The sequence below is a fragment of the Actinomycetospora chiangmaiensis DSM 45062 genome (assembly GCF_000379625.1).
Classification (GTDB): Bacteria; Actinomycetota; Actinomycetes; order Mycobacteriales; family Pseudonocardiaceae; genus Actinomycetospora; species Actinomycetospora chiangmaiensis.
Genome location: NZ_KB903247.1, coordinates 1 through 56,236 on the forward strand (window position 1 = coordinate 1; position 56,236 = coordinate 56,236).

General features: G+C 74.1%; 52 protein-coding genes, 2 tRNA genes and 1 rRNA gene (1 of these 55 cut by a window edge). 28 read left to right on the forward strand and 27 right to left on the reverse strand.

The window, feature by feature from the left end:
• Positions 1–33 precede the first annotated feature (33 nt).
• From rrf to A3CO_RS0126835, 4 genes are all read left to right on the forward strand, one after another.
• Positions 34–150 (forward strand): 5S ribosomal RNA (gene rrf, locus A3CO_RS0126820).
• A 351-nt stretch (positions 151–501) separates the two neighbouring features.
• Entirely contained in the window at positions 502–5,361 is a 4,860-nt protein-coding gene (locus A3CO_RS0126825; RefSeq protein WP_018335349.1) for an NAD-glutamate dehydrogenase, read from the forward strand.
• Positions 5,358–5,792, forward strand: a complete 435-nt coding sequence (locus A3CO_RS0126830) for an acyl-CoA thioesterase (protein WP_018335350.1) — start codon at positions 5,358–5,360, stop codon at positions 5,790–5,792. The genes A3CO_RS0126825 and A3CO_RS0126830 overlap by 4 nt, the downstream gene beginning before the upstream one ends.
• Positions 5,789–6,490 (forward strand): DUF8185 domain-containing protein, encoded by a 702-nt coding sequence (locus A3CO_RS0126835; RefSeq protein WP_051086112.1) that lies wholly within the window; start codon positions 5,789–5,791, stop codon positions 6,488–6,490. Before A3CO_RS0126830 ends, A3CO_RS0126835 begins: the two co-directional genes overlap by 4 nt.
• A gap of 4 nt (positions 6,491–6,494) precedes the next feature.
• Here the strand turns inward: A3CO_RS0126835 and A3CO_RS0126840 are convergent, their stop codons facing one another.
• Genes A3CO_RS0126840 through A3CO_RS0126850 form a run of 3 tightly spaced genes read right to left on the reverse strand, consistent with a single transcriptional unit; the run spans position 6,495 to position 8,684 of the window.
• Positions 6,495–7,190, reverse strand: coding sequence for a dienelactone hydrolase family protein (locus tag A3CO_RS0126840; RefSeq protein ID WP_018335352.1), 696 nt, complete (start codon positions 7,188–7,190; stop codon positions 6,495–6,497).
• Between the two features lie 17 nt (positions 7,191–7,207).
• Positions 7,208–7,591, reverse strand: a complete 384-nt coding sequence (locus A3CO_RS0126845) for a globin (RefSeq protein ID WP_026205049.1) — start codon at positions 7,589–7,591, stop codon at positions 7,208–7,210.
• Positions 7,592–7,604: 13 nt separating this feature from the next.
• Positions 7,605–8,684, reverse strand: coding sequence for a mechanosensitive ion channel family protein (locus A3CO_RS0126850; RefSeq protein WP_018335354.1), 1,080 nt, complete (start codon positions 8,682–8,684; stop codon positions 7,605–7,607).
• A 155-nt stretch (positions 8,685–8,839) separates the two neighbouring features.
• Between A3CO_RS0126850 and A3CO_RS0126855 the strand changes: the two genes are divergently transcribed.
• The 4 genes from A3CO_RS0126855 (at position 8,840) to A3CO_RS0126870 (ending at position 11,845) form a co-directional block, all read left to right on the forward strand.
• Positions 8,840–9,493 (forward strand): HNH endonuclease, encoded by a 654-nt coding sequence (locus A3CO_RS0126855; protein WP_018335355.1) that lies wholly within the window; start codon positions 8,840–8,842, stop codon positions 9,491–9,493.
• A gap of 61 nt (positions 9,494–9,554) precedes the next feature.
• Complete coding sequence (locus A3CO_RS0126860) at positions 9,555–11,006, forward strand: amidase (RefSeq protein WP_018335356.1); 1,452 nt, start codon at positions 9,555–9,557, stop codon at positions 11,004–11,006.
• A gap of 82 nt (positions 11,007–11,088) precedes the next feature.
• The gene (gene ctaJ / locus A3CO_RS0126865; RefSeq protein WP_018335357.1) at positions 11,089–11,337 is read left to right on the forward strand and encodes an aa3-type cytochrome oxidase subunit CtaJ; all 249 of its coding nucleotides are present in this window, start codon (positions 11,089–11,091) and stop codon (positions 11,335–11,337) included.
• Entirely contained in the window at positions 11,324–11,845 is a 522-nt protein-coding gene (locus A3CO_RS0126870) for a DUF5130 family protein (protein ID WP_018335358.1), read from the forward strand. Before ctaJ ends, A3CO_RS0126870 begins: the two co-directional genes overlap by 14 nt.
• Positions 11,846–11,905: 60 nt before the next feature.
• Here A3CO_RS0126870 and pepN read toward each other — a convergent pair whose 3' ends face one another.
• Positions 11,906–14,470 (reverse strand): aminopeptidase N, encoded by a 2,565-nt coding sequence (gene pepN, locus A3CO_RS0126875; RefSeq protein ID WP_018335359.1) that lies wholly within the window; start codon positions 14,468–14,470, stop codon positions 11,906–11,908.
• 103 nt (positions 14,471–14,573) lie between these two features.
• On the opposite strand from pepN, the gene A3CO_RS0126880 reads away from it, so the two are divergent.
• A complete protein-coding gene (locus A3CO_RS0126880; protein WP_018335360.1) occupies positions 14,574–15,185 on the forward strand; it encodes a mycothiol-dependent nitroreductase Rv2466c family protein in 612 nt (203 codons plus the stop codon).
• Between the two features lie 44 nt (positions 15,186–15,229).
• Here A3CO_RS0126880 and A3CO_RS34540 read toward each other — a convergent pair whose 3' ends face one another.
• Genes A3CO_RS34540 through A3CO_RS0126895 form a run of 3 tightly spaced genes read right to left on the reverse strand, consistent with a single transcriptional unit; the run spans position 15,230 to position 18,353 of the window.
• The gene (locus tag A3CO_RS34540) at positions 15,230–15,637 is read right to left on the reverse strand and encodes an SRPBCC family protein (RefSeq protein WP_018335361.1); all 408 of its coding nucleotides are present in this window, start codon (positions 15,635–15,637) and stop codon (positions 15,230–15,232) included.
• Between the two features lie 35 nt (positions 15,638–15,672).
• Positions 15,673–17,226 carry an acetyl-CoA acetyltransferase gene (locus A3CO_RS0126890; RefSeq protein WP_018335362.1) on the reverse strand — a complete coding sequence of 518 codons (1,554 nt, stop codon included), beginning with the start codon at positions 17,224–17,226 and terminating at the stop codon, positions 15,673–15,675.
• Positions 17,223–18,353 (reverse strand): nitronate monooxygenase, encoded by a 1,131-nt coding sequence (locus A3CO_RS0126895; RefSeq protein WP_018335363.1) that lies wholly within the window; start codon positions 18,351–18,353, stop codon positions 17,223–17,225. Before A3CO_RS0126895 ends, A3CO_RS0126890 begins: the two co-directional genes overlap by 4 nt.
• 119 nt (positions 18,354–18,472) lie before the next feature.
• Between A3CO_RS0126895 and A3CO_RS0126900 the strand changes: the two genes are divergently transcribed.
• The 3 genes from A3CO_RS0126900 (at position 18,473) to A3CO_RS35090 (ending at position 22,509) form a co-directional block, all read left to right on the forward strand.
• Positions 18,473–19,900 carry an aldehyde dehydrogenase family protein gene (locus tag A3CO_RS0126900; protein WP_018335364.1) on the forward strand — a complete coding sequence of 476 codons (1,428 nt, stop codon included), beginning with the start codon at positions 18,473–18,475 and terminating at the stop codon, positions 19,898–19,900.
• Between the two features lie 258 nt (positions 19,901–20,158).
• Positions 20,159–21,487 (forward strand): DUF1996 domain-containing protein, encoded by a 1,329-nt coding sequence (locus A3CO_RS34545; RefSeq protein ID WP_018335366.1) that lies wholly within the window; start codon positions 20,159–20,161, stop codon positions 21,485–21,487.
• The gene (locus A3CO_RS35090) at positions 21,484–22,509 is read left to right on the forward strand and encodes a hypothetical protein (protein ID WP_018335367.1); all 1,026 of its coding nucleotides are present in this window, start codon (positions 21,484–21,486) and stop codon (positions 22,507–22,509) included. The genes A3CO_RS34545 and A3CO_RS35090 overlap by 4 nt, the downstream gene beginning before the upstream one ends.
• Positions 22,510–22,513: 4 nt before the next feature.
• Here A3CO_RS35090 and A3CO_RS34555 read toward each other — a convergent pair whose 3' ends face one another.
• The 3 genes from A3CO_RS34555 to A3CO_RS0126930 all read right to left on the reverse strand — a co-directional run bounded on the left by A3CO_RS34555 (position 22,514) and on the right by A3CO_RS0126930 (position 28,825).
• Positions 22,514–24,349, reverse strand: a complete 1,836-nt coding sequence (locus tag A3CO_RS34555) for a S9 family peptidase (protein ID WP_018335368.1) — start codon at positions 24,347–24,349, stop codon at positions 22,514–22,516.
• A gap of 98 nt (positions 24,350–24,447) precedes the next feature.
• Positions 24,448–26,226 carry an N-acetylglutaminylglutamine amidotransferase gene (locus tag A3CO_RS0126925; RefSeq protein ID WP_018335369.1) on the reverse strand — a complete coding sequence of 593 codons (1,779 nt, stop codon included), beginning with the start codon at positions 26,224–26,226 and terminating at the stop codon, positions 24,448–24,450.
• 28 nt (positions 26,227–26,254) lie between these two features.
• On the reverse strand, positions 26,255–28,825 hold the full coding sequence (locus A3CO_RS0126930; RefSeq protein ID WP_033415107.1) for a carboxylate--amine ligase/circularly permuted type 2 ATP-grasp protein: 2,571 nt from the start codon (positions 28,823–28,825) through the stop codon (positions 26,255–26,257).
• 118 nt (positions 28,826–28,943) lie between these two features.
• Here A3CO_RS0126930 and A3CO_RS0126935 point away from each other — a divergent pair, with 118 nt between their 5' ends.
• From A3CO_RS0126935 to A3CO_RS0126955, 5 genes are read left to right on the forward strand one after another with little or no spacing between them, the layout of a single operon-like run.
• A complete protein-coding gene (locus tag A3CO_RS0126935; protein WP_018335371.1) occupies positions 28,944–29,405 on the forward strand; it encodes a ribose-5-phosphate isomerase in 462 nt (153 codons plus the stop codon).
• Positions 29,398–30,204 carry an Fpg/Nei family DNA glycosylase gene (locus A3CO_RS0126940; protein WP_018335372.1) on the forward strand — a complete coding sequence of 269 codons (807 nt, stop codon included), beginning with the start codon at positions 29,398–29,400 and terminating at the stop codon, positions 30,202–30,204. The genes A3CO_RS0126935 and A3CO_RS0126940 overlap by 8 nt, the downstream gene beginning before the upstream one ends.
• Positions 30,205–30,261: 57 nt before the next feature.
• The gene (locus A3CO_RS0126945) at positions 30,262–31,827 is read left to right on the forward strand and encodes a hypothetical protein (RefSeq protein WP_026205053.1); all 1,566 of its coding nucleotides are present in this window, start codon (positions 30,262–30,264) and stop codon (positions 31,825–31,827) included.
• Between the two features lie 47 nt (positions 31,828–31,874).
• Positions 31,875–31,997 (forward strand): hypothetical protein, encoded by a 123-nt coding sequence (locus A3CO_RS40155; RefSeq protein ID WP_281167701.1) that lies wholly within the window; start codon positions 31,875–31,877, stop codon positions 31,995–31,997.
• A gap of 5 nt (positions 31,998–32,002) precedes the next feature.
• Positions 32,003–32,374, forward strand: a complete 372-nt coding sequence (locus tag A3CO_RS0126955; protein WP_018335374.1) for an MmcQ/YjbR family DNA-binding protein — start codon at positions 32,003–32,005, stop codon at positions 32,372–32,374.
• Here A3CO_RS0126955 and A3CO_RS0126960 read toward each other — a convergent pair.
• The 10 genes from A3CO_RS0126960 to A3CO_RS0127005 form a co-directional block, all read right to left on the reverse strand.
• On the reverse strand, positions 32,358–33,989 hold the full coding sequence (locus tag A3CO_RS0126960; RefSeq protein ID WP_018335375.1) for an APC family permease: 1,632 nt from the start codon (positions 33,987–33,989) through the stop codon (positions 32,358–32,360). The genes A3CO_RS0126955 and A3CO_RS0126960 overlap by 17 nt on opposite strands.
• A 109-nt stretch (positions 33,990–34,098) precedes the next feature.
• Entirely contained in the window at positions 34,099–34,365 is a 267-nt protein-coding gene (locus tag A3CO_RS39875) for a hypothetical protein (RefSeq protein ID WP_018335376.1), read from the reverse strand.
• A gap of 265 nt (positions 34,366–34,630) precedes the next feature.
• Positions 34,631–35,113 (reverse strand): thioredoxin, encoded by a 483-nt coding sequence (gene trxA / locus A3CO_RS0126970; protein WP_018335377.1) that lies wholly within the window; start codon positions 35,111–35,113, stop codon positions 34,631–34,633.
• Positions 35,110–37,749: an ATP-dependent chaperone ClpB gene (gene clpB, locus A3CO_RS0126975; RefSeq protein ID WP_018335378.1), complete on the reverse strand. Its 2,640-nt coding sequence runs from the start codon at positions 37,747–37,749 to the stop codon at positions 35,110–35,112. Before clpB ends, trxA begins: the two co-directional genes overlap by 4 nt.
• Complete coding sequence (locus A3CO_RS0126980; RefSeq protein WP_018335379.1) at positions 37,749–38,051, reverse strand: chaperone modulator CbpM; 303 nt, start codon at positions 38,049–38,051, stop codon at positions 37,749–37,751. The genes clpB and A3CO_RS0126980 overlap by 1 nt, the downstream gene beginning before the upstream one ends.
• Positions 38,048–39,061, reverse strand: coding sequence for a DnaJ C-terminal domain-containing protein (locus A3CO_RS0126985; RefSeq protein ID WP_018335380.1), 1,014 nt, complete (start codon positions 39,059–39,061; stop codon positions 38,048–38,050). Before A3CO_RS0126985 ends, A3CO_RS0126980 begins: the two co-directional genes overlap by 4 nt.
• A gap of 6 nt (positions 39,062–39,067) precedes the next feature.
• Positions 39,068–39,658: a nucleotide exchange factor GrpE gene (locus A3CO_RS34565; RefSeq protein ID WP_018335381.1), complete on the reverse strand. Its 591-nt coding sequence runs from the start codon at positions 39,656–39,658 to the stop codon at positions 39,068–39,070.
• Positions 39,659–39,668: 10 nt separating this feature from the next.
• Positions 39,669–41,618 carry a molecular chaperone DnaK gene (gene dnaK, locus A3CO_RS0126995; RefSeq protein ID WP_018335382.1) on the reverse strand — a complete coding sequence of 650 codons (1,950 nt, stop codon included), beginning with the start codon at positions 41,616–41,618 and terminating at the stop codon, positions 39,669–39,671.
• A gap of 101 nt (positions 41,619–41,719) precedes the next feature.
• Positions 41,720–42,202, reverse strand: a complete 483-nt coding sequence (locus A3CO_RS0127000; RefSeq protein WP_018335383.1) for an Hsp20/alpha crystallin family protein — start codon at positions 42,200–42,202, stop codon at positions 41,720–41,722.
• 194 nt (positions 42,203–42,396) lie between these two features.
• Positions 42,397–42,984 (reverse strand): thioredoxin family protein, encoded by a 588-nt coding sequence (locus tag A3CO_RS0127005; protein WP_245561616.1) that lies wholly within the window; start codon positions 42,982–42,984, stop codon positions 42,397–42,399.
• Between the two features lie 313 nt (positions 42,985–43,297).
• Here A3CO_RS0127005 and A3CO_RS0127010 point away from each other — a divergent pair, with 313 nt between their 5' ends.
• Positions 43,298–43,570, forward strand: coding sequence for a UBP-type zinc finger domain-containing protein (locus A3CO_RS0127010; protein WP_018335385.1), 273 nt, complete (start codon positions 43,298–43,300; stop codon positions 43,568–43,570).
• A complete protein-coding gene (locus A3CO_RS0127015) occupies positions 43,567–45,297 on the forward strand; it encodes an FAD-dependent oxidoreductase (RefSeq protein WP_018335386.1) in 1,731 nt (576 codons plus the stop codon). Before A3CO_RS0127010 ends, A3CO_RS0127015 begins: the two co-directional genes overlap by 4 nt.
• A gap of 24 nt (positions 45,298–45,321) precedes the next feature.
• Here A3CO_RS0127015 and A3CO_RS0127020 read toward each other — a convergent pair whose 3' ends face one another.
• Complete coding sequence (locus tag A3CO_RS0127020) at positions 45,322–46,473, reverse strand: FAD-dependent oxidoreductase (protein ID WP_018335387.1); 1,152 nt, start codon at positions 46,471–46,473, stop codon at positions 45,322–45,324.
• A gap of 167 nt (positions 46,474–46,640) precedes the next feature.
• On the opposite strand from A3CO_RS0127020, the gene A3CO_RS0127025 reads away from it, so the two are divergent.
• A complete protein-coding gene (locus A3CO_RS0127025) occupies positions 46,641–47,534 on the forward strand; it encodes a LysR family transcriptional regulator (RefSeq protein ID WP_018335388.1) in 894 nt (297 codons plus the stop codon).
• A 1-nt stretch (position 47,535) separates the two neighbouring features.
• Here the strand turns inward: A3CO_RS0127025 and A3CO_RS0127030 are convergent, their stop codons facing one another.
• On the reverse strand, positions 47,536–48,210 hold the full coding sequence (locus A3CO_RS0127030) for an SDR family NAD(P)-dependent oxidoreductase (RefSeq protein ID WP_018335389.1): 675 nt from the start codon (positions 48,208–48,210) through the stop codon (positions 47,536–47,538).
• A gap of 72 nt (positions 48,211–48,282) precedes the next feature.
• Between A3CO_RS0127030 and A3CO_RS0127035 the strand changes: the two genes are divergently transcribed.
• The 4 genes from A3CO_RS0127035 (at position 48,283) to A3CO_RS0127050 (ending at position 51,859) form a co-directional block, all read left to right on the forward strand.
• Positions 48,283–49,449, forward strand: coding sequence for a cytochrome P450 (locus tag A3CO_RS0127035; protein WP_018335390.1), 1,167 nt, complete (start codon positions 48,283–48,285; stop codon positions 49,447–49,449).
• A gap of 42 nt (positions 49,450–49,491) precedes the next feature.
• Positions 49,492–49,686, forward strand: coding sequence for a ferredoxin (locus tag A3CO_RS0127040; RefSeq protein ID WP_018335391.1), 195 nt, complete (start codon positions 49,492–49,494; stop codon positions 49,684–49,686).
• Positions 49,687–49,781: 95 nt separating this feature from the next.
• Positions 49,782–50,438, forward strand: a complete 657-nt coding sequence (locus A3CO_RS34570) for a TetR/AcrR family transcriptional regulator (RefSeq protein WP_018335392.1) — start codon at positions 49,782–49,784, stop codon at positions 50,436–50,438.
• Complete coding sequence (locus A3CO_RS0127050; RefSeq protein WP_018335393.1) at positions 50,435–51,859, forward strand: uracil-xanthine permease family protein; 1,425 nt, start codon at positions 50,435–50,437, stop codon at positions 51,857–51,859. Before A3CO_RS34570 ends, A3CO_RS0127050 begins: the two co-directional genes overlap by 4 nt.
• On the opposite strand, the gene A3CO_RS39215 is transcribed toward A3CO_RS0127050, so the two are convergent.
• Entirely contained in the window at positions 51,774–52,418 is a 645-nt protein-coding gene (locus A3CO_RS39215) for a TetR/AcrR family transcriptional regulator (RefSeq protein ID WP_018335394.1), read from the reverse strand. The two genes, A3CO_RS0127050 and A3CO_RS39215, sit on opposite strands and share 86 nt — an antisense overlap.
• An 89-nt stretch (positions 52,419–52,507) precedes the next feature.
• Between A3CO_RS39215 and A3CO_RS0127060 the strand changes: the two genes are divergently transcribed.
• Complete coding sequence (locus A3CO_RS0127060) at positions 52,508–52,825, forward strand: ArsR/SmtB family transcription factor (RefSeq protein ID WP_018335395.1); 318 nt, start codon at positions 52,508–52,510, stop codon at positions 52,823–52,825.
• Positions 52,822–53,298: an SRPBCC family protein gene (locus A3CO_RS0127065; protein WP_018335396.1), complete on the forward strand. Its 477-nt coding sequence runs from the start codon at positions 52,822–52,824 to the stop codon at positions 53,296–53,298. Before A3CO_RS0127060 ends, A3CO_RS0127065 begins: the two co-directional genes overlap by 4 nt.
• Before the next feature lie 124 nt (positions 53,299–53,422).
• Here the strand turns inward: A3CO_RS0127065 and A3CO_RS0127070 are convergent, their stop codons facing one another.
• Both A3CO_RS0127070 and A3CO_RS0127075 read right to left on the reverse strand, forming a co-directional pair.
• Positions 53,423–53,626 (reverse strand): cold-shock protein, encoded by a 204-nt coding sequence (locus tag A3CO_RS0127070; RefSeq protein WP_018335397.1) that lies wholly within the window; start codon positions 53,624–53,626, stop codon positions 53,423–53,425.
• Between the two features lie 216 nt (positions 53,627–53,842).
• A tRNA-Gly gene (locus tag A3CO_RS0127075) sits at positions 53,843–53,916 on the reverse strand.
• A gap of 629 nt (positions 53,917–54,545) precedes the next feature.
• Here A3CO_RS0127075 and A3CO_RS0127085 point away from each other — a divergent pair.
• A tRNA-Pro gene (locus tag A3CO_RS0127085) sits at positions 54,546–54,619 on the forward strand.
• A gap of 56 nt (positions 54,620–54,675) precedes the next feature.
• On the opposite strand, the gene A3CO_RS0127090 is transcribed toward A3CO_RS0127085, so the two are convergent.
• Positions 54,676–55,143: a DUF7144 family membrane protein gene (locus A3CO_RS0127090; protein ID WP_018335398.1), complete on the reverse strand. Its 468-nt coding sequence runs from the start codon at positions 55,141–55,143 to the stop codon at positions 54,676–54,678.
• Between the two features lie 139 nt (positions 55,144–55,282).
• Here A3CO_RS0127090 and A3CO_RS36395 point away from each other — a divergent pair, with 139 nt between their 5' ends.
• Complete coding sequence (locus A3CO_RS36395; protein ID WP_018335399.1) at positions 55,283–55,897, forward strand: methyltransferase family protein; 615 nt, start codon at positions 55,283–55,285, stop codon at positions 55,895–55,897.
• Here A3CO_RS36395 and A3CO_RS0127100 read toward each other — a convergent pair.
• Positions 55,872–56,236 carry the 3' portion of a DinB family protein gene (locus A3CO_RS0127100; protein WP_018335400.1) on the reverse strand. Its footprint extends 259 nt past the window's final position, so the window shows 365 of its 624 coding nt (coding positions 260–624); its start codon lies beyond the right edge, outside the window; it ends in the stop codon at positions 55,872–55,874. The two genes, A3CO_RS36395 and A3CO_RS0127100, sit on opposite strands and share 26 nt — an antisense overlap.

A 56,236-nucleotide genomic window follows, 5' to 3' on the forward strand; every position in this document is an offset into this window, starting at 1 on the left:
AACCCGCACACGAGTGTGGGGGTGGTTCGGTGTTCCGGTGGCCACAGCGGAGGGGAAACGCCCGGTCCCATCCCGAACCCGGAAGCTAAGCCCTCCAGCGCCGATGGTACTGCGACCGCCAGGTCGTGGGAGAGTAGGACACCGCCGGAACACCCAACCACCCCCACCACCCAAGCCCCCCAGCCACCACCGGGGGGCTTCCGTGCGCTCAAGGCCGGATGGCGCCCCGCGAGATGTACGCCAGGCAGGAATAGCGAGCCCAGAACCTGCCTCGCGTCCTCCTCGCGAAGCGACGAGGGCGCCGGGCACTCCCCGCAGGCTCGGCCGGGCCGACACAATCCCCTCGCGACTGCGCGGTCACCAGGGCACAACCTGCAGAGCCGGCCACGAACGTCCGCCCGCCAGTCGGCGGATCGTCCTACGCCGCAACGGCGTCGTTACAGTGGCTTGCGTGCTCACGCCCTGGTGTGGCCCTGTCCCTCCGCACGTCATCGTGCAGCGATGACGGCCCCGGCGCTCGACGCGGACGCACTGCGGGAGGCGGCGAAGGTCCACGCCGCGGACGACGCCCAACTCGGTGACCTCGCGGCGCTGTACTTCGCCCGGGTCGGGGTCGGCGAGATGGGCGACGACCCGCACGAGGCGCTCGCGATCGTGCGGGCCCACCGGAGCCTCGCCCGACTGCGCGTCCCCGGCCGGCCGGTGACGGCCGTCCTGGGCGCCGGGGCGCAATCCACGACGAACGCACCGGACCCCGACCGGGTGTCCGTCCTCGTCGTCACCGAGGACATGCCGTTCCTCATCGACTCCGTGGTCGCGGAGCTCTCGCGGACGGGCGCGACGGTGCACCGCGTCGTGCACCCCGTGGTCGTGGTGCGCCGGGACGCGGACGGCGCCCTGCTCGAGGTGTGCCCGGACGCGGACCCCACCCACCCGCCGTCGGGAACGGTCGCCGAGTCGTGGATGAACCTCGAGCTCGAGGCGGACACCACGCCCGACTCGGTCCGTGACCTGGCCCGTGACCTGCACGAACGGCTCTCCGCCGTGCTCGACGACGTCCGCGACGTGGTGGAGGACCGCGAGCGGATGCTCGACCGCGCCCGACGGCTCGCCGACGCGTTGGAGGCCGCGCCCCCACCGGTGGCGGAATACCGCACGGCGGAGACGGTCGCGCTGCTGCGGTGGTTCGCCGACGGCAACCTGACGTTCCTGGGGCACCGGTACCGCTCCACCACGGGCGACCCGGACTCCGACGGGCTCGGCATCCTGCGCCGCGACACCGAGTACGCGCGCACCCTGACGGCGGGTCCCGACCTCGCGGAGCAGGAGGAGCCGCCCGAGCCGGGCGTGCTGCTCCTCCTCACCCGCGCCGGCGCGCGTTCCACCGTCCACGCCCCCGTCCACCCGCTGTTCGTCGGCGTGAAGGTGTACGAGGGCGGCCGCGTCGTCGGCGAGCACCGCTTCCTCGGGGTCCTCTCCGTCGCGGCCCGCAGCGCCGACGTCACGCGCATCCCCGTGGTGTCGCGCCGGGTCACCGACGTGATCAGCCGCAGCGAGCTGCCGGTCGAGTCGTGGTCGGGCCGGCAGATGCTCGAGGTGCTCCAGACCTACCCGCGCGCCGAACTGCTCTGCACCGACCGGGCCTCGCTGCTCGAGACGGTCACCGGCGTCCTCGCGCTCGCCGAACGACGACGGGTGCGGCTCTTCCTGCGTCGCGACCGCTGGGGCCGCTACTTCTCGGCGATGGTCTACCTGCCGCGCGACCGCTACACCACGGCCGCGCGCCTGCGCATGCAGCAGCTGCTGCTGGACCGGCTCGAGGGCGCGGACATCGAGTACACCGCACGCGTCACCGAGGACCGGCTCGCCCTGCTGCACGTCACCGTGCACACCGGGCAGCGCGAGCCCGTCCGGCCCGACGTCGCCGCGCTCACGGCGGAGCTCGCCGAGGCCGCCCGCACCTGGGACGACCGCCTCCGCGCCGCGGTCGGGCCCGCGGAACGCGCCGCGATCGCCGCGGTCGGCGAGCCGTTCAGCCAGGCCTACCAGGAGGACTTCCCGCCCGAGCGCGGCGTCGCCGACCTGCTCGTCCTCGACGGGCTGAGCGGCCCGGACGACCTCGCGGTGCGCCTCTACCGGCCGGACGACGACGGGCTCGACCCGGAGGGTGGCGACCGCCGGCTCAAGCTCTACCTCGTCGGACGACGGATCACGCTGTCGACCGTGCTGCCGGTGCTGCAGTCGATGGGGGTCGAGGTCGTCGACGAGCGGCCGTACGAGGTGCGCCGCAGCGACGGGCGGACCGCCTGGATCAACGACTTCGGGCTGCGGATGCGGCTCGGCGCGCGGGCCGCGCAGGACGAGGACCTCACCCGGCGGGCCGCCGAGGCGTTCACCGAGATCTGGCGGGGCCGCGTCGGCACCGACGTGTTCAACGCCCTCGTGCTCACCGCCGGCCTGACCTGGCGCCAGGCCGCCTTGCTGCGGGCACTCGCCCGCTACCAGCGCCAGATCGCCAGCACCTACGGCCAGAGCTACATCACCGATGTCGTCACCGCGCACACCGACGTGGCGGTCGGGCTCGTCGAGCTGTTCGAGACGACGTTCGACCCGGAGTACCCCGGCGACCGGGACGCCCGCGTGGCCGAGCTCGACCGCGAGGTGGAGGCCGCCATCGACGCGGTGACCAGCCTCGACGCCGACCGCATCCTGCGCGCGATGCTCGGCCTCGTCCGCGGGACGCTGCGGTCGAACTACTTCCTGCGCGACGCCGACGGTGCCCCGCGCGACGTCATGGCGTTCAAGCTCGACCCGGCGCGGGTGCCGGGCGTGCCGGAGCCGCGGCCGGCCATCGAGACGTTCGTGCACTCCAACCGGGTGGAGGGCGTCCACCTGCGCTTCGGGCCCATCGCCCGCGGCGGACTGCGCTGGTCGGACCGCCTGCAGGACTACCGCACCGAGATCCTCGGGCTGGTCAAGGCGCAGGCCGTGAAGAACGCCGTCATCGTCCCGGTCGGTGCGAAGGGTGGCTTCGTCGTCAAGCGTCCCCCGGCCCCGAGCGGTGACCCGGGCACCGACAGGGACGCCCAGCGGGCGGAGGGCGTCGCCTGCTACCGGCTGTTCGTCGGGGCCCTGCTCGACCTCGTCGACAACCGCAGCAACCACGGGGCGCAGGCGGACGTCGTCGTCCCGGAGCGGGTGGTGCGCTACGACGGCGACGACACCTACCTCGTCGTCGCGGCCGACAAGGGCACCGCGACGTTCTCCGACCTCGCCAACGAGGTGGCCACCTCGCGCGGCTTCTGGTTGGGCGATGCGTTCGCCTCCGGCGGGTCGGTCGGGTACGACCACAAGGCCATGGGCATCACCGCCCGCGGCGCGTGGGAGTCGGTACGCCGCCACTTCCGCGAGCTCGGGCGCGACGTCGCGACCGAGGAGATCACCGTGGTCGGCGTCGGCGACATGTCGGGCGACGTCTTCGGCAACGGCATGCTCCTCTCCGAGCACCTGCGCATCGTGGCCGCGTTCGACCACCGCCACGTGTTCCTCGACCCCGATCCGGACCCCGCCGCCTCGTTCGCGGAGCGTCGCCGCCTGTTCGACCTGCCCCGGTCCTCCTGGGCCGACTACGACACGTCGCTCATCAGCCCTGGCGGCGGGGTGTACCCCCGCACGCTCAAGCGGATCCCGGTCTCCGAGCAGGTCGCCGCCGTCCTCGGGCTCGCGGGGACCGAGGCGCTCGACCCGCCGGCGCTGATCCGCGCGATCCTGCGTGCGCCCGTCGATCTGCTGTGGAACGGCGGGATCGGGACCTACGTCAAGGCGAGGGAGGAGACCCACGCCGACGCGGGCGACAAGAGCAACGACGCCGTGCGCGTCGACGGCCACGAGCTGCGGGCGAAGGTCGTCGGCGAGGGCGGCAACCTCGGGCTCACCCAGCGCGGTCGCATCGAGTACGCCCGCGCCGGCGGCCGCGTGAACACCGACGCGGTCGACAACTCGGCGGGCGTCGACTGCTCCGACCACGAGGTCAACATCAAGATCCTGCTGGACTCGCTCGTGGAGCGCGGCGAGCTCGCGGAGGAACGGCGCGACGAGCAGATCGCGGCGACCACCGAGGACGTGGCGGCGCTCGTCCTGGCCGACAACGTGGCGCAGAACGACGTCCTCGGTGTCGCCCGCGCCCACGCCGGCGACATGCTCAACGTCCACGAGGCCCAGGTGGCCGACCTGGAGGCCCGCGGGCGCATCGACCGGGAGCTCGACGTCCTGCCCGACGCCGAGGGCTTCGAGGCCCGGCGGCAGGCGGGGGAGGGGCTCAGCGGGCCGGAGCTCGCCCAGCTCATGGCGCACGTGAAGCTCGACCTCACCGAGGCGCTCGCCGAGGACGACCTGCCCGACGCCGAGGTCTTCACCCGGCGGCTGCCGTCGTACTTCCCGCCGGTGCTGGCGACGACGTACCCGGCGGCCGTCGCCGCGCACCCGCTGCGGCGCCGGATCGTCACGACGATGGTGGCGAACGAGGTCGTCGACGGCGGCGGACTCTCCTACGTCCACCGGCTGGTCGCGGAGGTCTCGGCGACCCCGGCCGACGCGGTGCGCGCCTACCAGGTCGCGACGCGGGTGTTCGGGCTCGACCGCCTCGCCCCGGACATCGCCGACGCGACGGCGGCGGGGCTGCCGACGGCGGCCGCGGACCGTCTCACGCTCGCCGCGCGACGTGTCCTGGACCGCGCGTCGCGGTGGCTGCTCACGCACCGGCCGCAGCCGCTCGCGATGGGGGCGGAGATCCAGCGGTTCTCACCCGTCGTCGGGACCCTGGGGCCGCAGGTCGCGGGGCTGCTGCGCGGCACCGAGGCCGAGGGCCTCACCGAGCGGGTCGACGCGATGGTCGCGCTGGGTGCCCCGGCCGAGCTGGCCGGGCGCGTCGTGGGCGGGCTGTACGGGTTCGGGCTGCTCGACGTCACCGAGGTCACCGAGATCGCGGAGGCGGACCACGACGACGACCCGGACGACCTGCGGGCGGTCGCCGAGCTCTACTACGCGCTCTCCGACCACCTGGGGATCGACCGGCTGCTGACGGTCGTGGCGTCGCTGTCGCGGCGGGACCGCTGGGACGCCCTGGCGCGACTCTCGCTGCGCGACGAGCTGTACTCCTCGCTGCGGGCCGTCACGCTCGACGTCCTGGCGGACACCGACCGCAGCGAGACGGCGGATGAGAAGATCGCGCACTGGGAGCAGGCGAACGCCTCGCGGCTGATGCGCGCACGCACGTCGCTGGCCGAGATCGCCCGCTCGGGACGAACCGACCTGACCACGGTGTCCGTGGCCGCCCGCCAGATCCGGAGCATGGTGCGATGAGCGCGACCTACGACGTCGACGTGCCGGTGCGCTGGTCCGACCAGGACCCGTACCAGCACGTCAACCACGCCAAGGTCGTCACGCTGCTGGAGGACGCGCGGACCGCGCTGCTGTTCGACGCCGCCGCCCGCGAGGGCGTCGCGGCGTTCGAGGCGGGCCTGCTGGTCGCCCACGTCGACGTCCGCTACCGGCGCCCCATCCCCTGGACGCGCCGTGGTCTCCGGGCGCGGATGTGGGCGCACTCGGTCCGGGCGGCGTCGTTCACCGTCGGCTACGAGCTCCTCCTTCCCGACGACGGAGCCGGGGACGGCTGGGATCCGAAGCCCGCCGTCACCGCCGACACCCAGCTCGTGCCCTACGACCTCGCCGCCGCGCGCCCCCGCCGGCTCTCCGAGGACGAGCGCACGTTCCTGGCGCGGTACGTCGCATGATCGGGGCGGGAGACGCAGCAGGGCGGGGCTCGACCCGGGTGGCGCGCGCCGTCCTGTCGGTCCCCGACACCGCCCAGCGGGAGGACCTCGCCGGATTCGTGGGCCGGGCGGTGCGGCTCGACCCCGCCGTCGTCGTCCGCCTGCGGGCCCGGCCGGGGGAGCGGGACGCCGTCGAGGCGTTCGCGCCGACCCCGTTCGACGCCCTGGTGACCCGCAGCGCGCCGGGGACGCTCGAGCCGGCCGACGTCACCCTCGTCGGGTCGGACCTGCTGGCGGCGCTCGCGGTGGCGGTCGGGGAGTCCGTCGAGCCGGGGACGTCGGTCGACGAGCGCTGGCGCGGCCCGCTGCCGCCGCTGCGGCCCGACGCGCGGTGGCAGGTGGTGGGCGAGGTCCCGACGACGGCGCTGGACGGGCTCGCGGAGAAGGGTGTCGCCGCGGCGCGGGCGGGCGACCCGGGCGGGCGGCCCTCGGCGGCGCTGCTCGACCAGATCGTGCTGACGGTGACCGACGACGCGTCGGGGCTCGAGGTGCGGGTGCCGATGCGCTGCGTGTTCGCGCTGTCGGGGATGGGCTTCGTCGGCCCGGGCGCCGGCGGCGACGACGTGGTGCGGGTGTCGACCGACGGCGGGTGGCTGCGGTTGGACGCGCGCGGCGGCGCCGTGGTGCGACGCCGCCGCGCGCAGCTGCCGCTGCTCTGACCGCCTAGCGGAGGTTCGCGCGCAGGAACTCCAGCGTCGCGTTCCAGGCGATGGACGCCTGCTCGGGGTCGTAGGTGCCCATGTGGTTCTCGTCGTTGAAGAACGCGTGCCCGGCCGGGTAGAGCCGGAAGTCGGGACGCGTGCCCGACTCGGCCTCGATCCGGTCGGCCAGGGACTTCACGGCGTCCGGGGTGGCCATGGTGTCCTGCTCGCCGAAGTGGCCGAGCAGCGGCGCGGCGAGCTTCTCGAAGCTGGGGTAGTCCTCGCCCAGCACGCCGTAGAACGGCACCGCGGCACCGATCTTGTCGCCCTGCTGCGCGGCGAGGACGAGCACGAACCCGCCGCCCATGCAGAACCCGACGGCGCCGACCTTGTCGCCGACGACGGCCTCGTGCGCGAGCAGGTAGTCGACCGCCCCGCCGAGGTCGGTCGCGGCCTGCTGGACCGGGAGGTCCTGCATGAGCTGCCCGGCCTCGTCGGAGTCGTGCGTGGTGGTCCCGCCGTAGAGGTCGGGGGCGAGAGCGACGAAGCCCTCGGCGGCGAGCCGGTTGGTCACGTCGGCGATGTGGGCGGTGAGCCCCCACCACTCCTGGATCACGACGACGCCGGGTCCGGAGCCGGACTCCGGCAGGGCGAGGTAGCCGTGGGCGGTGCCGCCGTTGGAGGGGAAGGAGACGTTCTGGAGCGGGTTCTCGGTCATCGCCGACCTAGTTCCCGCTAGAAGGACTTGTTCATCATCGACATGGCGGCCATCTCCATGTACTCCCAGATCTGGCGGTGCCGTTCCGGGGCGAGGTTCTCCTCGTCGACGGCCACCTTCATGCAGCGCAGCCAGGCGTCCCGCTCGAGGGGACCGATGGGGAACGGCGCGTGGCGCATCCGCAGCCGGGGGTGGCCGCGCTGCTGGGAGTAGGTCTGCGGGCCGCCCCAGTACTGCTCGAGGAAGAGCCGGAGGCGGTCCTCGGCCGGCCCGAGGTCCTCCTCGGGGTAGAGCGGACGCAGGACCGGGTCGTCGGCCACCTGCTCGTAGAAGCGGTGCACGATCCGGTGGAAGGTCTCGTGACCGCCGACCGCGTCGTAGAAGGTCTGGGGACTGCTCACGGGTTCCACCGTCTCACGATCGGGCCGAACGGTCGCCGCCGTGGGGCGTCGCGGCCGGGGTCGCACCGAAGGGCGTCGGGGCCGGCACCCCGGCGTCGTCGAAGGCGGACTTCACCGCGCCCGCCACCGCGCGCTGGACGGCCCACTGCTCGCCGGGGCGGGTCCGGACGGTGAGGCGCAGCAGGACGCCCTCGGCGGTCACCGACTGCACGCCGAGCATCTCCGGCGGGGCGAGCACCTTCGCGGAGATGGCGGGCTCGGTGCACTCCTCGGTGGCCGCACGCTGCGCCAGCGCCGAGGTGTCGTCGACGTCGGCGGAGTGCCCCACCGGGATGTCGACGACGGCGACCGAGTAGCCCTGGCTGGAGTTGCCGACCCGGAGCACCGCGCCGTTGCGGACGTACCAGACGGTCCCGGCGATGTCCCGGAGCGTCGTCACGCGCAGCCCCACGGCCTCGACCGTGCCCGTGGCCTCCCCGAGGTCGACGACGTCGCCGACGCCGTACTGGTCCTCGAGCATCATGAAGATGCCGGAGAGGAAGTCCCGCACGAGGTTCTGGGCGCCGAACCCGATCGCGACGCCGAGGATGCCGGCGGAGGCGATGATGGGCGCGAGGTCGACGCCGAACTCGCCCAGGATCAGCGTGAACGCGATCCCGTAGATGGTGAGCGTCACCACCGAGCGCAGGACCGACCCGATCGCCTGGGCCCGCTGCGTGCGGCGCTCGATCATCTGCGGGGCGGACTCCCGCAGGCTCGCCGCCGCGCGGTCGCGCAGCGGCCGCAGCAGGCGCGGCACCCGCCCGGCGCTCGCGCCGTCGACGATCCGGCGGATGCCGCGGTGCAGCACCGAGCGCAGCACCACCGCCACCACGACGATGACGACCGTCGTCACGGCGTGGGGCACGATGACGTCCGCGGACCGCGAGAGCCACGAGGCGTGGGTGTACTGGAAGACCCGCGCGCACAGCGAGCCCGCGTCGGAGGCACACGACGGTGCGTCGACCGGCACGGAAGGGACCACGGAGGACGTGGTGCCCGGGGACGGTGTCGGGGTCGGCGTCTGGTCGATCATGCCGGGGGAGATCAGCACTCCCGGGACGATACGGATCGCGGTGGAGCGGGGTCGCGACGGCTCCGCCGAGGTGAACGGTGCCTTATCACAGGTGCACGACGCCCCCGGATGTGGTCGACTGTGCCCACATCCCGGTGGGAGGTGGTCGTGTGCCCGAACGACAACTCAGGACCGTGACGCCGCTGGTCAGCGGGGTCGAGGGACAGAGCGTGCGGACCGAACCCCCCGATGTCGTCCCGCTCGTCCCCGAGACCCCCGCCGAGGTGGCGACGGACGTCACGGTCGCCGCCCCGGTCACGCCCGCCCCGTTCCTGGGTCGTCGCCGGGTCCTGCTCCTCAACGCCACCTACGAACCGCTCACGGCGCTCCCCCTGCGCCGCGCGATCGTCCTGCTCGTGTGCGGCAAGGCCGACGTCGTGCACGGCGACTCCTCCGGCCTCGTCCTGCACTCCGCGACGGGCGCCGTCGAGGTCCCCTCGGTGATCCGGCTGCGGGTCTTCGTCCGCGTGCCGTACCGGGCCCGGGTCCCGCTCACGCGGGCGGCGCTCATGCACCGCGACCGGTTCCGCTGCGCCTACTGCTCGGGCAAGGCGGAGACCATCGACCACGTGGTGCCGCGCAGCCGGGGCGGCACGCACACGTGGGAGAACTGCGTGGCCTGCTGCGCGCGGTGCAACCACAAGAAGGCCGACAAGCTGCTCGCCGAGCTCGGCTGGCCGCTGCGGACGATGCCGACCGCACCCCGCGGGCGCCACTGGCGCCTCCTCGCCGGCCTGGTCGACGCCGACCCGCAGTGGCTGCCCTACCTCGGGGAGAGCGCGGCCTGACGGTGGGCACCCGCCGGGGGCGCAGCGCGGCGATCCCGGCGAGCGTGCATGATCGGCCGACGTGAGCGATCTGCACGAGCTGACCGCGCTGGAGACGGCGGAGGCGGTCCGGCGCGGGGACGCCTCGGTCCTCGACGTCGTCGACCACGCCCTGGCCCGCGCCGAGACGCTCGGCGCGCGCCTCGGCGCCTTCGCGTTCCTCACCCCGGAGCGCGCCCGGGAGGCCGCGCGGGCGCTCGACGCGGCGCCCCGGGCGTCGTCGGGCCTTCGCGGGGTCCCGACCGCGATCAAGGACCTCACCGCGACGGCGGGCGTGCGCACCGGCCGCGGGTCGGTGACGTGCCGCGACTGGGTGCCGGCGGTCGACGACGACCTCGTCGGCCTGCTGGCCGCTGCGGGGACGGTCAGCATCGGCAAGACCGCGGTGCCGGAGTTCGGCCTGCCCTGCTACACCGAGCCGGCCGGGGCGGCGCCCGCGGTGACGCCGTGGGACCTCTCGCGGTCGGCCGGGGGATCGTCGGGTGGTGCGGCCGCCGCGGTGGCGGCCGGGGTGCTGCCGGTCGCGCAGGGATCCGACGGCGGCGGGTCGATCCGGATCCCGGCCTCGGTGTGCGGGCTGGTCGGGCTGAAGACGACGCGCGGTCGCGTGCCCGCCGGCCCCGCGGCCGGTGACCCGGCGGGTCTCTCGGTGCCCGGGCCGCTCGCGCGGACCGTCGCCGACGCGGCCGCGTTCCTCGACGCCCTGTGCGGGCGTCGCGTCTGGCCGGGGGAGCCGCTCGTCCCGGGGAACCTTCCCGACGACGGGTACCTCGGCCTGGTGCGTCGCGGGCGCGGCCCGCGACGGCGGGTCGGGCTGTGCACCACGGCGCCCTACGGCGACCTCGCCGGGCTCGTCCCCGGCTGGGCGGGCGCGTCGGTCGACCCGGTGTGCAAGGCCGCGGCCGAGGACACCGCCCGCGCCCTGGAGTCCCTCGGGCACGTGGTGGAGCCGGTGGAGGTGCGGCTGCCCGACGAGGTGGTCGGTGCGTTCCTCACGCTGTGGGCGACGCTCGCCCTTGCCGACCCGGTCGATCCCGCCGACGAGCACCGCCTCCAGCCGCTGACCCGGCTCCTGCGCGCCCGGGGCCGCGAGGTCCCCGGGATCGTCGCGCTCGGCGCGCTGCAGACCGTGCAGGTCGCCACGCGCCGGATCGTCGCCGAGCGGGCCGGGCTGGACGCGGTGCTCACGCCGTCGGTGGCGTTGCCGCCGCGGCCGGTCGGGTGGTTCACCGCCGACGGCCCGGAGACCGACTTCGCCCACCAGGTCGCCTTCACGCCGTGGACCGCGATCGCCAACATGACCGGGGAGCCCGCCCTCGGGCTGCCCACCGGCTGGCCGACCGTCGACGGGACGACGCTGCCGGTCGGTGTCACGCTGCGCGGGCGCCGTGGCGAGGAGGACGTCCTGCTGGCCCTCGGGGCCGAGCTGGAGGCCGCGATGCCGTGGTCGCACCGGCGGCCTCCCGTGTGGTGAGCCGACCCAGGAGACGCAGCGCAGCGGAGCTCGACCGACCTACGACACGACGTCGGAGCTGCTTTCCACTACGGTTCGGGCCGTGAGTCCGATCGAGACGATCCTGATCTACGCGGTGATCCCGGTCGTCGCGCTGCTCCTGCTCTTCGCCCTGACCGCGGTCCGGGGCACGGGCAGGGCGGCGTCGTACCGGGCCGGCGACGACTGGCCGCACGAGCCGCTGTGGTGGATCGGCAACCCCAAGGGGACCGGCCTGCCGGAGCCGACCGTCGAGGCCGTCGGCGTCACCGCGACCCGCACCGCCCGAGGAGGCGCACGTGGCACCTGGTGAGCTCGCGCGCCCGCAGGCGCGCCCCGGCGAGACCCCGATGATCAACGAGACCGGGCTGGCCGAGGACCCGGTCTACGGGCACTCCCGCGTGCCGACCGCCTCCGGCCGCATCTCCGAGGCGAGCGAGGTGCTCGCCGACGACCAGCGGGTCCCGTTCTCGTCCTCGCAGCTCTCCCGGATCGACGAGGCGCTCACCCGCACCTCGGCCGACACCGGCCTGCTGTTCAGCGTCTGGGTCGGCGAGCTCGGGGGGCGCTCCCGCGAGCGCGCCGAGGAGCTGCACGCCGCACTCGGCGACCAGGCCGAGGACGCGGTGCTGATCGCGGTGTCGCCCGGCGAGCGGGTCGTCGAGGTCGTCACCGGCGAGGAGTCCGCCCGCCGCGTCGACGACCGCGGCGCCAAGCTCGGCGTCATGGCGATGGTCTCGTCGTTCACCGAGTCCGACCTGGTCGGCGGCATCGTCGAGGGCCTGCGCGTGCTCGGCGACCACGCGGGCAGCAAGCACTAGGTGGCCTCCGGCCCTGTGAGTACTAATCCGTGCCAGAACACGGATTAGTACTCACAGGCGTCAGCTCCTGTCGGCGGCGCGCGCCGCGAGCGCCCGCACGATCCCGGCGCGGCCCTCGGTCACGAGCCGGGTCAGCGCGCTCGGGTGCTCGTCGGCGAGCCAGCGGTCGGCCGCCTCGACGGTCGCCTGCTCCACGGCCCACGACGGGAACAGGCCCTGCACCATCGGCTGCGCCTGCTCGCTCGAACGCCGGCCCCACACCTCGTCCACCGCGGCGAAGTACTTCTCCCGGTAGTCGGTGAGCAGCGCCCCCTGCGCCGGGTGCGAGAAGCCCATGATGATCGCCATGTTGATGGCGTTGGGCAGCGTGTCGTCGTAGACGGCGCGCTCCCAGGCGGTCGCCTTCGCCTCGGGCGTCGGCACCAGCGCCCGGGCCCGCTCGGCCATGCGCAGCCCGGTCGCGGTGTTGTCCCGGGCGAGCTCGGCGTCGATGTCGTCCGCCGTCGCCGCGCCGTGCGCCACGAGGGCGTGCAGCAGCCGCCACCGCAGGTCGGTGTCGACGGTGAGCCCCTCGAGCGGCGCGGTGCCGTCCCGCCACCCGGCCAGCGCCGACAGCGCCTCCGGTGTCAGCACCGAGCCGGACAGCGCGTTGACGATCGCCAGCTGGTGGTCCGAGCCGGCCTCGGCGGTGCGCGCGAGGTCGAGCAGCGTCGCGACGAACGACGGCCAGCCCTGCTCCACCGCCCACTGCGGGTCGGCGTAGGAGGCGAGCGCGGTCTGGGCCTGCAGCAGGAGCCGCTGCACGACGCCGACCTCGGTCTCGGCCGCGATCCCGCCGACCACGAGGGCGACGAAGTCGCGGGCGCGCATCTCGGCCTCGCGGGTCATCTCCCACGCCGCCGACCAGCACAGGGTGCGGGGCAGCGGCTCGGCGACGTCGCCGATGCGCTCGATCAGCGTGGCCAGCGAGCGCTCGTCGAGGCGCATGGTGCAGTAGGTCAGATCGTCGTCGTTGACCAGCACGAGCGCGCCCGCCGGGACACCGACCAGTTCGGGCACCTCGGTGCGCTCGCCGGTGACGTCGAGCTCGGTGCGGTGCACGCGCACGAGGCGGCCGGACTCGTCCGGCGAGTAGATCCCGACCGCGATGCGGTGCGTGCGCGTCTCGCCGGCGCCCGGCCGCGCGCCGCCCTGGAGCACCGCGAAACTGCGGTATGCCCCGTCGTCACCGACCTCGAACGACGGCGAGAGCGCGTTCAGCCCCGTCGTGCGGAGCCACTCCGCGGACCAGCCCGACAGGTCGCGGCCCGAGGACTCGGTCAGCGCGCCGAGCAGGTCGTCGAAGGTCGCGTTGCCGTAGGCGTGCCGGGAGAAGTAGAGCCGCAGCCCGGCGAGGAACTCGTCCTGCCCGACGTAGGCGACGAGCTGCTTGAGCACCGACGCGCCCTTGGCGTAGGTGATGCCGTCGAAGTTGACCTCGACGGCCTGCAGGTCGGGGATGTCGGCGGCGATCGGGTGGGTGGAGGGCAGCTGGTCCTGCCGGTAGGCCCACGACTTCTCGACGTTCGCGAACGTCGTCCACGCGTTGCGGTACTCGGTGGCCTCGGCCTGGCTGACCACCGACGCCCAGGTGGCGAACGACTCGTTGAGCCACAGGTCGTCCCACCAGCGCATGGTGACCAGGTCGCCGAACCACATGTGCGCCATCTCGTGCAGGACGGTCTCGGCGCGGCGCTCGTAGAGGTAGCGCGTGACGCGGCTGCGGAAGACGTAGTCCTCGAGGAACGTCACGGCGCCGGCGTTCTCCATGGCGCCGGCGTTGAACTCCGGCACGAACAGCTGGTCGTACTTCGCGAAGGGGTAGGGCACCCCGAAGTTGCGGTGGTAGAAGCCGAAGCCCTGTTTGGTCTCGGCGAACAGCCGGTCGGCGTCCATGTGCTCGGCCAGCGAGGACCGGCAGTAGATGCCGAGCGGGATCTCGCCGTGCTCGTCGGCGTAGGTGTCGGTCCAGCGCGCGTACGGGCCGGCGATGAGCGCGACCAGGTAGGTCGAGATCCGCGCCGTGGTGTCGAAGGCGTGGTGGACCGCGCCGCTGTCGAGCGTCGTCGTCGTGGACGGCGCGCCGTTGGAGATCACGTGCCAGTCCGGCGCCGCCAGCGCGGTCAGCGTGATCGTCGCCTTGAGGTCGGGCTGGTCGAAGCAGGCGAACATCCGCTTCGCGTCCGCCGTCTCGAACTGGCTGTAGAGGTACACCGCGCCGTCGACCGGGTCGACGAACCGGTGCAGGCCCTCACCGGTGTTCATGTAGCGGCAGTCGGCGTCGACGACGAGCTCGTTCTCGGCCGCGAGGTCGGGCAGTGCGATGCCCTTCTCCTCGTCGTAGCCGGAGACGTCGAGGGCGACCCCGTTGAGCGTCGCGCTGCGCACGCCCGCCGCGACGATGTCGATGAAGCTCGCCGCCCCCGGCGTCGCCGACCGGAACCGCACCGTGGTGGTCGAGCGGAACGTCGACTCCCCGGGCTCGTCGGTGCCGTCGGTGAGGTCGAGGGCGATCAGGTACGAGTCGACCTCGAGCGCCTCGGCGCGGGTCCGCGCGTCGTCCCTGGTCAGGTTCGGAGCAGCCACGCCACGCACCCTATCCGCGGCGCCCGCCTGCGGCCCGGAACACACTTGAGGCTTCGACCGTTGCTCCTGGATACCTGTCGCCGATCGAGGGAAGCCTGGAGTCATGAGCACTGAGAAGGCACGCGTCGATTTCTGGTTCGACCCGCTCTGTCCGTTCGCGTGGATCACCTCGCGGTGGGTCCTCGAGGTCGAGAAGGTCCGCGACATCGAGGTGGCGTGGCACGTCATGAGCCTGTCGGTGCTGAACTCGGGCCGCGACCTCGACGAGAAGTACCAGGCGATGATGGAGGAGGGCTGGAAGCCCGTCCGCGTCTGCATCGCCGCCGCCCAGAAGCACGGCGACGAGATCCTCGCCCCGCTGTACACGGCGATGGGCACGAAGATCCACAACGAGGGCAACAAGGACTTCGACGACGTCATCGCGAAGTCGCTCGCCGAGGTCGGCCTCGAGGCCGAGCTGGCCGACGCCGCGACCTCGACCGAGTACGACGACGCGCTGAAGACGTCCCACCACCAGGGCATGGACCCGGTCGGCATGGACGTCGGCACCCCCGTCATCCACGTCGAGGGCTCGGCCTTCTTCGGCCCGGTCATGACGCGCATCCCCAAGGGCGAGCAGGCCGGCCAGGTCTGGGACGGCGCCAAGCTCCTCGCGGGCTACGAGTACTTCTACGAGCTCAAGCGCACCCGCGACACCGAGCTCTCCTTCGACTGACCCCTCCCGACGACGGGTGCCGGCCCGGCACCCGTCGTCGGCCGTCAGCCGGCCACCCGCTGCTCCTCGACGAGGGTCCTGATCCGGTCCAGGGTCGCGTCGACGCCGTTCTGGACCTCGTGGTCCCCGGCCTCGACCCGGGTCGTGTGGATGTGCACCTCGACGGTCGCGCCGTGCTCGGCGGGCCGCACGTCGAGGGAGCCGTGGTACTCGCTGCTCCCCTCGGCGCCCCAGCTCAGGTGCTGGGCGTCGCGGTCGACCTCGAACCACGCCTCGCCCTCGATCTGCGAGCCGTCGGGCAGCTCGGCCGTGGTGTGCACGGCGTTGCCGCCGGTCGACTCGGCGCTCGTCATGCGCGCGAAGTAGCGGGGCAGGTTGCCCACGTCGGAGAGGAACGCGAAGAGGTCGTCCGGCGAGGCGTCGACCGTGATGGTGGAGCTGAAGTCAGCCATCGCACCGGCTGCCCCGCCCCGGACGGGGAGAACCCTCAGGCCGCCACGCGGTTGCCCTTCTCCCCGGAGGTGACCGTGACCGCCCGGCCGAGCGGATCCGTCGTCGCGAACGCGTCCAGGGTCGTGGCGTCGTCCGGGGCGACGCGGGCGAGGAACCGACGCCCGTCGTCGTGCCGGCGCCCGACCACGGCGGCCCCGTAGGGTCGGCCGTCGCGTCCGTACTCGACGGTGTAGGTCTCGACGGTCGCCGCGCCGTCGGCCCGGGCGACCTTCCCGGGCGCCTCGCGGGCGTGGAGCGCGTCCACCTCGGCCTGGGCCGCGTCGTCGTCGCCGGGTCGCCACGGGGCGGGCAGGGTCGAGTAGACGCCCGCCGAGTACTTGTGGATCGCGCCGCCGTTCGCCCCGACCAGCCCGAACGTGCCGGGGCGGGCACGGAGGGCGGTGACGGTGTCAGCGATCGCGTGCATCGAGTAGTCGTTGCCCGGGCCCCCGAAGAACGGCAGGCCACCGGTCAGCGTGAGCCCGCGCGGGTCGTCCGCGGCGAGGCCCAGCGGGTCCGTGACGACGCGGACGGCGATCGGGAAGCAGCTGTAGAGGTCGATCGTCGCGAGGTCGTCCGGGCCGATCCCCGCTTGGTCGAGGGCGCGCCGGACCGCCGTGGCGGCCGCCGGGCTCGTCCCGAGGTCGGCGCGGTCGAGCAGCGGGGGCTCGACGAGGTCCGCGTGCCCGTGCAGGTGGACCCACCGGTCGTCGGGGACCCCGAGCTCGCGGGCGGTGTCCGCGGCCGCGAGGACCACCGCCGCGCCCTGGTTGACCTGGTCGCGCGACACGAGGAAGCGCAGGTAGGGGTCGGTGATCGGGCGGTTGTCCGCCGCGGGGGTCCCGAGCTCGTCGACGCCGCGCACGGTGGGGGCCGCCGCGTGCGGGTGCTTCGCGGCGACCTCGGTGAACGGCGCGAACAGGGCCGCCATGTCGTGCCGGTAGGCCTCGCGGTCGAGCCCGAGGCGGCTGCGCCGGGCGTGCTCGAACAGCGCGTACTGCACCACCGGCGCGAGCACGTCGTGCTCGACCTGCTCGGGGACGATGAACGTCTCCAGGCCGAGCCCGCGGTCGTCGAGCTGCCCGCCGACGTGCTCGGACCAGTCCGGGCGCTCGTCCTCGGCGACGGCCGTGAGCAGGTGGCGGGCCGTGGACATGGCCTCCGCGCCCACGAGCAGGGCGACGTCGATCTCGCCCGCGGCGATCCGGCCGGCCGCCTCGGTGACGAGCGCCTGCGGCGTCTGGCCCCCGACGACGGCCAGGACCGCGATCCGCGGGTCGGCCCCCACGCGGGCGGCGATCGAGCGTGGGACGTTGTCCGAGGCGCCCAGCGGCGCGACCGCCCCGGGCGCGGACGCCTCGAACTGGCGGACCGCCGCGACGAGGTCGACGCGGGCGGCGAGGGCGGTGGGGTCGGCGCCGCTGTCGGCGAGGGCCCGCCGGGCGGCCTCGGCGCCCAGCTCGACGGGGGACAGGCCGCGGTACCCGGGCTCGCCGAGCCGCTCGGAGGCCTGCCCGACGCCGACGAGGACCGGGGTGCGGTCGCTCACGACGAGGCCAGCTCGCCGAGGGCGCGCAGCCGGGCGCGGCAGTCCTCGACCATCCCGCGGGCGATGTCGCCCGCCGGACGGAGCTCGCGGAACCCGCCGACGACCTGCCCGATGAAGTAGGTGTCGAGCGCGAGGGCGCCGGCGTTCCCGGCGGCGGCCGCGTCGTGCACCCGGTCCCAGATGCGGCCCACCAGCATCGGCTGCAGGGGCAGCGGGAGCGGGGCGGGGGCGTCGGGACGGTCCCACGCGTCGTGCCAGGCCGACCGCAGCTGGCGGGCGGGCTTGCCGGTGATCGTGCGCGAGCGCAGCGTGTCGCTGCTGCCGGCGGCGAGGAACTTCTCCTTCACCGGCAGCGGCGTGATGTCCTCGTGGCTGCCCAGCCACACCGAGCCGCACCACACCCCGGCCGCGCCGAGCGCGAGGGCGGCCGCCATCTGGTCGCCCGTCGCGATACCGCCCGCGGCGAGCACGGGGCGGCCGTCGGCGATCTCGACGACCTCCGGCGTCAGGACCGTCGTGGCGACCGTGCCCGTGTGCCCACCCGCCTCCGTGCCCTGGGCGACGAGCACGTCGACCCCGGCCGCGAGCTGGCGCTCGGCGTGCTTGCGGGCGCCGACGAGCGAGGCGACGACGATGCCCGCGGCGTGCGCGCGCTCCACCAGATCGGCCGGGGGCGGGCCGAGGGCATTGGCGACCATCGAGATGCGGTGGGAGAACGCGACGTCGAGCAGGGCCTCGGCGCCCGCGGGGTTGATCGCCGCGGCGATCTCGTCGCTCGTGTCCTCGCGCGGGTCGTGCGCGTCGGCGGGCACGCCGTACTCCTCGAGCAGGGCGTCGACGAACGCCCGGTGCGCGTCGGGGATCTGCGCGCGCAGGCTCGCGACCAGCTGGTCCGGGTCCCCGACGGCGAACTTCTCCGGCACGAGCAGGTCCACGCCGTACGGGCGGCCGTCGACCTGCTCCTCGATCCAGCGCAGCTGCGCGTCCAGCTCCGCCGGGGTGTACATGCTGGCGGCCAGCACCCCGTACCCGCCGGCGTTGGTCACCGCGGCGACCACGGCGGGGGAGCGGTTGAAGCCGACGAGCGGGTGCTCGACGCCGAGCATCTCGGTCAGGGCGGTGCGCATGCGGCTCCTCAAGGTCGGCTCTGGGACGCGGCTGTGCCGGACTCGGTGTATCACATACCGGGAGCAGAAACCGTCACGCGTGACCGGCAGCGCGACCCGGCGTCGGGAAGAATCGAGGCATGAGCGCGAGCATCGGGACGCTGACCGACCACTGGATCGACGGGGCCCGCGCGGGCGGGGGCAGCGGGACCATCGAGGTCGTCAACCCGGCCGACGGGTCGGTCCTGGCGGAGGTGCCGCGGGGCGGGGCGGCCGAGATCGACGCCGCGGTGCTCGCGGCGCGCCAGGCGTTCCTGTCCTGGTCGCGGGTGCCGGTGGCGGACCGGGCGGCGATGGTGCTGCGCATCCGCGACGGGATCAAGGCGCGCCACGAGGAGCTGGCGCGCTCGATCACCGCGGAGATGGGTTCGCCGATCACGTTCGCGCGCTCGGTGCAGCTCGGCATGCCGATGGCCACCTCGAAGGGGGTGGCGGCGCTCGCCGGGGACTTCGCGTGGTCGGAGGAGATCGGCAACTCGCTCGTGGTGCGCGAGCCGGTGGGCGTCGTCGGCGCCATCACGCCGTGGAACTACCCGCTGCACCAGGTCGTCGCAAAGCTCGCGCCGGCGCTCGTCGCGGGCTGCACCGTGGTGCTCAAGCCCTCCGAGGTCGCGCCCCTGACGGCGGGGGTGCTCGCCGAGATCAGCGCGGACGCGGGCCTGCCGGCCGGGGTGTTCAACGTCGTGCACGGCACCGGCCCCGAGGCGGGCGAGGCGCTCGCCGCGCACCCCGGCGTCGACATGGTGTCGTTCACCGGGTCGGTCACCGCCGGACGCCGCGTGCAGGAGGTGGCGGCCGGGACGATCAAGCGGGTCGCCCTCGAGCTGGGCGGCAAGTCGGCCAACATCGTGCTCGACGACGCCGACCTCACGAAGGCCGTCAAGGTCGGGCTCGGCAACTGCTTCATCAACGGCGGCCAGACCTGCACGGCCTGGACTCGCCTGCTGGTGCCGGCGACGCTGCACGACTCCGTCGTCGAGCAGCTCGTCGCGGCCGCCGCGAAGTACACGGTGGGCGACCCGACGGACGAATCCGTGCGGATCGGGCCGATGTCCTCGACGGCGCAGCAGTCCCGCGTCGAGGGCTACATCGCGCGGGGCGTCGAGGAGGGTGCAGAGCTCGCGGTGGGCGGGCCGGGCGCCCCGGAGGGGCTCGGCGACGGTGCGTACGTGCGGCCGACGATCTTCGCGGGCGTGCGACCGGACATGACGATCGCGCAGGAGGAGATCTTCGGCCCGGTGCTCTCGGTGCTGCCGTACTCCGACGTCGACGAGGCCGTGTCCATCGCCAACAACACGATCTACGGCCTCGCCGGCGCGGTGTTCGCGGGGACGCAGGAGCGCGGGATCGAGGTCGCGCGCCGCATGCGGACCGGCCAGGTCGACGTCAACGGCGGTGCCTTCAACCCGCTCGCGCCCTTCGGCGGCTACAAGCAGTCCGGCACCGGGCGGGAGCTCGGCCGCTACGGGCTCGAGGAGTTCCTCGAGGTGAAGTCCATCCAGCTGTAGGCGACTCGCGCATGCTGTGCCCGTCCGTCGTGACGGCGGGTGACTTGGGGCTGCGGGACGTGCTGTGGCTCCGGTGCCGGCGGCATCGGTTCCTGCGGTCGGTCGGCGAGGTGGGGCGGCCGGCCGTTCGCGAGGGTGCCGTGGGGCAGGTCCGCGGGCTGGGCGACCTGCATGGTGCGCACCTCACGGGCGCGAGTTTCGCCAAAGCGCACCCGCGGGTCCGGGCGTTTCTCTAGCGTCCGCTCGCGGAGGTGGGGGATGCGGCGGAACGCGCCCGGGACCCGGCGACGAGCGGAGCTCATCGCCGTGTTCGTCGCGCTCGGGCTGGTGGTCGGCGTCGGGCTGCCCCTGGGCCTCGCGGGTGCGATCGGAACGGGGGCCCGGCAGGCGGTCGGCGTGGTGCTCGTCGCCGACAGCGACGACGACGGTGACGACGAGGGCGACGGCGAGTCCGACGGGGAGAAGGACTCGGGCGGGAAGAAGGACTCGGGCTCGAGCGGCGGCAAGGGCTCCGGCGAGAAGGGCGAGAAGAAGGACTCGGGCGCTGCGGCGGGCGACGGCGGGTTCGAGGGCCGCGACCAGATCGGGAAGGCGTCCGCGCAGGAGTACGAGACCATCTCCGACGTCGAGCCGAACGGCAACATCAAGAACGGCGGCGACTTCTCCGGCGGCAGCTACTCCTTCACCTGTCCGCTGTCGGACCACCACAACTCCGACAACTTCATCGTCGCCCCGGGCAAGCGCAACGGTGCCCAGCACACGCACGACTACGCGGGCAACGAGTCGACCAACGCGGCGTCGTCGGAGAACCAGGACGCCCTCGAGCAGGCGGAGACCACCTGCACGAACGGGGACCGGTCGCCGATCTTCTGGCCGGTGCTGCGTGACCTGGAGGGCGTGGGCCCCGACGTCGGCGCCGACGGGGGCAGCCTGGACGGGAACGTCGGGTCGTTCGTGGTGCCCGCGTCGGTCGACTACACGTTCCACGGGCACGGCACGCAGCGCACCGAACCGATGCCGCTCAACATGCAGCTCATCACCGGGTCGGCGAAGGCCGGGAGCACGGGGGAGGGGTCGAACTCGAAGTTCACGTGCTCCGGGTTCGCGGACCGGCTCACCGAGCGCTACCCCATCTGTCCCTCGGGCTCGCAGCTGCAGCGGGTCTACGACTTCCCCAGCTGCTGGAACGGCGAGGACCTGTCGTCGGCGGACTTCGTGAGCCACCTGCAGTACCCCGACGAGTCGGGGGAGTGCTCACAGGACCTGATCCCGGTGCCGGCGCTGCGAATCACCGTGTCCTACGACCAGCCGCCGGGGCGGTCGTTCGCGATCGACAGCTTCCCCGAGCAGCAGCACGACCCGATCACCGACCACGCCCTGCTCGAGTACCTCTCGACGGAGTCGCGGGCCCAGGCGGGCGCGGACTGCATCAACGACGCGCAGCGCTGCGAGCAGGGCGCCGACGACGACACCGCGAACTCCGGCCCCCGCGGCCGCAGCGACGAGCTCGCCGTCACGAAGAACTTCGCGACGGCGATGGCGGGGCACCGGAACGCCGGCGTCGCGCACGGCGGGGGGCACCGGTGACGCCGCGGGTGGTGGCCCACCTCGTGCTCGCCGCGCTGCCGTTGCTGTCGATCACGGCGCACGTCGGCGGGCTGGTACCGATGCACGTCTCGGCGGGGCTGGTGATCGTGCCGGGGGCCGCGGTGCTCGTGCTGCTCGCGGTGTTCCGTCCGGTGCCGGAGGACCGGCTCGTGCTCGACGGGCTGCGCAGGGGGCTCGTCGCGACGGTCGTCTACGACGTGTTCCGCCTCGACACCGTCGCCCTGCTCGGCTGGTGGGACGACTTCATCCCGACGATGGGCACCTGGCTGCTCGACGTCGACCGCTCCGAGCAGGTCCTCGGCGGTGTCGCGGGCTACGTCTGGCGGTACGCGGGCGACGGCGGCGGGCTCGGGGTCGTGTTCGTGACCCTCGCCGCCGCCACCGGACTGCGCCGCCTCGGCCCGCGGTGGACGGTCGGCGCGGCGGTGCTCTTCGCGGTCGGCCCGACCTGGGGCGGCCTCATCGCGACGGTGCTCCTCCCGCGCGGCCAGCAGCTGATGTTCCCGCTGACCCCGGTGACGGTCACGCTGTCGTTCCTCGGCCACGTGGTCTTCGGGCTCGTCCTCGGGCTGAGCACGTGGCGGCTCCGGGCGATCGAGGATCACTGGTCCGGCCGGCTCCTCGTCGACCTGCCGGCGCTCGTCGGTCGGCTCACCGGCCGTGTCAGCGGAGCGTCGTCGCTGCCTCCGGACGACAGCAACGCCGCGCTGCCACCAGAACGGCCCCATCCCGACGACGGGTCGGTACCGGTCCCGGTCGGGCCCCGCGAGCGGCACCGAGCCGTCGCGCCGGCCGCACCACGGGCCCGGGCGCTCCGACCCGTGCCGGACGCGTGGACATCCACCACCGACCCCTACGCGGTCGACCCGCTGCCGCTCGAGCCGTGGCTGCCGGAGCCGTTCGAGGACCCGTCGCCCACGGGGGAGGTGCTGCCCTGGGGGGCGCACCCGTCGTCGGGAACGCCGGACGTGTTCGGCCTCGGCAGCCGGCCGGGAGCGTGAGTGCTCAGGCCCGCGTGAGCCCGAAGTACGAGGTCAACCACTCGGTGACGGCGTGGATGAAGGTGCGGCGGTTGTCGAGGCGCTGGATCTCGTGGCCCTCGTCCTCGAAGAGCAGGTAGCGCACGTCGACGCCGGCCGCCTTCGCACCGTGCACCGCGAGCTCGGCCTCGTGGACCGGGACGTTGGTGTCGTAGCGCCCGTGGACGACGAGCAGCGGCGCCGCGAGACGGGACATCCGGTGGACGGGGGAGAGCTCGCGGAGCAGGTTGCGGTCGTGGATCGGGTGCCCGTACTCGCCGACGGCGGCGTCGGCGATCCACGGCTCGGTGCGGGCGAAGAAGGTCTCGAAGTCGGCCATCCCGCACACGTCCACACCGACCGCGAACAGTTCCGGGTGGTTCACCAGCGCGGCGAGGGTCAGGTAGCCGCCGTAGGAACGGCCCATGACGCCGACGCGGGCGGGATCGGTCACACCGGTCCCCACGAGATGCTCGACGCACGACGCGACGTCCCGGATGGCGGCGAACCGGCCGGCGCCGTTGTCGGCGTTGACGAACGACCGTCCGAAACCGGACGAGCCCCGCACGTTGGCGGCGTACACGGCGATCCCCTGCTGCAGCAGCACCTGGTAGAGCGGGGTGAACACGGGCCGTTCCTGGGCCTCCGGCCCACCGTGCAGGTAGATCAGGGTCGGCATCGGGCCCACCGTGCCGGGCGGCCGGTAGAGCCAGCCAGGCAGGGCGAGGCCGTCCGGCGTCGTCACCGTCTCCAACGTCGGGTGGACGACGGCCGCCCGTGGTTCCTCGGCCGGGCAGATGAGGGCCGTGGTCTGCGACGACAGCTCGTGGCACCACACGGCGGCGGGCACGGACGGCGACTGGATGCCGAGCACCAGCGAGTCGGCGTCGTGGCTGAAGACCGCGGAGGTGACGACATCGCCGGGCGGGGTGTAGTGAGCGGGCTTGCCGGTGGCGAGGTCGAGCAGGTCGACCTCGCTGCGGCCCATGACGTTCCACACCAGCGCGGCGGTCGCGGCGTCCTCGGTGAGGGCGAACCGCTCGAGCTCGGCGTCGTCCCGCTCGGCGAGCACCTCGGGGAACATCGGGCGGGCGTCGGTGGCCACGTCGACGCTGACCAGCGCGGCCCGCTCCCGCCCGCCGTCGGTGAGGATCAGCATCCGCGTGCCGTCGGGGGTGAAGCGGGCGGCCACCACCGACGAGTCGCGGGTGATCGCGACGGGGTGCTCCACGGCCCCGGGCGGCCCGCCCGGTCCGCGGCCGCTGTCGATCTCGTGCCAGCCCTCGGTGCCGTCGAGGTCGACGATGCCGACGTGGCGGGACCCGCGACGGCCGCGGCGCAGCAGTACCCGGCGCCGGTCGCGGGACACGTCGAGGATCTGCAGCGCGTGGCCGGAGCCGAGCCGCTGCCGCAGTTCGGTGTCGACGTCGACGAGCCAGGCCGTCGTCGTCTCGTAGTCGGACTCGGTGATCGCGAGGACGGCGCCGGTGTGGGTCCAGCGGTCGAGGGAGACCGCCCCGCGGTCGTCGTCACCGACCCCGCGGATCGGCCGCATCCCCGTGCCGTCCGGGCGCACCACGAAGACGTTGGTGCGCTCCCCGCCGTCGGCGGCCGCCTCGACCCCGAGCCACCGTCCGTCGGGGGACCAGCGCACCGTCGAGACGAGGTCGTCACCGGTGTCGACCGACCACTCACGGCCCGTCCGGCGCTCGTGCATCCGGACGACGGGGCGGCCGTCCCCGTCCCAGACGAACGCGATCGTGGTGCCGTCGGGCGACGGGCTGGGCGACCAGCATCGTGTGGCGCTGATCCACTCGTCCACGCTGCCGACCTCCCGGATCCGTCCTCGACGATGGGGTTTCCCTGCCACTGGATGACAGCAACGACGCGTTGCTGCCACCCGGGAAGGACGAACCTACGTCAGTCGATCTCGTGGGCCTGCAGCCACATCTCCAGGAGTGCGACCTGCCACAGTGCGTTGGCGCCGAGGTTGGTGCGCCCGGAGTTGGGGTCGTCGAGCATGGTGGCGACGGCGTCGGCACGGAACAGCCCGCGGCGCTTCGCGGCGGGGTCGGTCAGGGCGGCGGTGACCCGCTCCAGGACCGGACCGGAGAGCTGGCGGATGGCCGGGACCGGGAAGTAGCCCTTCTTCCGGTCGATGATCTCGTCGGGCAGCACCCCGCGGGCGGCGGCCTTGAGGACGCCCTTGCCGCCGTCGGCCATCTTGTAGGCCGGCGGGCAGGCGCCCATGGTGTCGACGAAGTCGTGGTCGAGGAACGGCACGCGCGCCTCGAGACCCCAGGCCATCGTCATGTTGTCGACGCGCTTCACCGGGTCGTCGACGAGCATCACGGTGGTGTCGAGCCGCAGCGCGGCGTCGACCGCCTCGTCGGCGCCGCGCCGGGCGAAGTGCTCGCGGACGAGGTCGAGCGACGGGTCGCCCGCGACCAGGTACTCCGGGGCGACGAGGTCGGCGATCTCGGGGGACGGCCGGTCGAAGAAGGAGCGGTGGTACGCGTCGACGGCCCCCTCGCGCCCGACCTCGGCGATCGGCGGGTACCAGTCGTACCCGCCGAGCACCTCGTCGGCGCCCTGACCGGACTGCACCACCTTGATCGACTTCGAGACCTCCCGGGAGAGCAGGTAGAAGGCGACGACGTCGTGGCTCGTCATCGGCTCCGACATCGCCGCGACCGCGCCCGGCAGCGCCTCGTCGGTCTCGGACTTCGGCACCTCGATGCGGGTGTGGTCGGTGCCGTAGGTCTTCGCGACGAGGTCGGAGTAGTCGAACTCGTCGCCGCTCTGCCCGCCCTCGGACTCGAAGCCGATCGAGAACGTCTTGAGGTCCTTCTGGCCCTCCTCGGCGAGCAGGGCGACCACGATCGAGGAGTCGATCCCGCCGGAGAGCAGCACCCCGACCGGCACGTCGGCGACCATCCGGCGCCGGACGGCGGTCCGCAGCGACTCCAGGGCGATCTCGGCCCACTCGGACTCCGAGTGCTCGGTCCGGCCCCGGACGAACTCCGGCTCCCAGTAGGTCCAGTCGCTCGACGAGCCGTCGGGCTCCACGGTCCGCACGACGGCGGGCGGGAGCTTGCGGACGCCGGCGAGGATGGTCCGCGGGGCGGGCACCACGGCGTGGAAGCTCATGTAGTGGTGCAGCGCGGTCGTGTCGATCGAGGTGTCGACGCCGCCGGGGGCGAGCAGGGCGGGCAGCGACGAGGCGAAGCGCAGCGCCCCCGACACCGGGGCGACGTAGAGGGGCTTGATGCCGAGCCGGTCGCGGGCGAGGGTCAGGCGACCCGTCGCGCGGTCGGCGATCGCGAACGCGAACATGCCCTTGAAGTGCTCCACGCACCGCTGACCCCAGCGGTGGAAGGACTTGATGATGACCTCGGTGTCCGAGGTGGAGAAGAACCGGTAGCCCTCGCGCCCCAGCTCCTCGCGCAGCTCGGGGTAGTTGTAGATGCAGCCGTTGAACACTGCGGTGAGCCCGAGCTCGGCGTCGACCATGGGCTGGGCCCCGGTCTCGGTCAGGTCGATGATCTGCAGCCGCTGGTGGGCGAGCGCGAGCGGCCCGTGCCCGACGACGCCCCAGCCGTCGGGGCCGCGTGGCTCGAGGACCTGGGCCATCGCCAGCACCGCGCCGACCTGCGCCGCGCCCCCGTCGAACCGGAACTCCCCGGCGATGCCGCACATGCGTCGACTCCTCTCAGGAGGGGTGGGTTCAGCGCAGGATCCAGGTGTCCTTCGACCCGCCTCCGCGCGACGAGTTGACCACGAGGCTCCCGGGGGGCGCGACTCGTGTCAGGGGCGTCGGGAGCACCGCGGGCTCGTCGCCGAGCACCACGAACGCCCGCAGGTCGACCACCCGCGGCGCGAGGTCCGTGCCGGTGAACGTCGGGTGCGTGGAGATCTCGATCGTCTCCTGCGCGACGTAGCTCGCGGGGTTGGCCCGGAGGTCGGCGGCGGCCGCGGCGAGCTCGCTCTCCGAGGCGTCGCGGCCGATGACGATGCCCGCTCCGCCGTACCCGTCGACGGGCTTGAGCACGAGGGTGTCGAGGTGCTCGAGGACGTGGGCGAGCTGGTCGGGCTCGGCGCACGAGTAGGTGGTCACGTCGTCGAGCAGCGCCTTCTCGCCGAAGTAGTACTCCGTGAGGGCGCGGATGAACGGGTAGACGGCCTTGTCGTCGACGAGGCCGTTGCCGGGCGTGTTGAGCAGCGCGAACCGGTTCTCCCGGACCGCGGCCTGCAGCGGATCGCGCAGCGTGCGGCCGTCGGCGTCGGGGGAGGCGTAGAGCTTCTCCTCGTCGATGCGGCGGTAGGCCACGTCGATCCGGCGGCCCGTGACCGCGACCGTGATCGTCCCGTCGTCGGTCACCCGGATCCCGGACGGCTCGAGCAGGGGGACGCCCATCTCCTCGGCGAGCATCGAGTGCTCGAAGTAGGCCGAGTCGTGCGGTCCCTCGGTGAGTACCACCAGCGACGCGTCGTCGCCGACGGCCGCCGGCGCGCAGGACAGCAGGGCGGCGCGCAGCATCGCCGGCCCGTCGTCGGAGTCCACGACGCCCTCGGGGGCCTGCAGCTCCGGCAACACCGACCGGACCACACGCCGGTCGGCCATCGCGTACGCGATCCCCGACGGGATGCGCAGGTTGTCCTCGAGGACCTTCCAGCGGCCCTCGCCGTCGCACACCACGTCCAGCCCGCTGATCAGCGCGCGCGTGGCCCCGGCAGGGACCATCGACGACGCGTCGCCGGGCTCGGGGAGCCAGCGCAGGGCCGCCCGGGGCAGCACCCCGTCGGCGAGGCAGGCGCGCTCGCCGTGGAGGTCCTGGAGCAGCGCCTCGAGGGTGCGGGCCCGCTGCACGAGGCCCGCCGAGAGGCCCTCCCAGTCCTGCCGGGTGATGAGGCGGGGGACGAGGTCGAGGGGGAAGAGCCGCTCCGGGTCGTCGGGCTGCGGGAAGAACATGGACCGCGCCCGCTGCTCGGCGTCCCGGCTCTTCTCGTGGGCGAGCAGTCCGCCCGGCCCGATGCGCTCCAGCGCGGACACCATCCACGCGTAGGTGGGACGGACGTGCCCGTCGTGGTCCACCGCCTCGTCGTACGACGGCGGGTGGTAGCCGCCGAGCAGCACGGGCGCGACGACCTCGGGGACGGGCAGCTCGATCTCGACCTGCGGCTCGCCGCGGGTCTCGCCGACGAGCATGTCGACGACGCCCTCGAGCGTGCCGGTCCGGGCGAACCGCTGCCGCTGCCGGGCCGCGCTCGACCCGCGGGCGAGGGCCTCGAGCGCCAGCTCGGAGACGACGTCCCAGTCGCCGGCGTCCTCGAGGTCGTCGCGCAGGTGGTCGAGCAGCATCCGCACCGCCCGCGACGGCGGCACCAGCTCACGCCCGGTCACGTCGACCAGGTCGCCCTCCACCCCGGAGCGCGCGGCACGCCACGACGCGGCCCGCAGCAGTTCCGGGCGGTACCGCGGCTGCGGGCGGCCCTCGAGGTGGGCGCGCACACCGTGCGTCGTCAGTGCGCGGGCCAGCCCGGCGATGAGCACGACGCCGTCGACGGTGGGGGAGGCGTCGCAGATGCGCAGCTCGACGGTCTTCTGGTGCGCGGAGGGACGCATGTCGAAATAGACCATGCCGGGGTCCGACATGGTCCCGGAGCGCACGAGGTCGTCGATGAGGGCGTCGTAGTCCGCGGCGTCGCGCAGCGGGGCCGGGGGACCCGCCGTCGGCCAGCGGTGCCAGGCGAGGGTGCGGGAGCTGGCGTAGCCGGTGTCCTCCGACTGCCAGAACGGGCTCGACGCGGACAGCGCGAGCAGGGCGGGCAGCCAGGGCGCGGAGTGCTGCATGACGGCGACGGCCGCGTCGCGGTCGGGCACGTCGACGTGCACCTGGGTGCCGCAGATCTGCTGCTCGAAGACGAGCATCTGGTACTCGTCGCGCATCCGCTCGTAGCGGGGGTTCGGCGTGATGGCCGACTGCGACCCCTCCACGAGCGGGACGCTCCCGGCGCCGACGACGCCGAGCCCGCGGGACTCGGCCAGCGACGACAGCATGCGGCGCAGCCGCACCAGGTCGGCCCGCAGGTCGGTGAGGCTCGACGTCGGGTCGGAGTTGGTCTCGATGATGGAGGGCTTGAGCTCCGCCGCGAACGCGTCCGCGTCGAGCGCCGCGAGCTCGTCGAGCATCTCGGGGACGCGCGGGACGGCGCAGCGGGACTCCAGGTCGACGAGGTGGAACTCCTCCTCGACACCGAGCACGACGCCACCGGGGCCTGCCAGTCCCTCCGCCATGGTGAGCACGCTAGATCGGCCGTGTCACGGGGATGTTTCACGGGTCGCGGTCGTGACCTTCCCCCGAACGGGGCGCACCCGCCGTCGGGAACGGGTATCGGGCTGCGAGACTCTCGCCGTGCGCGTCTACATCGGTTCCGACCACGCCGGCTTCGAGCTCAAGGCCCATCTGCTCTCGGCGCTGGCCGACGCCGGGCACGAGGTGGTCGACGTCGGGCCGGCGGAGTACGACGCCACCGACGACTACCCGCCCCACTGCACCGCCACCGGGGAGCGCGTCCTCGCCGACGAGGGCTCGCTCGGCATCGTGATCGGCGGCTCGGGCAACGGCGAGCAGATCGCGGCCAACAAGGTCACCGGCATCCGTGCGGCGCTCGCCTACAACACGGAGACCGCCGAGCTCGCGCGCAGGCACAACGACGCGCAGGTGGTGGCGATCGGTGCGCGCATGCACACGACGGAGGAGGCGACGACGATCGTGCAGGCCTTCCTCGCCACGGCGTTCGAGGGCGGCCGGCACCAGCGCCGCATCGACATGCTCACCGAGTACGAGAAGACCGGGCACATCACGGGTGCCTGAGGGTCACACCATCCGGCGGCTGGCCGACGCGCACCGCCGCCGGTTCCGCGGGAAGCCCGTCGCGGTCTCCTCGCCGCAGGGACGGTTCACCGCCGGCGCGGAACTCGTCGACGGCCGGGTGCTGCGCGATATCGACGCCCACGGCAAGCACCTCTTCCACGTCTACGAGGCCGACCTCGTGGTGCACGTGCACCTGGGGCTGTACGGGAAGTTCTCGCTCACCGCCCTTCCCGGCGACGGCGGAGCCGAGGCGGTTCCGCCGCCTGTGGGGCAGGTCCGGATGCGCATGGTCGGACCGACGCATGTCGCGGACCTTCGGGGTGCCACGGCCTGCGAGGTGCTCACCGAGAGTGAGGTCGAGGCGCTGCACGCCCGGCTCGGCGCGGACCCGCTGCGGCCCGACGGCGACCCGGAGCGGGTGTGGGCGCGGATCTCGAAGTCACGTGCACCGCTCGCGACGCTGCTGATGGACCAGGCCGTGATCGCCGGGGTCGGCAACGTCTACCGGGCCGAGGTGCTGTTCCGCCACGGGCTCGACCCGCTGCTCGAGGGCCGCGCGCTCGGTCGGCACCGGTTCCTCGCCGTGTGGGACGACCTGGGGGAACTCCTGCGTGACGGGGTGAAGCGCGGGTCGATCCGCACCCTGCGCCCGGAGCACGCCGACCTCGCCCAGGACCGACCCGTGTACGTCTACCGGCGGGACGGTCGCCCCTGTCTGCTCTGCGGGACCGAGATCGTCCGGAGTACGCACGTCGCCCGGAACCTGTTCTGGTGCCCGTCCTGTCAGAACACGGGCTGATCGAGGTGCTATAACGGCGGGGTCACTCGTCCGGGTGACAGCCGAGGAGGTCGCCCTGTGCGTTCCGTCGTGCTGCGCACGCGTCAGGGTCGGCCGCTCTGGCAGCTCACCACGCGCCCCTCGACGGCGGCGGTGCTCGCGCTGGTCTCGCTCGCGGCGGCGGGCGTGCAGGTGGTGCTCTTCTCCTCGCCCCCGCCCTGGTACCAGCTCGCGGTCGTCGCCTTCTGGGTCGCGGTCGGCCTCGCGTTCCTCGTCTCCGCCGTCGGCACCCGCGTGCGGGCGCGCCGGCGCGCCGCCGTCACGGCCCGACCCCCGGTGGATCCCGTGCCCTTCGTGCCCGTCCCCGTCCGTCCCGCCCGGCCCCGCCGGTGGGAGGAGCCCGACGCGGTCGCCGAGGTGGGGGAGCCCACCGACCCTGTGGCCCCCGCGCCCGCGGCTCCGACGCCGACCGTGCGCGCGCGCCCGCCGCGGCCGACGCCTGCGGGCGAGCGCGCCACGGCCGTGTCCCGCGAGCGGATCGTCGCCGCCCCGCGTCCCGAGCCGTCCTGGCGTCCGTCGCAGGCCGCGGAGGAGCGCACGACTACCGTCGCCGTCACCTCCCGGCACGCCGTCCGGGCCGTCGCCATGGTCGAGGCGGCCGTGCGGTCGATGGAGACGCCCCTGGCCGGGCGACACGACACCGCCCGTCCTGCGGTGACCGCCGAGACGGTCGCGATCCGTGACGGCCGCGTCCGACCCCGCCCGCGCCCAGCCGCGCCGGTGCGGGCCGACGACGACGCCCGGACGACGACGACGGCCGGTGCCGCTGCCGCGACGGGCACGGTCCGTCGCAGCGGCGGACGCCGCCGGCTCGCGGACGAGTCCCGGGCCGCGACGCCGCCCCGCCCGCCCGTCGTCCCGCCCACCGCCACGGCGGCCGTCGGTGCCGCCCCGGTCGGTGCCGCCCGGGCCGACGCCGCGGTGGCCGTCGGTGCCGCCCCGGCCGTCGGTGCCGCCCCGGCCGACGCCGTGCCGTCGCCCCGTCCGGCGCCCAGCGGGGAGCGGCCCCGCCCGTCGGGCGTCCGGGCCGCCGGCGCGGCGCGGCCCACGCCGGGGCGCCGCGCCGCGGAGGCCCACGACGACGGGGCGACCCTCCGCCGGTCCTCGCACGCGCGTCGCACCGCCGCGCAGCAGCGGGAGCACGCCCCGCGCGAGGGTCACGCCACGCAGGGTCGCGGGCCGTCGCGCCTGCCTGACGTGCCCCTCGCGGCACCGGGGAGCGATCGCACCCCGCGCGAGGACCGCGTCACACCGGATCGCGGCCCGTCGCGCCTGCCTGACGCGCCTCGAGCGGAACGGGCGGACCGGGCGGCGCGCCCCGCCGCGACCGGAGCGACCCGTCGTCGGGAAGGGCCTCCGGGGTCGACCGAGACCACGGCGACGTTCGGCGGCGGACTGACCTTCGGGGGTCGCGTCGTGCCCGCGGAGCCCGCGCCCGAGTCGTGGGCGCCGGCGCCGCGCGGTCCGGTGCCGGAGCCCTCGACGGGTCGGCACGCGGCGCTTCCCGCCCCGGAGGTGGAGACGGTGCCGCGCCGGGCCCGCCACGCGGTCGCGGCCGAGGCGGGACGACGGCGGGCGAGCTAGGCGGGTAGCCTCGGAATCCGGACGAACCGGACGACGTGAGGACCACGGTGGACGACGACCAGCGCGAGGGTGTCACCGGCACGACCCACGCGCCGTGGACGAAGATCGTCACGCTCGTGGTTCTGGTGGCTTTCGTGCTGGCGCTCCTGGTGGGAGCTCTGCTCGTCTAGGCGGCATGGACCCCGAGCCGTTGCTGCACCGCGTCCGTGCCGCCTGCCTCGCGCTGCCCGAGGTGGTGGAGCGCCCGAGCCACGGCTCACCGTGCTGGTTCGTGCGGGGGAAGAAGACGTTCGTCATGTTCGCCGACCACCACCACGGCGACCCGCACGTGGCGTTGTGGGCCGCCGCCCCACCCGGGGTCGCGGAGCAGCTGATCGAGGACGAACCCGCGCGCTTCTTCCGTCCGCCCTACGTCGGGCCCCGCGGGTGGGTCGGCCTGCGCCTCGACCTCACCGGCGAGGACGCCCTCGACGACGACGAGCTGCGCGGCCTCGTCACCGACGCCTACCGGCACGTGGCGCCGAAGACCCTCAGCGCGCGTCTGTGACCTCGGGGGCGTCGCCGCGGTCGTGGTCGGCCTCGGCGCGCAGCTCCCGGACCATGTCGGGCCGGGCGAGCATGTGGGCCACCCCGCTGCGCACGCCCCACGAGTAGACGGCGAGCGCGAAGACCGCGACGACGACGCTGTCCCAGGGGGCCGGGACCAGGTCGGCGCCGTCGAAGCTCCCGAGGGCGGAGAGGACGGTGATCCCCGCCAGGTAGACCACCAGCCACCAGCCGCCTGCGAGCTGTCCGGCGGGCCGGCCGGAGCGCAGCCACACCACGACGTAGACGAGCACCCCGATGACCGTGATGGCCATGGCGACGCGCAGCTTCGGCCACGCGACCCAGAAGATGACCAGCGACGACACCACGAACGCGACCGGGGCGATCACCGTCATGCCGCGCAGGCGCGTGTCCTGCCGGGTCAGGCCGGAGCGCCGGAACGCGATGAGCGAGACCGACCCGATCTGGAACGTGAACGCCGCGATCGACCCGGTCACCGAGATGATCGAGTGCCAGCTCGGCAGCGGCAGCAGGTAGGCCAGGCCGATGACGAAGTTGACCGCGAGGGCCCGGGCGGGCACGCCCCGCGCGTTGAGGCCGGTCAGCCAGGAGGGGAAGAAGCCGTTCTTGGCCAGGCCGAAGACGTTGCGGGCGTTGGCGGCCGTGAACACGATCCCGGAGCCGGAGGGCGAGAGCATCGAGTCGGCGATCAGCGTCCACGAGAGCCAGGTCAGCCCGAGCACCATGGCGAGGTCGGCGAACGGCGAGTCGAAGTTCACGCCGTGCCAGCCCCCGAGCAGGGCCGGGGCGGGGACGGCGCCGAGGAACGCGAGCTGCAGGCCGAGGTAGAGCACGATCGTCACGAGGATCGTGATGATCAGGGCCCGGGGGACGGTGCGGCGGGGGTCGCGTGCCTCGCCGGACAGCTCGACGACGTTGCGGAAGCCGGTGTAGGCGAAGACCATGCCCGCCGTCGCGATCGATCCCAGCGCCGCGCTCCAGCCGTAGGGGGCGAAGCCGCCGTGGTCGGTGAGGTCGGACGAGTCGAAGCCGCTGGCGACGAGCAGGACGATCGTCGTCGTCGGGATCAGGATCTTGATCGCGGTGATGACCGTGTTGGAGCGGGCGAAGAGGCGCACGCCGAACCAGTTCAGCGCCACGAAGGCGGCCATGAGCACCACGGCGAGGGCGATGCCCAGGACGGTGAGCCGGTTGCCCTCGTAGACGCCGGGCAGGTACGCGGCGGCGTACTGCACGACGCCCGCCGCCTCGGTCGGCGGGTTGCCGACGTAGCTGATCCAGTTCGCCCACCCGACGATGCCCGCGGCGAGACCGCCGTGGCTGTACATCGGGTAGCGCACGAGGCCGCCGGACTCCGGCTTGGCCATGCCGAGTTCGGCGAAGACCAGGGCGACGCAGAGCATCAGGGCGCCGCCGATGACCCACGCGAGCATCGCCGCGGGCCCGGCGTCCTGGGCGGCGTAGAGCGAGGAGAACAACCAGCCGGACCCGATCACGCTGCCCAGCCCGGCGGCGAGCAGGGACCAGAACCCCAGATCCTTCCGCAGGCCGCTGTCCGCCCGGGTCGCCGTGGCCGCGTCGCGGATCTCGGTCATGCGAGTCGCACTACCCCGCGCACCCAGATCATCACACGGCGTATCCGATTCGTCCGGTCCTGGATCTCGACCGGGTCCGGGGCGCGGGCAGGCCGCGACCTCGCCGGGGCTAACCCCCGAGGCGTGCCACGAGGCGGGAGAGACGCGACCGGCGCTCGGGCGCCCGGCCGGCCAACGCCAGGGCCGCTCCGATCGCGACGAGCCACGCATCCTTCGCGAGCGGGATGCCGTCGGGCGTCGGGAAGACGCTGCCCGGGCGCCGCATCCCGGGGGTCGCCGCGTAGAGCCCGAGCAGGCCCCCGCCGAAGCCGAGCAGGCCCACCCCGACGACGACGTTCGGCACGACCGGCAGCAGCAGCGCCGCGCCGAGGCCCACCTCACCGGCGGAGAGGCCCCTCGCGAAGGTCGTCGGGTGATCTTCTCGAGGAACGGGTAGGCGCCCCGGGCGAACCCGTGCAGGTACTTGGCGGTGGCCTCGTCGGCGCCCCACTTGGAGAGGCCGGAGTCGAGTACGTAGCCGCCCGACACCAGCCGCAGCGGGATCACCCAGGCCCGGTCGCGCAGGCCCGTCGTCGCACCGGTCCTCGCACCGGTCCTCGCACCGGTCGCCGCGTTCGTCAGCGTGTCCGCCACCGTGCTCGTCATCCCGTCGTCTCCTTCTCGTGGGGGGTGGTCCCGGCGTCCGCGCCGAGGGACTCGTCCAGCCAGGTGCGCAGCGTCGGGAGCGGCGCCGCGCCGGCCTGCCGGGCGACGACCTCGCCCCGGCGCAGGACGAGCAGGGTGGGGACCGCCATGGTCTCGAAGCGCCGGGCGATGCCCGGGTTGGCGTCGACGTCGACCTTCACCAGCTTGATCCGGCCGGCCCGCTCCGTGGCGAGCTGCTCGAGGGCCGGACTCACCATGCGGCAGGGCCCGCACCACGTGGCCCACAGGTCGACCAGCACCGGCAGGGGCGCGCGCTCGGCGATCTCGGTGAAGTCGGTGTCGCCCGCCTCCGCGATCCACGGCAGGTGCGCGTGGCACTTCCCGCACGTCGGTCGCCCGGCGCCCACGGCGGGCACCCGGTTGCGCATGCCGCAGTTCGGGCAGGTCACCACCGGGTCGCCGCCCGTTCCGGCCGTCATACCGGCACCACCACCTCGTCGGTCCGGGTGGGGGCGTCGTGGCTGACGACGAGCCGGCCGTCGCGGACGTCGACGTCGATCGTCGAGCCGTCGACGACCTCCCCGGCCACCAGCGCCCTCGCGACGGCGGTCTCCACCTCCCGGGCGATGAACCGGCGCAGCGGCCGTGCCCCGTACACCGGGTCGTAGCCCTCCCGGGCCACGAACGCGCGCGCCGCGTCGGTCACCCGCAGCCCGATGTGCCGCTCGGCCAACCGGGCCCGCAGCTCGGTGAGCATCAGGTCCACGATCTCGGCGATCTGGTCCGCGACGAGCGGGGTGAACAGCACGGTGTCGTCGACCCGGTTGAGGAACTCGGGGCGGAAGTGCGCGCGCAGCGCGGCCAGCACCAGGTCGCGCGCCTCGTCGGTGAGGTCCCCGGTCGGGGTCACCCCCTCGATGAGGTACTGCGAGCCGATGTTGGAGGTCATGATCACGACGGCGTTGCGGAAGTCGACCGTGCGGCCCTGCGCGTCGGTCAGGCGGCCGTCGTCGAGCACCTGCAGCAGCGTGTTGAAGACGTCGGGGTGTGCCTTCTCGATCTCGTCGAACAGCACCACGGCGTAGGGCCGCCGCCGGACCGCCTCGGTGAGCTGACCGCCCTCCTCGTGGCCGACGTAGCCGGGCGGGGCCCCCACCAGGCGCGACACGGTGTGCCGCTCCTGGTACTCGCTCATGTCGATGCGGACCATGTTGTCCTCGGAGTCGAACAGTGCCGACGCCAGCGCCTTGGCCAGCTCGGTCTTCCCGACGCCGGTGGGCCCGAGGAAGATGAACGACCCGGTCGGGCGCCGCGGGTCCTTGATCCCCGAGCGGGCCCGCATGATCGCGTCGGACACCGCGCGGACCGCCTCGTCCTGCCCGACCACCCGGCTGTGCAGGATCTTGTCCAGCCGCAGCAGTTTCTCCCGCTCGCCCTCGGTGAGCTGGCTGACCGGGATGCCCGTCCAGGAGGACACGATCTCGGAGATCTCCTCCGCGGTGACCTCCTCGCGCAGCAGGCGCCGACCGCCCTGCTTCGTCGCGAGGTGACCCTCCTCGGCCGCCAGCCGGCGCTCCAGCTCGACGAGCCGGCCGTACCGCAGCTCGGCGGCGCGGTTGAGGTCGTAGGCGCGCTCGGCCTCCTCGGCCTCGTGGCGGACCTGCTCCAGCTCGGCCCGCAGTTCCTGGACGCGCTTGATGGCCTGCCGCTCGGCCTCCCACTGGGCGCGCATGGCGTCGGCCTCGGCGCGGAGGTCGGCCAGCTCGCGGCGCAGCTCCTCCAGCCGGGAGGCGCTCGCCGCGTCCGCCTCCTGGGCCAGCGCCGCCTCCTCGATCTCGAGCCGGGTGACCCGGCGGGTGATCCCGTCGAGCTCCGCGGGCATCGAGTCGATCTCGGTGCGGAGCCGGGCGCACGCCTCGTCGACCAGGTCGATCGCCTTGTCCGGGAGGAAGCGCTCGGTCAGGTAGCGGTCCGACAGGGTCGCGGCCGCCACCAGTGCGCCGTCCTGGATCCGCACCCCGTGGAACACCTGCAGCCGCTCGCGGAGGCCGCGCAGGATGGAGACGGTGTCCTCGATGGTCGGCTGCTCGACGTGGACCGGCTGGAAGCGACGCTCCAGCGCGGCGTCGCTCTCGACGTGGCGGTACTCGGCGAGCGTGGTGGCGCCGATCATGTGCAGTTCGCCCCGGGCCAGCATCGGCTTGAGCATGTTGCTCGCGTCCATCGAGCCCTCGGCCGCGCCGGCGCCGACCACGGTGTGCATCTCGTCGACGAAGAGCAGGATCCGGCCCTCGGCGGCCTTGACCTCCGCGAGCACGGCCTGCAACCGCTCCTCGAACTCGCCCCGGTACTTCGCGCCGGCGATGAGCAGACCCATGTCCAGGGCGAACACCGTCCGGTCGATGAGGCCCTCCGGGACGTCGCCGTGCGCGATGCGCTGCGCGAGTCCCTCGACGATCGCGGTCTTCCCCACGCCCGGGTCGCCGATCAGCACCGGGTTGTTCTTCGACTTGCGGGACAGGATCTGGATCACGCGACGGACCTCGGCGTCGCGGCCGATGACCGGGTCCATCCGGCCCTGCCGCGCGTTCGCGACGAGGTCCTGGCCGTACTTGGTGAGTGCCTCGTAGGTGCCCTCCGGGCTCGCCGACGTGACCCGCTGGTTGCCGCGGATCGTCGTGAGCTCGGTGAGGATGCGATCGCGGGTGACCCCGTGCCGGGCCAGGAGACGACCCGTCCCCGTCTGCTCGCCCCCGTCGGCGAGCGCGACCAGCAGGTGCTCGACCGAGACGTACTCGTCCTTCATCCGGGCCGCCTCGCGCTCGGCCGCCTCCAGGACACGCGCCAGGGTCTGCGTGACCGAGACCTGGCCCGGGGACGCCGCCGGGCGGGTCGTCCTCGGCTTGCGCGCCAGCGCGGCCTCGACGTCCCCGCGCAGCCGCGACACGTCGACCCCGGAGCCGGTGAGCAGGCGGGGCGCCAACCCGTCGGGCTGCTCCAGCAGGGCGAGCAGCAGGTGCTCGCCGTCGACCTCGGTGTGCCCGGCCCGCGTCGCGATGTCCCCTGCGGCGGACAACGCCTCCTGCGATCGTTGGGTGAGTCGGTTCAGGTCCATCAGCTGCTCCGTTCCCGCAGTCGGCCTTCCAGCTCCTGGATGCGATCGAGCAGCTCACAGACGAGCCCGATCGCGGCGTAGTTGAGCCCGAGCCCCCGGCGGAGACGCTCGATGCGGGCGACGACGGGGAGCTGCCCCGGCGGGAACCGCAGCTCGTCGCCGGCCCGCACCGCCTGCACCAGCCCGAGGGCGACGAAGCGGCCCAGCAGGTCGGGGTGCACCCCGCTGCGCCGGCAGAACTCCTCCCGGCTCAACCGCCGCACCGGCAGGCGGTGGACCGTCATCGCGTACCTCTCCGTCATGGGTCACCTCGTCGTGCGTCGCGGCGCGGGTCGAAGTCGGAGACCTCGGCCAGGCGGGCGAAGAGGTCCCGCTCGGCGTCGGTCGGCCGGGGCGGGACCATGACCTGGATCTCCGCGAACAGGTCTCCCGGTGCCCCCCGGGGGTTGGGCATGCCCTGCCCCCGCAGGCGCAGCCGGCGCCCGGTGGACGAGCCGGGCGGGACCTCGACCTTCGTCCCACCCGCGGGCGTCGGGACGGGCACGCTCCCGCCGAGCGCGGCCTCCCACGCCGCGAGCGGCAGGTCGACGGTGATGTCGCGGCCCGTCACCCGGAACCGGGGGTGCGGGAGGAGCCGCACGACGAAGTAGAGGTCGCCCGGCTCCCCACCGCCGGTCCCGCGCCCGCCCTCGCCGGCCAGCCGGATGCGCTGCCCGTCGGTCACGCCCGCGGGGATCGTCACCGTGTAGGTGCGGGGCCCGGCCGTCCCGGTCAGCGTCACCGGGCGGCGCCCACCGCGGTACGCCTCCTCGACGGTCAGCGGGAGCTCCGCCTCCTGGTCGGCCCCGGTGATCGGCCCCGACCGCGCGCGCCCGCGGCCGAACATGCCGCCGAGGAGATCCTCGATGTCGATGTCCCCGGCGAAGTCGTCGAAGCCCGCGGAGCGGAAGCCCCCGGAGTCGAAGCCCGCGGAGTCGAAGCCCGACGGGTCGAAGCCCGCGGAGCGGGAACGGGCTCCCGGGCCGGCGGACGACCGCCCGCCCGGCCGGCCGCCGACCCCGGCGCCGACGGTCTGCTCCCAGTCGTCGGGGACCTTGCGGAAGTCCTCCCCGAACCGGTCGTAGCGGCGGCGCTGCGCGGGGTCGGACAGGACGTGGTAGGCCTCGTTGATCTCCTTGAACCGTTCCTCCGCCGCGGGGTCGCGGTTGACGTCGGGATGGTTGGCGCGGGCCAGCCGGCGGAAGGCCTGCTGGAGCTCCTCGCTCCCGGCGTCGCGGGGGACGCCGAGCACCTCGTAGAAGTCGCGGGCCACCTCCGCTCACCCCTCCGCCGGCCCGGTGACGGTCACCGACGCCGGCCGCAGCTGCCGCTCCGGGGTGCCGTAGCCGGGACGGACCACGTCCGCGACGTGTCCGGGCTCCTCGCCGTTCGCCGGGGCGACGACCCCCACCACCTCGTGGCGGGACGGGTCGAACGGGACGCCGGTGTCGTCCTGGCGGGGGTAGCCGAGGCCCGCCAGGATCGCCGCCGCCTGCTCGCGGACGGCCCGGACGCCCTCCAGGACCGCGCCCGGATCGGCCTGCGCGTGCTGCAGGGCCAGGTCGAGGTTGTCCAGCACCGGGAGGAACGCCCCGGCCACCCGCCCCCGCTCCTCCGCCCGTTCCCGACCGAGCGCCCGGGCGTGCCGCTTGCGCAGGTTGTCCAGGTCCGCGACGGCCCGCCGCCACCGGTCCTCGAGCTCGGCGGCGGACGGACGGGCCGGCCCGTCCGTTCCACCGGCGTCCCCGCCCCCGTCCCGGCCCGGGTCCGGCTCGGACCTGCCGTCCGGGTCGCGGCGGCCGTCGTCCGCCTCGTCGTCGGGAGAGGTCTGCGTCGATCCCGGGTCGTGCCCGGGCGTCGGGGAGGTCATCGTGTGCGGCTCAGGTGCGATCGAACTCGGCGTCGATCACGTCGTCGTCGCTGCCGCCTGCGTCCGCCGCGGCTCCCGAGGCCCCACCGGCTCCCGAGGCCCCACCGGCTCCCGAGGCCCCCGGGGCGCCGGCGGCCGCCCGGCCCGACGACCCGTTGCCCCGACCGGCCGAGGCGGCCCGGAGCCCGTCGAGCACGCCCTGCAGCTCCTGGGTCAGTTCCTCGGCGCGGGCCCGCGGCACCTCCTCGCCGACGGCGGAGCGGGCGTCGGCCACGAGCATCTCGGCCCGCGCCCGCTCGTGCGCCGGGGCGTCGTCGCCCAGCTCGTCGAGCAGGCGCTGGACCTGGTGGGCGACCGCGTCGAGGGTGTTGCGGGCCTCGACGTCGCGCCGCAGCTCCTGGTCGGAGGTCCGGTTCCGCTCCGCGTCGGCGACCATGCGATCGACCTCGGCCTGGTCCAGGGTGGAGCTCTCGGAGATCGTGATCCCCTGCTCCGCCCCGGTGTCGCGGTCGCGGGCGGTAACGTTGAGGATGCCGTTCGCGTCGACGTCGAGCGTGACCTCGACCTGCGGCTCGCCGCGGGGCGCCGGCCGGATGTCGCCGAGCTGGAAGCGGCCGAGCACGCGGTTGTCCGCGGCGCGCTCGCGTTCGCCCTGCAGCACCACCACGTCGACGGCGGGCTGGTTGTCCGCCGCCGTCGAGAAGGTCTCGCTGCCCCGCGCCGGGATCGTGGTGTTGCGCTCCATGATCTTCGTCATGACGCCGCCCTGGGTCTCCACTCCGAGCGAGAGGGGTGTGACGTCGAGCAGCAGCACGTCGGAGACGTCCCCGGTGAGCACGCCGGCCTGCGTGCCCGCGCCGTCGGCGACCACCTCGTCGGGGTTGACGCTCATGTTCGCGTCCTTACCGCCGGTGAGCCGGCGCACGAGGGCCTGCACGGCGGGGATGCGGGTGGAGCCGCCGACGAGGATGACCTCGTCGATGTCGTCGGCCGTCACCCGGGCGTCGGCCATCGCCTGCTCCACCGGCCCCATCGTGCGGTCGACGAGGTCCGCGCTCAGCCGTTCGAACGTCGAGCGCATCAGGGTCGTGGTGAGGTGCTTGGGGCCGGTGGCGTCGGCCGTGACGAACGGCAGGTTGATCTGCGTCTGGGCGACGGAGCTCAGCTCGACCTTCGCCTTCTCCGCCGCCTCGTAGAGCCGTTGCAGGGCCTGCGGGTCACGGCGGAGGTCGATGCCGTTCTCCGAGGCGAACCCGTCGGCGAGGTGATCGACGATGCGCCGGTCGAAGTCGTCGCCGCCGAGGTGGGTGTCGCCGGCGGTGGCGCGCACCTCGACGACGCCGTCACCCACGTCGAGGATGCTGACGTCGAACGTCCCGCCGCCCAGGTCGAACACCAGCACCGTCTCGTGCTCGCGCTTGTCCATCCCGTAGGCCAGCGCCGCGGCCGTCGGCTCGTTGATGATCCGCAGGACCTCGAGACCCGCGATCCGGCCGGCATCGCGGGTCGCCGTGCGCTGGGCGTCGTTGAAGTAGGCCGGCACGGTGATGACGACCTTGTCGACCTTCTCGCCCAGCTGCCGGCCCGCGTCGTCGGCGAGCTTGCGGAGGATCATCGCGCTGATCTCCTCCGGGGCGTAGAGCTTGTCCCGGATTTGGATCCGCGCGTTGCCGTTCTCGTCGGCCACCACGTCGTAGGTGACCTGGGCGGCCTCGTCGGTCACCTCGTCGAAGCGGCGTCCGATGAACCGCTTGACCGAGTACACCGTGCCCTGCGGATTGAGGATCGCCTGCCGGCGTGCGAGCTGCCCCACCAGGCGTTCCCCGGTGTCGGTGAACGCGACCACCGACGGCGTGGTCCGTGCTCCCTCGGCGTTGGGGACCACCTCGGAGGCCCCGCCCTCCCAGGCGGCGATCACCGAGTTCGTGGTGCCCAGGTCGATACCCGCGGCGCGTGCCATGTCACTTCCTCCGATCGAGCAGCGGGGCCACCCCGTCGGGCCGGACGGCCTGCGCCGCCGCCCCCGCGTGGCCGGTCAACGTCGAGTTCCTGGGCGCGGGGTCAGCGGGAACCGGCCCCGACGGGGGTGTCCGCGGACGCGCTGTGCTCGGCGGACTCGTCGGGCGTGCCGTCGCCCTCGGCGGTCGAGCTCACGGCGATCTTGCGGGGCTTGCTCGCCTCACTCACGGGGATCCGCAGGGTCAGCACCCCGGAAGCCACCTCCGCCGACAGGCCGGAGGGGTCGAGGTTCTCTCCGAGGAACAGGTGGCGGCCGAACACGCCGTAGGGACGCTCGTCGACGATGACCTCGTCGCCCTCGGCCCGCTGCGGCGCGCGGTTCGCATGGATGCTCACCACGTTGCGCTCGACGCTGATGTCGACGTCCTCGCGACGGACGCCGGGCAGGTCGAGGTGCACGAGGAACTCGTCCCCGCGTCGGAGCGCCTCCATCGGCATGCCGCGGGCGGCGCGCGCTCCGGTGGCGAGGGTCTGCTCCGCGAGCCGGTCGAACTCGCGGAACGGGTCGAATCGCATCAGGGCCATGGAGGGCCTCCAGCCTGGGGCGGTCGTACGCAGGGGCGCCTCGGCGGCTGCCGAGCGATCTCACGGTGCTCCCCGCCCGTCCGGCACCGAACCGGTCCCGCAGGTGCAAACTCTCGGACCGGGTTGGGCCCGGCGGGGCAGCGACGGTCCGGCCGGACCTCCCGGCCGACCGTGCCGTCGACCGCGCCGGACCGTCAGGACGGGGAGGCCACGGTGGGCTCCGGCCCCACGGTCGCGTCCAGCCAGGTCGCCAGCTCGGCGGCGGTCGGGAGTCCGTGGCGGCGTGCGACGGGTCGTCCGCGCCGCAGGACCAGCAGCGTCGGGACCATGCGGACCGCGAACCGTCGGGCGAGCCGCGGCGCGGCGGCGACGTCCACCTCGACGAGCTTGACCTGCCCGGGGCGGGCGAGGGCGGCCCGCTCGAGCACCACCCGCGCCGCCCAGCTGAGCCCGCACCAGGGTGCCCAGAGCCCGACGAGCACCGGCAGCGTCGCCCGGTCGGCGACCACCGCGAAGTCCGCGTCCCCGGCGGCGGCGATCCACGGGACGGCGTGACGGCAGTTCCCGCAGACCGGGACCCCGGACCCGGCAGCGGGGATCCGGTTGCGCCACCGGCACCGGGGACACCGGACGACGCCCGACCGCGCGCCGGGCGGCGCGATCCGCGCGTCCATCCGGGGGAACACCTGAGCGAGCAGTGCCAGCTCCGGCGGGGCGACGTCGGCCGGCCGCGCCCCGCCGCTCCCCGGGGACGCGCGACGGGGCGGCCCGCCAGCTGTCATCGGCTCGCCCTTCCCGCGGTTCCCGGTCGTCGGCGTGCCCCGCCGACCGACGACGGTGCCGCGTGCGGGCGAGCGGGCGGACCGACCTGCCGGGTCCAGGAGCCCCGTGGGGATTGCCTCCGTCGGACCGGTTCGGGCGCGGCGCGCCGGTGTGACGGTGATGGCGCGGGCCGGGCGGACGGTACGGCCCGCGACCGACCTCGGACCTCCAGGAGTCGCTCGTGACGTGTACGCGCTCCGGGTCGAGCCGCGCGCTCGGCCTGCCGACGGACCTGCCCCCGACCGCACGGACGCCTCGCCGGGGAGGTCGGCGATGACCGCCCCGCGCCAGGTCGCCACCGACCCGCACCTGGGCTGGGTCCGCGACGTGGCCCCGCGCACCGACGGGTGCGAGGAGTGCCTGCGGATGGGCACCCCCTGGGTGCACCTGCGGTTGTGCCTGACCTGCGGCCACGTCGGGTGCTGCGATTCCTCGCCGATGCGCCATGCCCGTGCCCACGCGGGCGTCGTCGGGCACCCGATCGTGCGCTCGGCGCAGCCGGGGGAGTTCTGGCGCTGGTGCTTCGTGGACGAGGCGTTCGCGTGACCCCCGGGACGACGACCGCCGACGACGTCGAGCGGCTGCTCGCCTCCGCGCCGCCCGACGAGACCCCGGACCTGACGGGGGCCTACCCGCGGCTGTCCGAGGACCGGATCCGGGTGCTGGACGGGTACGGGTCGCGTCGGCGGACCCGGCGCGGGGAGGTGCTCGTCACCGAGGGGCGCCCCGAGGAGTCCTTCCTCGTCGTGGTGTCGGGCCGGGTCGCCGTGGTCGAGTCGCTCGGGACCCCGGCGGAGCGCGTGGTCCGCGTCCACGGGGCCGGACGGTTCCTCGGGGAGCTCGGCCTGCTGACCGGGGAGGTCGCCTTCTTCTCGACGGTCGTGCTGGAGCCCGGGGAGCTGCTCGAGGTCCCCGCGGAGCGCCTGCGGGACGTCCTGAGCCGCGACCAGGCGTTCGGGGACGAGATCCTCCGGGCCTACCTCATCCGGCGCACGCTCGCGATCGGCGAGGGACTGGGCTTCCGCATCATCGGGTCCCGGTACTCGCCGGAGACCCGCAGGCTGCGGGAGTTCGCGGCGCGCAACCGGCTCCCGCACCGGTTCGTCGACGTCGAGGCCGACCGGGAGGCCGAGTCGCTGCTGCGCGGACTCGGCGTCACGGTGGCGGAGACCCCCGTGGTGCTCTGGCGGGACAGGGTCCTGCGCAATCCCGACGTCGCCGAGCTCGCCTCGCTCGTCGGGCGCCGGTCCGACCGGTCCTCGTCCGGGCCGTGCGACCTGCTCGTGGTCGGCGCCGGGCCCGCGGGCCTCGCCGCCGCCGTCTACGCGGCGTCCGAGGGGCTCGCCACCCGGATCCTCGACGCCGTCGCCGTCGGCGGGCAGGCGGCCCGGTCGTCACGCATCGAGAACTACCTCGGCTTCCCGGCCGGCATCTCCGGGGCCGAGCTGGCCGAGCGGGCCGAGGTGCAGGCACGGAAGTTCGGCGCGACGGCGACCGTGCCGGCCGACGCGGTCACCCTCGACGTGTCGGGGTCCCACCCCACGGTCCGGCTGTCCGAGGGGGACGAGATCCCCACGCGCACCCTCGTGATCGCGACCGGGGCCCGCTACCGGCGGCTGCCGGTCCCGCGCCTGGACGAGTTCGAGCAGACCAGCGTCTACTACGCCGCGACGCTCGTCGAGGCCCAGCTGTGCGTGGCCGACCCGGTCGTCGTCGTGGGGGGCGGGAACTCGGCAGGCCAGGCCGCTCTCTTCCTCGCCGATCACGCCGGCTCGGTCCGGCTCGTCGCGCGCGAGCACACCCTCGACGAGTTCATGTCGCGCTACCTGGCCGACCGCGTGCTGCGCGACCCGCGGATCGAGGTGCACCTGCACAGCGAGGTGCGCGATCTCGAGGGCGAGGACGGCCGGCTCGAGACGGTGGTCGTGGAGGACACGACGACCGGGTCGCGCGCGGAGCTGCCCGCCCGCGAGCTCATGGTCTTCATCGGCGCCAGTCCGTGCACCGACTGGCTGGCGGGGGCGGTCTCGCTCGACGACGGCGGCTACGTCCGCACCGGCCCCGCCCTCGCCGCCCGCGACGACGACGGGGAGGGCGACCGGGGAGCCCCGGACGGCGCACCCGCGACACTGGAGACCGACGTCCCGGGCGTGTTCGCCGCGGGCGACGTGCGGAGCGAGTCGATCAAGCGGGTGGCGTCCGCGGTGGGCGAGGGGGCCATGGCGGTCCGCCTCGCCCACGAACACCTGGCCCGGGTCACCAGCCGGTGCTGACACCGGCGGCGCGGTGACCCCGGCCTAGAAGCCGAAGCGGCGCTCGAAGTCGGCGTCGAGCAGGGCGGGCCGGTCGAGGCTGAAGGTGTCGACGGGGAACCGGGACCGACCCGCCGTCGCGAACTCGGCGAGGACGCGACCCAGCAGCGAGGCGTAGGCGCCCCCGTGGCCCGTGCCCACCGCCACGTGGACGGCCGGTGCCTCCGGCACCGTGTCGACCACGAGGTGGCGGTCCGGGGCGATCGTGGTGGCGCAGGTGGTGCTCGACAGCTCGGGGCCGCCGAACCCGGGCAGGTGCTCCTCGAGGAACTCCTCGCGGCGCTTGCGCAGCAGCGCGTCGGCCTCGAACGACGGCTCGCCGTCGAGCTCCTGGTCCAGCGTCGTCGCGACCGCACCGTGCACCGGGAACCCGACGAGGTCCTCGGCGCCGTGCCAGCGCACCACGGGGAACGGGCCGGGGGAGTGGTCGAGCAGGTTCGCCGTGGCGTACCTCGTCACCTGCTCGTGGCGGGTGACGAGCGGGAGGGGACGGCCGACGTCGGCGAGCAGGCCCGCGGCGACGGCGTCCGCCGTGACCACGACCTGATCGGCGCGGTGGACCGCGTCGTCGGTGACGACCTCGACGTGGTCGCGCCGCGGCCGCACCGCCCGGACCGGGGTGTCCTCCCGGACCTCGGCGCCCCGGCCGCGGGCGAGCGCCCGGTGCACGGCGGCGGCCCGGCCCGCGTCGACGACGCCGGCGCCGCGCTGGTGCAGCGCGCGCTCCCCGCCGGTCACCCGGATCTGGGGCCAGCGGGCGTGCAGGGCGCGCGCGTCGAGCTCCTCGACCGGCGTGCCGTGGCGGGCGGCGACGGCGCGGTAGCCGTCGAGCACGGCCTCCCCGCCCCGCCCGGCCTCCGCGACCACGAGTTCGCCGGTCGGGGCGACGAGCGTCTGACCCGAGACCCGTTCCACGTCCCGCCACGTCTCGAGCGCCCCCGGCGCGAGGGCCGCGTGCACGTCGAGCGGCTGGGTGGGCGAGAGCACGAGGGTGCGGTCCGGGCGGGTGCCGGCGCGACCGGCCTCGAGGCCGAGCACGGCGCCGGACCGACCCCCCGCGGCGCGAGCCGCCCAGTACAGCGCGGCGCTCCCCGGCCCGCCGCAGCCGACGACGATCACGCGGTACTCGGAGCTCATACGGGGCTCCCGGGGTCGGGTGCAACGGCTGCCCTCCACCCTGCAAGCCGAGACCGGGACGTGGTGGCGCGGCCTGATCGGCAACGCCACTGCTCTGAGAAGGCGTGACTTATGGATCGCGCGCGCCGCCGTCCGGTGTCCGCCGGAGGTCGGGCACCATCGAGCGCATGGACCTCGAGCTCCGGCAGCTGCGGGCCTTCCTCGCGGTGGCCTCGGAGCTGCACTTCAGCCGGGCGGCGCGGCGGCTGCACGTCAGCCAGCCCGCGCTCTCCCAGCAGATCCGGGCGCTGGAGAAGAGCCTCGGCACGGCGCTGTTCGACCGCTCCAGCCGCGCGACCGAGCTCACCGCCGCCGGGCGGGTGCTCTTCGAGGCGGCGCCGCGGGTGCTCTACGAGGCGGAACGGGCGCAGTCGCTCGTGACCCAGGCGGCCCGCGGCGCCGTGGGACTGCTGACGGTGGGGTCGGTGGGGACGGCGCTCGCCTCCATCGCGCCGCGCATCCTGCGGCTGGTGCGCGCCGAGTTCCCGGACCTGCAGCTCGAGGTGAGCCAGCACGACACGTCCGCGCAGCTCGTCGCGCTCGCCGACGGCCGGATCGACGTGGGGCTCGTGCGCGCCGCGCAGCCGACCGAGGCCGTGGCGGTGGAGCACCTCGTGTCCGAGCCGCTGCTGTGCGCCGTGCCCTCGGACCACCAGCTCGCCGACGGCCCCACCGTCGACCCGCGCGCCCTCGCCGACGAGGCGTTCGTGCTGTGGCCCCGCCCCCTGGGCCGCGCCTTCTTCGACATCATCGTCAGCTACTGCCTCGGCCACGGGTTCAGCCCGCGCATCGTCGCCGAGGGCGCCGACATCGAGACCCAGCTCGGTCTCGTCGCGGCGGGGCTCGGGGTGTCGTTGCAGCCGTCCTACTACGCGAACCTGCGCCCGCCGGGCGTCGTCTTCCTGCCCCTCGACGGCGACGTCCCGCAGGTCGCCCTGCAGGTCGCCTACCGTCGCAGCGACCGGTCCCCGGCCGTGGCCCACTTCGTCGCGGCCGCCAAGGCGTGCGCCGAGCCGGGCTGAGTCACCAGGGGACGGTGCGGCCGTCCGCCAGGAACGAGCCGCTCGGGTGGACGGTCGGGCGGAGCACGGTCGCGACGATGCCGGCCGCGCCGTCGGCGACCGGCCGGCCACCGCGCCCGCCCATGTCGGTCGCGGTCCAGCCGGGGGAGACCGACTGCACGACGACGGGTGCGAGCGCGTCCGCGAACACCCGCGTCGTCGCGTTGAGCGCGGCCTTGGACACCGAGTAGGCCGGCGAGTGCGCCCGCATCCGGGCCAGCGACCCCAGCTCGCTCGTCACGTTCACGACGACGGGTTCGGTCCCGTCGCGCAGCAGCGGCGCGGCCGCCTGGATCATCCGCCAGACCGCGAGCACGTTGGTGCGCCACGCCTCGTCGACGACCGCGAGGTCCTCGTTGAGCGGGTCGGCCCCCGGGTCGTAGTGGACCGCGGCGTTGTTCACCAGCGCGTCGAGCCGCCCGAGGTGCTCGTCGATCCAGGCGATCGCGGCGTCGACCGAGGCCTGGTCGGTGACGTCGAGGCCGACCGAGCGGATCCCGAGCCCGGCGGCGACGCGCTCGCCGTCGGCGGGGTCGCGGGTGCCGGCGACGACGGTGCAGCCGGCGGCGGCGAGCTGGCGGGCGATCTCGGGGCCGAGGCCCCGGGACGCGCCGGTGACGAGGACGGTGCGGCTCATGCGGCGGGGTGCCCGCCCCGTGGGCACGTGTATCTGACAGCTGGCTACCGTTTCCGGTGCTACCGTCGGTGGATGACCGGCGCGATCGCCCTCCCCCTCCACATGCAACGCGACCGGTACGACCCGCCGTCGCGCATGGCCGAGCTCCGGGAGCGTCCGGGCCTGGAGCCCGTCACCACGCCGCTCGGTCTCCGCGCCTGGTTGGCGACGCGCTACGAGGACGTGCGCGAGATCCTCGGGGACGCGCAGCGCTTCTCCAGCGCCGGGCTGCCGGGCCTGCCGGGAGCGGACCCCGACGAGCGGGCCGGCAACCTCCTCGCGCTGGACCCGCCCGACCACACGCGGCTGCGGCGCCTGCTCACCGGCGAGTTCACGGTGCGCCGCATCCGTCGGCTGCAGCCCCGCATCGAGCAGATCGTCACCGAGCACCTCGACGCCATGGAGCAGGCCGGCCCGCCCGCCGACCTCGTCGAGCGCTTCGCCCTGCCGATCCCGAGCCTCGTCATCTGCGAGCTCCTCGGAGTGCCCTACGCCGACCGCGGCGACTTCCACCGGCGCGCCGCGATCCAGCTCGACCTCACCCGGCCGCTGTCGGAGCGGGGGGCCGTGGCGGCGGAGTCCCGTGCGTACATGGGCACGCTCGTCGACCGCGCCACGGCCGACCCGGGCGACGACATGCTCGGGATGCTCGTCCGCGAGCACGGCGCGGACCTCGGCCGGGCCGAGCTGATCGGGGTCGCCTCGCTGCTGCTCATCGCGGGCCACGAGACCACCGCCAACATGCTGGCGCTCGGCACGCTCGCCCTGCTGGAGAACCCCGGACAGGCCGCGGCCGTCCGGGAGGACCCGGCCGTGACCGCCCCCGCCGTCGAGGAGCTCATGCGGTTCCTGTCCGTCGTGCACTCCGGGATGCCGCGCCAGGTGACCCGGGACACCGAGGTGGCGGGGACCACGCTGCGCGCGGGGGAGTTCGTCGTCGTCTCGCTGCCCGCCGCCGACCGCGACCGGGCGCTCGTCGAGGACCCGGACCGGCTCGACGTCGGGCGGGCGGCGTCCCCGCACGTGGCCTTCGGGCACGGCGTGCACCACTGCCTGGGCGCCCCCCTCGCGCGCATGGAGATGGCCATCGCGTTCCCGGCCCTGCTGCGCCGCTTCCCGGCGCTGGCCGTCGCCGGGGAGCCGGAGTTCCGGTCGGCCGCCGTGGTCTACGGGCTGCGGCACCTGCCGGTCTCCTGGTGAGATCAGCCGTCCTGTCGCCCACCACCGGAGGGGAACCACCTGATGAGGATCCGAGCCGACCGCGACGTCTGCATCGGGGCGGGCAACTGCGTGCTCGCCGCCGAGAACGTCTTCGACCAGGACGACGACGCGATCGTCGTCGTGCTGCAGGAGACCCCCGACGGGGCCGACGCCGAGGCCGCCCGCAACGCCGTCGGCTCGTGCCCGTCGGGTGCGCTGTCGATCGAGGAGACGTAGCGCAGCGGAGCCCGACCGTCGGCGAGGAGTGAGACGAGGGGGCGGTCGTGCGTGACACGTCCGGATCGCCCCGTCGCGCTGCTAGCGTCCCGCCCGTGACCGACCTGTCCTCCCGACCGTTGCGCGCGGACGCCGCCCGCAACCACCGCGCCATCGTGGCGGCGGCGCGGGAGGCGTTCGAGGAGGTCGGCCCCGACGTGCCCCTCGAGGAGGTCGCGCGACGGGCCGGGGTCGGTCCCTCCACGCTCTACCGGCGCTTCGGCGGCCGGGACGAGCTCGTCACCGCGGTGTTCTCGGAGTACTTCGTCGAGCACGTCGAGCCGCTGTTCGCCCGGCTGGAGGCCGAGGCCGACACCGGCCGCGCGGTGGCCGACGTCGTCGAGGGGATCGCCCGCGCGTTCGTGCACCAGCGCGGCATCCTGCGCGCCGCGAAGGACGCGGGCGCCTTCACCCCCGAGCTCGTGCTGCGCTTCATCGGGCCGCTGCACGACCTCGTCGAGCGGGCCCGCGAGCAGGGCACCGTGCGCTCCGATCTCGAGGCCCGCGACCTCCCCGCGACCGCGCACATGCTCGCCTCGGTCGCCGCCCCGTTCGGGTGCGACGTCGACGAGGTCGCCTGGTGCCGGTACCTCGCCGTCCTGCTCGACGGGCTCGCCGCGCGGGCCGAGCACACCCCGCTGCCCGCCCTCGCCCCACCGCCGCGCGCCGAGGTCGCCGAGCGGCTCGGACGATCCGACAGGAGCCCCGAGTGACGCGCACCCTGCGCTGGACGGTCCACGGCGACGGCCGTGCTCCCGGCCCGGGGGAGGTGGTGCGGCCCGACGAGCGGATGAGCTGGGGCCGCACCGTCGGCCTCGGCCTGCAGCACGTCCTCGCGATGTTCGGGGCCACGTTCGTCTTCCCCGTCCTCATGGGCCTGGACCCCAACCTCGCGATCCTGCTCTCCGGGCTCGCGACGATGCTCTTCCTGCTCATGACGCGTGGCCGCGTCCCGAGCTACCTCGGCACCAGCGCGTCGTTCGTCGGTGTGGTCGCCGCGGTGCGCGCGGACGGCGGCACGAGCGCCGAGGTCACGGGCGCCATCGCGGTCACCGGGGTGGTCCTCGCCCTGGTCGGGCTCGCGGTGCACCTCGGGGGCGCCCGCGTGATCTCGGCCATCCTGCCGCCCGCCGTCACCGGCGCGGTGGTGCTGCTGATCGGCTTCAACCTCGCCCCCGTCGTCGCGGGGACGTACTGGCCGCAGGACCAGGGCGTGGCCCTGGTGACCATGCTCGTCGTCATGGTGGTGGCGGTGGCCGCCCGCGGGATGCTCGGGCGGCTCGCCGTGCTGGTCGGCCTCGTCGTCGGCTACCTGCTCTCGGTGATCCTCGACGCGGTGCTGGGCCCGATCACCGCGCCGGACGCGTCCGGGACGGTCTCCACCCACCTGCGGCTGGACTTCTCGAAGGTGGCCGACGCGCCCTGGATCGGGCTGCCGCTCGGGACGCCCGAGGCGCCCGGGCTCCACCTCCCGGCGTTCAGCGCGTCGGCGATCCTCGTCGTGGTGCCGGTGGTGGTCGCGCTGATCGCGGAGAACACCGGGCACGTCAAGGCCGTCGCGTCGATGACCCGCGACGACGACGAGGCGAGCGGAGCGACGGGGGATCATCTCGACCCCTACCTCGGCCGGGCCCTCGCCGCGGACGGGATCGCGACCGCCGTCGCCGGCGGGGTCGGCGGGTCACCCACCACCACGTACGCCGAGAACATCGGGGTCATGGCCGCGACCCGCGTGTACTCCACGGCGGCCTACTGGGTCGCGGCGGTGGTCGCGGTGCTCATCGGGTTCTGCCCGAAGTTCGGGGCGGTCGTCGCGGCCACGCCGGGCGGGGTGCTCGGCGGGATCACGGTGGTGCTCTACGGGATGATCGGCCTGCTCGGGGCCCGTATCTGGGTGGAGAACCGGGTCGACTTCTCGCGGCCGGAGGTGCTCGTGCCGCTGGCCGCGGGCATCGTCATCGGGGTCGGTGACGTGACGATGAAGTTCTCCGGCGGACAGTTCGGCGGGATCGCGTTCGGCACCGTCGTGGCGATCGCCGGCTACCACCTCATGCGTCGGCTGACCCCGGAGCGCCCGGACCCGATGCCGGCGGAGACGGAGGAGTCGCCTCCAGACCCGCCAGCAACGCGGTGAGGACGCGCCCGAACAGGTCGTCGGGCACGGACTCCGGGACGAGCCGCCGGAACTGCACCAACCCGCGGGCGAGTGCCGACGCGACGGTCCCGACCTCGGCGTCGGTGAGCGCGAACGTCGTCCCGCGTCGGGTGCGCTCGCGGGCCACCAGGTCCGTGATGACCTCGTGCACCCGCCGGTGGTGGGCCGCGAGCTCCGCGCCGAACGCGGGGGAGCGCAGGCCGTAGAGCCAGGCCTCGGCGCCGAGCTCGGCGAGATGGTCGGAGTCGGCCTCGGCGAGCAGCTGGCGGTTCAACGCAGGCACCGCGGCCTCGAAGCCGTCGGCGAGCTCGGCCTCCGCGCGCGCGAACTCGGCGGCCGTGCGCCGCTCCATGAGCGCGACGAACAGCTTCTCCTTGCTGGTGAAGTGCGCGTAGACGGATCCGACGGAGGTCCCGGCGGTGCGGGCGATCTCCTCGACCGACGCGGCGCCGTAGCCGCGTTCGGCGAACACCGTCGCCGCCGCGTCCAGGAGGTTCTCGTGGGTGCGCGCCTTCGCGGCGGCCCGACTGCCGGACATGGGCGACAGTGTGCCGGGTTGACGCCCTGCACTGCGCGGTCCTACCGTCGTACTCAACCGCAAGGTTGAATACATCGATCGGAGCGACGGTGGACGACGAGCTCTCCCGGGCGTTCGCGGCCCTCGCCGACCCGATCCGGCGCGACATCGTCGCCCGCCTCACCGCGGACGACATGACCGTCACCGAGCTCGCGTCGCACCACGACGTGAGCTTCCAGGCCGTCTCCAAGCACCTGCGGGTGCTCGAGGCGGCCGGCCTGATCAGCCGCCGCCGGGACGGCCAGCAGCGCTGGGCGCACCTCGAGGTCGACGTGTTCGACCTGCTCACCGGCTGGATCGACACCTACCGCCGCCGTGCCGAGCTGCGTCACCAGCGGCTCGACGACCTCCTGAGGAGAGAGCCGTGACCACTACCCTGCAGACCACCATCGAGGCCGACCCCACCGTGCCGGCCATCCGTATCACCCGGGAGTTCGACGCCCCGGTCGCCGCGGTGTTCCGCGCGCACGTCGACCCGCGACTCGTCGTGCAGTGGCTCGGTCCACGACGGCTGACCATGACGGTGCAGCGCTGGGACGCGCAGACCGGTGGGGGCTACGCCTACACCCACGTCGGCGAGGACGGGACTGAGCACCACTTCTTCGGGTCGTTCCACGAGGTCCGGCCCGACGCGCGGATCGTGCAGACGTTCGCCTACGTCCCCGTCGCCGATCAGGTGGCGCTGGAGACGGTCACCTTCACCGAGCTCGCCGGGGGCCGCTGCCGCCTCGAGGGGTTCTCGGTGTGCGGCTCGTTCGAGGCGCGCGACGCCGTGCTGGGCTCCGGGATGGAGGAGGGCGTCGTGCAGAGCTACGAGCGTCTCGACGAGGTGCTGTCCTGACGGCGGGGGCAGGCCCCGGAGACGACGAAGGGGCTGTGAGCCCATGGGTATGAGGCATGGGTCCACAGCCCCGGCGGGTCGGGCGGCGACGCCTGACGGCGGCGCCCGACCGGGTCGGTGCGGGCTAGAGCGCCTGCACCTGGTCCGCCTGCGGGCCCTTCGCGCCCTGGCTGGACTCGAAGCTCACACGCTGGTTCTCGTCGAGCGAGCGGAAGCCGCCGCCGGTGATCGCCGAGTAGTGGACGAAGACGTCCTTGCCACCGTCGTCAGGCGCGATGAAGCCGAAGCCCTTCTCCGCGTTGAACCACTTGACCGTTCCTTCAGCCACGAATCCTCTTTCAGGGTCGAGCTCCTCGTGGACACTCTGTCCACGAGCATTGCCCGACTCCCGGGGCACGGACGAAGGAGAGGTTCCTCCAGCAGCGCTGACCGGGGCCGTTGTCACATCATCCACGGCACCGCGCACGGCGAGGAGAACGAGACTGCAACGGTGACGACGCTACAGCAGTCCGCCGGACGCGTCCCGAGGGGTCGGTCGAGGCGGTGGAGCGGGCGACGGGAATCGAACCCGCGTAGCCAGTTTGGAAGACTGGGGCTCTACCATTGAGCTACGCCCGCGGCGGTCCGGAACCCCGGACCGTGACCACCGTAGCCGATCCCCGACCGGCGCCACGCTGCCGGGCGTTCCCGCAGAGACGTTGCTCCGTCCAGGTGGTTGCCCCCGCGGGTGAATCTCGCGCTACTGGATCGTTCAGTCGACGCTCTGTCACGGTTTAGCACTTGGCCGACCGTGGTGTGAACGGGTACACAGACGCGGTCGACGGACGCGATGGGGGCGGCACACGTTGTTGATGTGTGACGCTCACCTGGTACTTCACGGTAGGTCCGACGATGCGGGGAGCATGGCCCTCGTAGGCCGATGAGAGCGAATCGGAAAGGACCGCAGCATGAACACGGAGCGCGACACCAGGGTCATCGACATGGACGAGGACCACATCGTCCGCGGGCTCGACTGACCCGAGCAGGACCCGAGCACGACGACGGGTGCGGACGACGCTGTCCGCACGGCCCGTCAGCACGACGAATCTCCGGCCGGAGCGGCGACCGCCGCCCGGCCGTCGAGGATCCGGTGGCCCTGCACGCCCGGCCCACCGACCGCCCACCGACGCCCCGGGGCGACCCCCCGGAGTCGGCGTCGTCGAACGGGCGCGAGCACCACGAGGTGGGCGCCCTACACTCGTGACAGACGGGGTGTAGCGCAGCTTGGTAGCGCACTCGCTTTGGGAGCGAGGGGCCGTGGGTTCGAATCCCGCCACCCCGACCGGTACTCGACCAGCACGGACGCTGCTCGCGGCGTGATGATGGCGGCCGAGGCCCTCAGGAGACCCGCGTGATGCGGTCGTTCCAGGTCATCGCCAGCGCGCTGATGATCACGAGGTCGAGGATGATGACCATGATCGACCACACCGGGTAGGCCGGGAGCCACGCCAGCTGCACGAGCATGTTGAGGGCGACCAGCCCGATGCCGACCCCTCGGGCCCAGTTCGGCGCGGCACCGAGCAGGGAGAGCCCGGTGACGAGGGTGAGCGCACCGACGGCCAGGTGCAGCCACGCCCACGCGGACAGGTCGACGGCGAGGACGGTCCCGCTCACGGTGACGAAGTAGGTCGGGGAGAACAGGGCGATGAAGCCCTCGATCACGCCGAAGGCCCCGACCACCGCCATCACCACGCCCGCGAAGCGGACCCAGCCCGTGCCCGGCTCGCTGTAGGCCACGGAGCGGTCGGTACGGACCCCGCTCGCGGTGCCCTCGGTCCTCCCGGACCGTGCCTGTTGTTCGGTCATCGTCGCCTCCGCGCGAGGTCGTGGTCTCCGGAACGGGTGCGGAGCGTGTGACGGTGTCGCGGCCGGCGGCAGGGCCGAACGTCCCGGCCGCCCGGTGGTCGGTGGCTGTCACCCGCCCGTCGCTCCTAGGCTGCGACCCGTGCGCCGGACCGTCGCCGACATCCTGTGGGCCGTGCTCGGCGTCGGTGGCGCCTTCGGTGCGATGGCGGCGATGGAGCGGCTCCGGCCGGCGGTGACGGCGGACGACGTCGGGGCGCCGGAGAACCAGGTCGGCATCGGGGAGCTGACCCGGGCGTACTTCCTCTCCGCCGGCGCGATCGTCGCGAGCCCGCTGCTCGCGGACGACGTCCGCCTGCCCCGGTGGTGCGGTCCGGCCGGGCTCCTCGTGCAGGTCGGCGGCGTCGGACTGCGGGTGTGGGCCATGCGCACCCTGCGGGGCCACTACGCCCGCGCCCTGCGGGTCGTCCCCGATCAGCCCGTCGTCCGCGCCGGCCCGTACCGCCACGTCCGGCACCCCGGCTACGCGGGCATGCTGCTGCTCTGGCTCGGCGGCGCGACGAGTGCCCGCAATGCGCTCGCCCCGGCGCTGACCCTCGCCGCCGTCGGGACGGCCTACCGGCTCCGCATGGACGCCGAGGACGCCCTGCTGCGCCGCGACCTCCCCGGGTACGGGGCCTACGCGACGGTGACCCCGCGGCTGCTCCCGAGGTGGCTTCGTCTCGTGAGTACTAATCCGTGCCCTGACGCGGATTAGTGCTCACGGGCGCGGAGCGCACCTCCGCGGCCCGGCGGGCGTTGCGCTCGAGCCGCGCCACGTGGCCCTGCCGCGCGGCCGCGACGAGATTGCCGAGGTTGTCGTGGTCCCGGCGCAGCCCCGCCGCGCCGTCGACGAGTTCACGCACGATGTCGGCGTGGCCGCCGTGGCGGTTGGTCTCGGCGATCACGTGGACGAGGATCTGGTGCAGCGACACCGTGGCCCGGTCCTCCGGCCAGTGCGGGACGCGCCCGACGGTGTCGAGGTCCAGCGCTTCGATCGTCGCGTCGCCGTGGACCGCCGCGCGGGCGTAGAGGCCCAGTACGTCCCCACGGGACT

Coding starts and splice junctions, on each gene's coding strand:
- A3CO_RS0126825 (WP_018335349.1), top strand. CDS start 502: ATGACGGCCCCGGCGCTCGACGCGGACGCACTGCGGGAGGCGGCGAAG.
- A3CO_RS0126830 (WP_018335350.1), top strand. CDS start 5,358: ATGAGCGCGACCTACGACGTCGACGTGCCGGTGCGCTGGTCCGACCAG.
- A3CO_RS0126835 (WP_051086112.1), top strand. CDS start 5,789: ATGATCGGGGCGGGAGACGCAGCAGGGCGGGGCTCGACCCGGGTGGCG.
- A3CO_RS0126840 (WP_018335352.1), bottom strand. CDS start 7,190: ATGACCGAGAACCCGCTCCAGAACGTCTCCTTCCCCTCCAACGGCGGC.
- A3CO_RS0126880 (WP_018335360.1), top strand. CDS start 14,574: ATGAGCACTGAGAAGGCACGCGTCGATTTCTGGTTCGACCCGCTCTGT.
- A3CO_RS34540 (WP_018335361.1), bottom strand. CDS start 15,637: ATGGCTGACTTCAGCTCCACCATCACGGTCGACGCCTCGCCGGACGAC.
- A3CO_RS0126895 (WP_018335363.1), bottom strand. CDS start 18,353: ATGCGCACCGCCCTGACCGAGATGCTCGGCGTCGAGCACCCGCTCGTC.
- A3CO_RS0126900 (WP_018335364.1), top strand. CDS start 18,473: ATGAGCGCGAGCATCGGGACGCTGACCGACCACTGGATCGACGGGGCC.
- A3CO_RS34545 (WP_018335366.1), top strand. CDS start 20,159: ATGCGGCGGAACGCGCCCGGGACCCGGCGACGAGCGGAGCTCATCGCC.
- A3CO_RS0126925 (WP_018335369.1), bottom strand. CDS start 26,226: ATGTGCGGCATCGCCGGGGAGTTCCGGTTCGACGGGGGCGCGGCGCAG.
- A3CO_RS0126930 (WP_033415107.1), bottom strand. CDS start 28,825: ATGGCGGAGGGACTGGCAGGCCCCGGTGGCGTCGTGCTCGGTGTCGAG.
- A3CO_RS0126955 (WP_018335374.1), top strand. CDS start 32,003: ATGGACCCCGAGCCGTTGCTGCACCGCGTCCGTGCCGCCTGCCTCGCG.
- A3CO_RS0126960 (WP_018335375.1), bottom strand. CDS start 33,989: ATGACCGAGATCCGCGACGCGGCCACGGCGACCCGGGCGGACAGCGGC.
- trxA (WP_018335377.1), bottom strand. CDS start 35,113: ATGACGGCCGGAACGGGCGGCGACCCGGTGGTGACCTGCCCGAACTGC.
- clpB (WP_018335378.1), bottom strand. CDS start 37,749: ATGGACCTGAACCGACTCACCCAACGATCGCAGGAGGCGTTGTCCGCC.
- A3CO_RS0126980 (WP_018335379.1), bottom strand. CDS start 38,051: ATGACGGAGAGGTACGCGATGACGGTCCACCGCCTGCCGGTGCGGCGG.
- A3CO_RS34565 (WP_018335381.1), bottom strand. CDS start 39,658: ATGACCTCCCCGACGCCCGGGCACGACCCGGGATCGACGCAGACCTCT.
- dnaK (WP_018335382.1), bottom strand. CDS start 41,618: ATGGCACGCGCCGCGGGTATCGACCTGGGCACCACGAACTCGGTGATC.
- A3CO_RS0127000 (WP_018335383.1), bottom strand. CDS start 42,202: ATGGCCCTGATGCGATTCGACCCGTTCCGCGAGTTCGACCGGCTCGCG.
- A3CO_RS0127005 (WP_245561616.1), bottom strand. CDS start 42,984: ATGACAGCTGGCGGGCCGCCCCGTCGCGCGTCCCCGGGGAGCGGCGGG.
- A3CO_RS0127010 (WP_018335385.1), top strand. CDS start 43,298: ATGACCGCCCCGCGCCAGGTCGCCACCGACCCGCACCTGGGCTGGGTC.
- A3CO_RS0127020 (WP_018335387.1), bottom strand. CDS start 46,473: ATGAGCTCCGAGTACCGCGTGATCGTCGTCGGCTGCGGCGGGCCGGGG.
- A3CO_RS0127025 (WP_018335388.1), top strand. CDS start 46,641: ATGGACCTCGAGCTCCGGCAGCTGCGGGCCTTCCTCGCGGTGGCCTCG.
- A3CO_RS0127030 (WP_018335389.1), bottom strand. CDS start 48,210: ATGAGCCGCACCGTCCTCGTCACCGGCGCGTCCCGGGGCCTCGGCCCC.
- A3CO_RS0127035 (WP_018335390.1), top strand. CDS start 48,283: ATGACCGGCGCGATCGCCCTCCCCCTCCACATGCAACGCGACCGGTAC.
- A3CO_RS0127040 (WP_018335391.1), top strand. CDS start 49,492: ATGAGGATCCGAGCCGACCGCGACGTCTGCATCGGGGCGGGCAACTGC.
- A3CO_RS39215 (WP_018335394.1), bottom strand. CDS start 52,418: ATGTCCGGCAGTCGGGCCGCCGCGAAGGCGCGCACCCACGAGAACCTC.
- A3CO_RS0127090 (WP_018335398.1), bottom strand. CDS start 55,143: ATGACCGAACAACAGGCACGGTCCGGGAGGACCGAGGGCACCGCGAGC.